Source organism: Streptomyces sp. NPDC018026, assembly GCF_044327745.1.
Taxonomy (GTDB): Bacteria; Actinomycetota; Actinomycetes; order Streptomycetales; family Streptomycetaceae; genus Streptomyces; species Streptomyces rubrogriseus.
Genome location: NZ_JBIRFY010000015.1, coordinates 171,213 through 226,558, shown reverse-complemented (window position 1 = coordinate 226,558; position 55,346 = coordinate 171,213). Strand labels below are relative to the sequence as shown.

The window sequence follows — 55,346 nt, the reverse complement described above, 5'->3', positions numbered from 1 at the left end:
CGGCCACGACCGGCGTACCGGCCGAGACCCGGATCTCGAGACGAGCCCGGGGAAGCGGGTGGTTCTGTCCCCGCGTCAGCTCGGCCGTCATCGCCTTTCCCCCTGTGTCATTCGTCTGTCACCCGCGAGGCGTCACGCGGGTGAGGCCGGTCCCGCGCGGGGACCGGCCGGTTCGTGTCGGACTGCTGCGGCACGCGCTGCTGCGGGCCGGGCTGCCGCAGGCCGGCTGCTACAGGACCGGCAGGATCGCCGGCATCAGGTCCTGGAAGGTGCGGCCGTTGGCCGGGGTGCCGATGGCGGTCATCGCCCAGCCCTGGCCCGCGCGGTGCACCTTGGCCATGATCTGGGCCGTGAAGGCCCCGCCGCCGGCCAGCGTGTAGCGGGCGAGCTCCTGGCCGTTGGTCTCGTCGACCAGGCGGCAGAAGGCGTTCTGCACCTCCTGGAAGGTCTGGCCGGTGAAGGAGTTCACCGTGAAGACGATCTGGTCGATGTGGACCGGAACGCGTTGCAGGTCGACGAGGATCGCCTCGTCGTCGCCGCCCTGGCCGACACCGCCGACGAGGTTGTCCCCGGTGTGGCGCACCGAGCCGTCGTCGCTCACCAGGTGGCGGAAGAAGACGACGTCGACCGGCTGCTTGTCCGCGAAGAGGACCGCGGAGGCGTCCAGGTCGATCTCCCGGGTGCGCGAACCGAACAGGCCGCGCCGGGGAGCCGCCTGCCAGCCGAGACCCATCCGCACCGACGTCAGGCTGCCGCCGTCGCTCTTCTGCAGACTGATGGCCTGACCCTTGGTCATGTTGACGGTCACGCGCTGATCCCCTCTCGAACTGTCCCCTGTTGCCGCGGACCCCGCGGTTGACCAGAACCCTACGCAGGGGCACTGACAGTGCCCCACCCCGGTCCGCGCTTTGTGTCGGTCTTGCAACACAGCGCGTGCCCGGAGGGGGCCGTCAGGCCAGGCCCGCCTCCCGCATCTGGCGCAGTTCCTTCTTCATCTCGGAGACCTCGTCGCGCAGCCGGGCCGCGATCTCGAACTGGAGGTCGGCCGCGGCCGCCCGCATCCGGGTGGTGAGGTCCTCGATCTGCTCGGCCAGCTCCGCCGCGGGACGGTCGGTCACCGCCGTCTCCTTGGCCCTGCCCCTGGCCGCCTTGGCTCCGCCCGTCGCCTGGCCGCCCAGCGCGGGCACGGGAGCCTTGGCGCCCTTGCCCTCCTTCGCCTGACGGTAGCCCGAGCCGAGGAGCTGTTCGGTGTCGACGTCCTCGCGGGCGATCTGCGCCACGATGTCGTTGATCTTCTTGCGGAGCGGCTGCGGATCGACGCCGTTCGCCTTGTTGAACGCGACCTGCTTCTCGCGGCGGCGGTTGGTCTCGTCGATGGCCTTCTCCATCGCCGGCGTGATCTTGTCCGCGTACATGTGGACCTGGCCGGAGACGTTGCGCGCCGCGCGGCCGATGGTCTGGATGAGGGAGGTGCCGGAGCGCAGGAAGCCCTCCTTGTCGGCGTCGAGGATCGCCACCAGGGACACCTCGGGCAGGTCGAGGCCCTCGCGCAGCAGGTTGATGCCGACCAGGACGTCGTACTCGCCGGCGCGCAGCTCGCGCAGCAGCTCGACCCGGCGCAGCGTGTCGACGTCGCTGTGGAGGTAGCGGACCTGGATGCCGAGCTCCACGAAGTAGTCGGTGAGGTCCTCGGCCATCTTCTTGGTGAGGGTGGTGACCAGGACGCGTTCGTCCTTCTCGGTGCGCGTGCGGATCTCGTGCACCAGGTCGTCGATCTGCCCCTCGGTGGGCTTGACGACGACCTCGGGGTCGACCAGGCCGGTCGGGCGGATGATCTGCTCGACGGCGCCGTCCGAACGGGAGAGCTCGTAGGCGCCCGGGGTCGCCGACAGGTAGACGGCCTGGCCGATGCGCTCCTGGAACTCCTCCCACTTCAGCGGGCGGTTGTCGAGGGCGGAGGGCAGTCGGAAGCCGTGGTCGACCAGGGTCCGCTTGCGGGAGGCGTCGCCCTCGTACATGGCGCCGATCTGCGGCACGGTGACGTGCGACTCGTCGATGACGAGCAGGAAGTCGTCCGGGAAGTAGTCGAGCAGTGTGTTCGGCGGGGAGCCGGGCGAGCGGCCGTCGAAGTGCATCGAGTAGTTCTCCACGCCGGAGCAGGAGCCGATCTGGCGGAGCATCTCGATGTCGTACGTGGTGCGCATCCGCAGCCGCTGGGCCTCCAGGAGCTTGCCCTGCTTCTCCAGGTCGGTCAGGCGCTCGGCCAGCTCCTTCTCGATGTCGTTGACCGCCCGCTCCAGGCGCTCGGGGCCGGCGACGTAGTGGGAGGCCGGGAAGACGTACAGCTGCTGGTCGTCGCTGATGATCTCGCCGGTGACCGGGTGGAGGGTGGACAGGGCCTCGATCTCGTCGCCGAACATCTCGATGCGGACGGCCAGCTCCTCGTAGACCGGGAAGATCTCGATGGTGTCGCCGCGCACCCGGAAGGTGCCGCGCGCGAAGGCCATGTCGTTGCGGGTGTACTGGATGTCTACGAAGCGGCGCAGCAGCTCGTCCCGGTCGTGCTCCTCGCCGACCCGCAACGGGACCATGCGGTCCACGTACTCCTGCGGGGTGCCGAGGCCGTAGATGCAGGACACGGAGGCGACCACGACGACGTCACGGCGGGTGAGCAGCGAGTTGGTGGCGGAGTGGCGCAGGCGCTCCACCTCCTCGTTGATCGAGGAGTCCTTCTCGATGTAGGTGTCCGACTGGGGGACGTAGGCCTCGGGCTGGTAGTAGTCGTAGTACGAGACGAAGTACTCGACGGCGTTGTTCGGCAGCAGCTCACGGAACTCGTTGGCCAGCTGGGCGGCCAGGGTCTTGTTCGGCGCCATCACCAGGGTGGGGCGCTGGAGCTTTTCGATCATCCACGCGGTGGTGGCGGACTTGCCGGTGCCGGTCGCGCCGAGCAGGACGACGTCCTTCTCGCCCGCCTGGACGCGCCGGGCCAGCTCGGCGATGGCCGCCGGCTGGTCGCCGCTCGGCTGGTAGGGGCTGACGACCTCGAAGGGCGCCACCGTGCGTTCGATCTGGGAAACGGGCCGCATGGGTTCCACCGTACGACCCCGCACTGACAACGGGCCCCGTCAGCGGTTCTGCGGGGTGCGGGAGCGCCGGTGGCCGAGGGGGCGGCGGGTGCGGCGCGCGGGGTGGTGTGCCGGGTGGCGGATCGTGCGCGGGACCTCGGTGTGGGCGGGGATGCCCGGCTTCCGCTCGGCAGGGAGCACGGCGGGCCTTCCCATCACCATCAGCGGGTCGAACATGACGACGGCGCCGGCGAGGAGGAGGAAGGCGAGGGGACCGATCAGCATGGGGGCGAGCAGTTCGGCGGGCGATCCGCCGACGGAGGGCTCGGCCGTGCCGCTGAGGTGGACCTCGACCGCGGCCATTCCCGTGTAGTGCATGCCGGTGACGGCCAGCCCCATGATCAGGGCCGCACCCACACTCCACAGGAAGCCCCGGACCTGTCCGGCCGCCCACAGGGCGGCGGTGGCGGCGACCATGGCTATGACGACGGACACGGCGACGGTGAACGTGTTGTACGTCAGCTGTCCGTCCAGGTGCATCCCGGCCATTCCCAGGTAGTGCATCGAGGCGATGCCCAGGCCGGTGATGGTGCCGCCGGTGAACAGGGCGGCCCCGCGCGCGCCCCGGTAGCCGACGATGAAGATCCCGACACCCACCATGACGATGGCGACGGCCAGGCTGGCGAAGGTCATCACCCAGTCGTAGCGGATCGGGGTGTGCTCGATCGTGAAGCCCATCATCGCGACGAAGTGCATGGTCCAGATGCCGGAACCGATCGCCGCCGAGCCGAGGGCCAGCCAGCCGGGGCGCCAGGAGCGGCTGACCAGCACGGCCCTGGCGGTGCAGCGCAGACCGAGGGCGCCGCCGAGACAGGCCATGAGGTAGGCCACCAGCGGTGTGACGAGTCCGTAGCTGAATCCGTGGACCGTGCTGTGCATGTGCGGCTGCCCTTCCGCCTTCTTACGCCCCGGTGGTGTCCCGGATTCTCCTGATGTGCGCCCCCTCCCGGGACCGCGCGAACGATTCAGGGTCGAGGCAGAGAGTATGGCGTCCACCGGAATGGTCGAACGATTCTCCGGCAAAGAATCACGGTCTCGCCCCAGTTGTGCCGCCCCCGTGAGCGTAGTTGAGCAACTCCATTCAGCCTGCGGCCACTCCGTACCCCTCTTTCATTGACTCTCTGATGTCACAGTGGTGCTGTCCGTGATCGTTCGACGCGAGGAGTACGCATGCACGTGCGCGCAGTAGCCGTCACGACCACCGCCCTTCTTGGAGTCGCCCTCACGGCCCCGCTCTCGCACGCGCGAGCGGACGGGGTGGGGGACGACGGGCCCACGGTCGTGGCCCACCGGGGTGCTTCCGGGTACGCGCCGGAGAACACGCTGGCCGCCGTCGACCGGGCGGCCGAGCTGGGCATCCGCTGGGTGGAGAACGACGTCCAGCGCACCCGGGACGGCGAACTGGTCGTCCTCCACGACGAGAGCCTGGCCCGGACGACCGACGTGGAGGAGGTCTTCCCCGACCGCTCGCCCTGGAAGGTGAAGGACTTCACCGCCGCCGAGATCGCGCGGCTGGACGCGGGGAGCTGGTTCGGGTCCGAGTACGCGGGCGCGCGCGTACCGACGCTGGAGCAGTACGTGCACCGCGTGGAGCACAATCACCAGAAGCTGCTGCTGGAGCTGAAGAGCCCGGGGCTGTACCCGGGCATCGAACGGCAGACCCTGAAGGTCCTCGCCAACGAGGGCTGGCTCGACCGGCGGCACGTGGCGGGACGGCTGGTCGTGCAGAGCTTCGACGCCGACAGCATCCGGACCGTCCACGACCTCAAGCCCGCCGTCAAGACCGGGTTCCTCGGCACCCCGGCCGTGTCGGACCTGCCGGCGTACGCGGAGTTCGCCGACCAGATCAATCCGTCGTACGGTTCGCTCTCCATGAGCTACGTGTCCGCGGTCCACGCGTTCACCGGGCCGCACGGCAGGCCGCTCGAGGTCCTCACCTGGACGGTGAACGACGCGGACACCGCGCGCCGGGTCGCCGGGTACGAAGTCGACGGCATCATCACGAACAAGCCCGACGTGGTGCGGGACGCCGTGGACTGACCCGGGCGTTGTCGGTGGCGGGCCGTACCGTGGGCACATGGACAGCCACGGGCAGTACGAGCAGCAGGTCGTGTGGACCGTCGTCGGCACCGACATAGGTCCGCTGCTGCTGGCCGCCACCCACGACGGTCTCGTCAACGTCGTGTTCCACGCCACCGACGCCACGCGCGGCCGGGCGCTCGAAAGACTCACGGCCCGGCTGGGCACGGAGCCCGTCGAGGCGCCCGGCTCCCCGCTGCTGGCCGAGGCGATACGCCAGGTGGAGGCCTACTTCGCGGGCCGCAGGCGCGACTTCGAGCTGCCGTTGGACTGGTCGCTCATCTCGGGCTTCAACCGGCAGGTGCTGCGCGAGCTGGCGTCCGGCGTCCCCTACGGCTCGGTCGTCGGCTACGGCGACCTGGCCGGCCGGGTGGGCCGGCCGGGTGCCGCCCAGGCGGTGGGCATGGCCATGGGGGCCAATCCGCTGCCGGTCGTCGTGCCGTGCCACCGGGTCGTGGAGAGCGACGGCGGCATCGGCGGGTTCGGCGGCGGCGTGGACACCAAGCGGCGGCTGCTCGCGCTGGAGGGTGTGCTGCCCGAGCCGCTGTTCTGAGGGGCGGACAGCGGCCGGGCGGGGCTACTCGTAGTGCCGGGCCTCGATGATGTTGCCGTCCGGGTCGCCGAAGTAGAAGCTTCGCCTGGCCATGCCACGGGCGCCGTAGGAGTCGTACGAGAGGTCCGAGACGGGCACGGACTGCTCCTCCAGGCGGGTGCGCAGGGCGTCGAAGTCGTGCGGGGACAGCGACACGCAGATGTGGTTGACGGGATGCCCGGAACTGGCGTCGGCGCCGGGCAGCATGCGCATGCGGTCCGCCATGGCGTGCGGTGCGAGGTCGAGGATGGTCTCGTCGTTGAGACGCACGGAAGGGAAGCTCACGGTCCCTGCGGCGTACTCGGTGATGCGCAGCGGCTCGAGGCCCAGGTTCTTCTCGTAGAAGCCGGCCGCGGCGACCGGGTCGCGCACCCAGAGGACGATGTGGTCGAGACGTGTCGTGTTGTCCGTCATGGCTCCCAGGCTCACGGTTGGCTCCGGGGGCCGCAAGGGGCCCGTTCCGGCGCCGTCGGGTTTGGCCCGGTCCCGCACCCGCCAGGGATGAGGGGAGACCGGAGCCGAGGGAGAACCGTCGGACAGGAGGCACGCTCGTGATGCTGGTGGTGTCGGAAGAGGTGCGGGAGGCGGTGGACGCGCGTCGCCCCGTGGTGGCCCTGGAGTCCACGATCATCGCGCACGGCCTGCCCCGCCCGCGCAATCTGCTGGTGGCGCGGGAGCTGGAGGAGGCGGTGCGGCGGGAGGGCGCGGTACCGGCGACGATCGCCGTGCTGGACGGCCGGCCGCATGTCGGCCTGGACAAGGAGCAGCTGGAACGGGTCGCCAACGAGGACGGCATCCGCAAGCTGGGACACCGGGACCTGCCGCTCGCGGTGGCCTCCGGCGCGAGCGGGGCGACCACCGTGTCGGCGACCGCCCTGCTGGCGGACCTCGCGGGTGTACGGGTGTTCGCGACCGGAGGGCTGGGCGGCGTCCACCGGGAGTGGACGGTGACGCAGGACGAGTCGGCCGACCTGGGTCTGCTGGCCCGCACCCGGATCACGGTGGTCTGCGCGGGCGTGAAGTCGATCCTGGACGTACCGGCGACCCTGCAGCGGCTGGAGACGCTGGGGGTCGCCGTGGCCGGTTACGGCACGGACCGCTTCCCCGGCTTCTACCTGTCCGACTCGGGGCATCCGGTGGACTGGACGCTGGACGACCCGCAGCAGGTGGCGGCGGTCATGCGGGCGCAGGACGCGCTGGACGGACCGCGGTCCGCGCTCGTGGTCGCCAACCCCGTTCCCGAGGAGGAGCAGCTCGATCCCGCGCTCCACGCGCGCGTGCTCGCCGACGCGCTGCACGCCTGCGAGGCGGAGGGTGTCACGGGCCAGGCGGTCACGCCGTTCCTCCTCGAACGCCTGGTGCGGCTCACCGACGGCGCCTCGCTGAGCGCCAACCTGGCTGCGGTGCGGGGGAACGTGCGGCTGGCGGCCCGGATCGCGGCGGCCTGGACCGGGGCATGAGCCCGGCCCCGGGCCGTGCGCTGCTGGTCGTCGGGGACGTGGTCACCGACATCGTCGCCCGGCACCGGGGACCGCTGGCCCCCGGCACGGACACCGCCGCCGCGGTGCGGCGGCTGCCCGGCGGGGCGGGCGCCAACGTGGCCTGCTGGGCCGCGCACGAGGGGTGCGGAGACGTGCGGCTGCTGGGCCGGGTGGGCACCGACGCGTCCGCGTGGCACGAACGGGAACTGACGGCGTGCGGGGTGCGTCCGCTCCTCGTCGTCGACGCGGCGGCGCCCACCGGGACGGTGATCTGCCTGGTCGACACCGCCGACTCGGCCGAGCGGACGTTTCTCACCGACAGCGGGGCGGCGTTGCGGATCGGGCCGGGCGACTGGTCGGACATGCTGCTCGACGGCGTGGGCCGGCTGCACCTCTCGGGCTACCTCCTCTTCTCGGAGCCGGGCCGCGCCCTGGTGGCGGTCGCCCTGGCGGCGGCCCGCGCGCGGGGGGTGCCGGTCAGTCTGGACCCGGCGTCGGCCGGGTTCCTCGCCGCGCTGGGCGTCGACCGCTTCCTCGGCCTGGTCGGGGGCGTGGACGTACTGCTGCCCAGCCGTGACGAGGCGTGTCTGCTCACGGGCCTGCCCGACGTGGCGGACGCGGCGGCGAAGCTCAGCCGGCACGTACCGCTGGTGATCGTCAAGCAGGGGGCGAAGGGAGCCCTGGTGGCACGGTCCGGCACCGTGGGCGCGCGGGTCGCCGCGGTCGCGGCGGCACCGCGGGACAGTACGGGCGCCGGTGACGCCTTCACCGGAGCGTTCCTCGCCGCACTGCTCGCGGGCGCGGAGGCCGAGGAGGCCACGGCCGCCGGGTGCCGGGCGGGCGCACGGGCGGTCGAACGGGTGGGCGGGAGACCGCCACGGGCGGCCGGCCGGGGACCGGGCGGCGGTTAGCGGGACTCAGGGGTCACCCCTTGCGTCCCCACGCCGAGATCATCGGCGCCGTCGCGAGGTCCATGCCGCCGGACGCCACGTTCGCGAGGTGGCGGTCGATGTCGTCGTGGGTGGCCACTCGGGCGGCGACCAGCTGATCGCGGACCTGCCGTACCGTCGCGGACTCCAGCGCGGCGCACGCGGGCGAGGTGACCGGGAAGTAGGCGTCGGCCTCCACTCTGCGCAGTCCCGCCTCCCGGAGCAGCCGGGGCAGCCGGCGGCCGTAGGAGAGGTCGGCCCCGCGACCGGACAGCAGTTGGCGGAAGCCGTGCCGGAGCCGGTTCGCCAGCTCCTGCTCGGGTCCGTGCTCGTCGGGGCAGAGCAGGGGCTGGAGTGCCGGGTCGGCGTCCTCGACCAGGAGGCGGCCGCCGGGACGCAGGGCCCTGATCATCGACCGCAACGCCCTGTCCCGGTCGGGGACATGGACGAGGACGAGTCGGGCGTGGACCAGGTCGAAGCCCTCCCCGGGCGGTTCCTCCGCCCCCACGTCGTGCACGCGCACCTCCACCGGCGGCCGGCCGGCCGGGGCGACCCGCGAGGTGTCGATGTCCGTCGCGAGGACCCTGCCGGTCGGCCCCACCCGCTTGGCCAGCCACGACGCCACGGAGGTGCCTCCGGCTCCGACCTCCCAGCAGCGCCAGCCGGGGCCGACGCCGAGTGCCTCCAGGTGCCGGAACGTCGTGGGATCGAAGAGCGTGGCGAAGGCGTCGAAGCGCTCCGCCGCCTCGGACTGCCCGTTGTCGAGGAGGTATCCGTCGGTTCGCGTCATGCTGCGATCATCCCAGTTGTCCCGCTTGCCCGATGGGGGCGACGCTCCGGCACCCGGGCCTCCTCCGCGACGGCCGGGCCGGTCCGGGACTAGGCGTGCGGCTGACCCGAGTGGCCCGTCCACAGGCGGGAACAAAGCGGAATCCCCCGTTTCCACAGGCCCGTTCGCCGTTCCCGCCGGCCTGGCAAACTGGCCTGCCAAGGCGCGGGAAGCACAGCGCGAGGGGACCCACGCGAGGAGATTCGGATGACCATGGCGGGCAATCTGCGGAAGGTCACGGGGCTGGGCAGGGTCGGCGGCCTGCGGAAGGTGGCACGCCTGGCCCGCCGGCGCCCCCGGGTGGACCTGAGTCACCCCGCCCGTTCCCCGCTGGGCTCCTCGGTGGTGAACTGCGTGACCTACCGGGACGGTGTCCGCATGCCCGAGGCCGGCGATCCGGTCGACGTCGTGGCGCGGATGCGCAGGCGCGGGGCGGGCTTCGTCTGGCTCGGTCTGCACGAGCCGACGGACCAGGAGTTCGCGGGTGTCGCGGAGCTCTTCGAGCTGCATCCGCTGGCGGTGGAGGACGCGATCGAGGCCCACCAGCGACCCAAGGTGGAGCGGTACGGAGAGACGCTCTTCGCCGTGTTCAAGACGGTCTGCTACGTGGAGCACGAGGAACTGACGGCCACGAGCGAGGTGGTGAGCACGGGCGAGATCATGGTGTTCGCCGGGCCGGACTTCGTGATCACCGTGCGGCACGGGAGGCACGGCTCGCTGGGACCGCTGCGGGAAGGACTGGAGTCCGATCCGGCCCAGCTCGCCAAGGGCCCCTCCGCGGTGCTGCACGCGATCGCGGACCATGTGGTGGACGACTTCCTGAGCGTCATCGAGTCGGTCCAGGAGGACATCGACCATGTCGAGACGGAGGTGTTCGCGGACAACGGCGCGCGGGTCGACCCGGGGCGCATCTACCAGCTCAAGCGTGAACTCCTGGAGCTGCGCCGGGCCGTGGTGCCGCTCGGCCGCCCGCTGGAGGAGCTGGCCACCCGGCCGTTCCGGGTGGTCGAGCCGGAGATACAGGCCTACTTCCGCGACGTCGCCGATCATCTGCTGCGGGCCACCGATCAGATCGCGGCGTTCGACGAACTCCTCAACTCCATCCTCCAGGCCCACCTGGCCCGCGTGACGGTGGCGCAGAACGAGGACATGCGGAAGATCACGGCCTGGGCCGCCATCGTCGCGGTGCCCACGATGGTCTGCGGCGTGTACGGCATGAACTTCGACCACATGCCGGAGCTGGGCTGGCGGTACGGCTACGGCCTGGTCATCGGCGTGATAGCCGTCGGCTGCCTGGCCCTGCACCGGGGCTTCCGGCGCAACGGCTGGCTCTGAGGGGCCGCCGCACCGGGTCGGCCGGCCGGTTCAGCCGCTCCAGGCGGGATGCCGTGGATCGTCGGCGCGCACCAGGACGTCGGCGGTGCCCGACGGGTCGGTCTCCTGGTCGTAGCGCTCGAAGGCGGGCAGGGTCCACTGCTCGGTCTCGGGGGTGCGGCGACGCAGGGCGCCCGGGGTGAGGACGAGATGGACGCTCAGATCGAGGGGGAACCAGTGACGGAGCAGAAAGGGCCCGTGGAGCAGCAGCGTGCCGCCGGGCGGGAGTTGGGCGTAGGGGCTGCGGGTGGCTCGGTCGGTGACCGGGTCCCACAGGTCGGGCAGGACCCGCCCGTCGCCGCCGGGACCGACGGGATCGAAGACCTCGCGCCACAGGGCACCGGTGTCGTACCAGCCGTTGTAGTAGGACTCGGCGTCCTGGTGCCCGTACTCCAGACGCAGCGAGGCGGGTCGCAGGAAGCCCTCCGTGCCGACGACGAGGGAGGGGCGTCCGCGCACCCGCAACGCCTCACCGACCCGTTCGGCGAGGTCGCCGGGCCGGGCGGCGGGGGCGCCGTCGAGGGCGACGCGCGTCCAGGCACTGCCGTCGGTGGGTTCCAGGTCGAGCAGTCGCTCGGCGAGCCGGTCGCCGAGCCGGTCCCAGGTGATCGCTTCCAGTCGCACCCGCCCATGATGCGTCAGTTCCGGTGTCGGCCGGCGCGCCGGTCGTCGCGCCGGGCAGCGCTCCGCCCTCCTGGACGCTCGCGCATGGGTTCGCGGCGCTCGGCCATGGTCACCGTGCCGGTGGGGCGGTTGACTTGGGGTGATCGACGGGCGGTGGCGCCGGGAGGGCGTGCACCGGGCCGACAGTTACTCGACGGGTGGGAGTTGACGCGACATGGACGAGGGACCGTACTTCGTGCTGGCGGTGCTGGGTGTGATCGGGACCGGTGTGAGCGCCGGTGTCTTCTGTGCCTTCTCCACCTTCGTCATGCGGGGGCTCGCCGCGCTGCCGCCCGCCCAGGGGGTCGCCGCGATGAACTCGATCAACACGGCCGCGGTGCGGCCGGCCTTCATGTCCGTGTTCCTCGGGACGGCGGCACTGGCCGCGGTGATCGCCGTGGTCACGCTGGGGCTGTGGCCCGAGGAGGCGGCGGTGGAGCTGCTGCTGGGCAGCGGGCTGTACCTGGTCGGGTCGTTCGGGGTGACCGTGGCTGCCAACGTGCCGCGCAACGCCGCGCTGCTCCGGCTGGAGCCGGGCTCCGCGGAGGCGGCCGAGCGCTGGCCGGCCTATGTGCGCGAGTGGACGGCCTGGAACCACGTGCGTGCGGTTGCCTCGGCCGCCGCGGCGGTGGCGTACGTGCTGGCCCTCACCTGAGCCGGCCGCGGCACGGGCTGCGGCGCACCGACCCGGCGCGCACCGACCCGGCGCGGTCCGGCCCGGCGCGGTCCGGCCCGGGCGAGAAGCCGCCCGGCGCTCTGCGCGCGGAGCGGACCGGTCGTATCGTGGAGCGCGTGAGCGCCGTCGCCCGGCGCACGGCCGGCCACTGCGCAGGCAAGGAAGACGGTCATGGCCGATCCCAAGGGTTTCCTGACGACGCCCCGCGAGGAGTGGCCCCGCAGACCGGTCGACGAGCGGGTCCGGGACTGGGACGAGGTGTACGTCCCGGGAGCGCTGCTGCCGATCGTCGGCCGGCAGGCCGACCGGTGCATGGACTGCGGCGTCCCCTTCTGCCACGAGGCCTGTCCTCTGGGCAACCTGATCCCGGAGTGGAACGACCTGGTCTCCCGGTCGGACTGGCGGGCGGCGAGCGAGCGGCTGCACGCCACGAACAACTTCCCGGAGTTCACCGGCCGGTTGTGTCCGGCGCCGTGCGAGGCGGGCTGTGTGCTCGCGATCAACCAGCCCGCCGTCACCATCAAGAACGTCGAGTGCGCGATCGCGGACATGGCCTGGGAGGAGGGCTTCGTCCCGCCCCGGCCGCCGGAGCGGCTGTCCGGGAGGACGGTGGCGGTGATCGGTTCGGGACCGACGGGGCTCGCGGCGGCGCAGCAGCTGACCCGGGCCGGGCACACGGTCGCGGTGTACGAGCGGGACGACCGGATCGGTGGGCTGCTGCGGTACGGGATCCCCGAGTTCAAGATGGAGAAGCGGCACCTGGAGCGGCGCGTCGGCCAGATGCGGGCGGAGGGGACGAGGTTCCGTACGTCGACGGCGGTCGGACGGGACGTGGACGCCGCCGCGCTGCGAGCTCGCTACGACGCGGTGGTGATCGCCACCGGGGCGACGGCGTGGCGCGAGCTGACCGTGCCCGGCCGGGAGCTGGCGGGGGTGCATCAGGCGATGGAGTACCTGCCGCTGGCCAACCGGGTGTGCGAGGGCGACCTCGACTGCTCCCCGCTGTCCGCCGCCGGGAGGCACGTGGTCGTCGTCGGTGGTGGCGACACGGGCGCGGACTGTCTCGGTACGGCGCTGCGGGAGCGGGCCGCGTCCGTGACGCAGCTGGACATCTACGCACGGCCGGGTGCGGAGCGCGACGAGCGGACCGAGCCCTGGCCGACCTGTCCGCGCCTGTACCGGCTGTCGGCGGCGCACGAGGAGGCACGCGATGTGCGCTCCGCGCCGGCGGCGGACGCGGACGCGCGGCTGTTCGCGGCGTCCACGCTCCGCTTCACCGGCGACGAGCGGGGGCACGTGCGTGCGCTGCACCTGGTCGGGGTGGACGCCGGGCGCCGTCCGCTGCCCGGCAGCGAGCGGTCGCTCCCGGCGGACCTGGTCCTCCTCGCCCTCGGCTTCTCGGGGCCCGACCGGCAGGACGGGCTCGTCGACGGGCTGGGACTGGACATGGAGCCCCGTGGCACGATCGCCCGGGACCGGGACTTCGCGACCAACGTCCCGGGCGTGTTCGCCGCCGGGGACGCGGCGCGCGGGCAGTCACTCGTCGTCTGGGCGATCGCGGAGGGGCGGGCGGTGGCGGCGGCCGTGGACCGCCACCTGTCCGGCGGCAGCACCCGGCTGCCGGCCCCCGTCGGCCCGTACGACCGGCCGATGACGGCCTGACCGGGGTGCGGCCGGACACCGGCCCGGACGTACTCGGTCCTTTCCGCCGAGCTGCCGGTCGTACGTCCGCGCGGGGCGATGGGTGATCAACTCAGTGCCAAACAGCTTAAAAACAACAATCAAAAAAAGGGTGCATCTCAGGACAGAAGGAAGTCCGCCTCTCCCGCCTTCGCTCCCTCGATGAAGGCCGTCATCTCGGCGGAGGTGTAGATCAGCGCCGGCCCGTCCGGGTCGGTCGACTGCCGTACCGCGATCCGGCCGTCGGCGAGCTTCATGGCCTCCAGGCAGTTGCCTCCATTGCCTCCGCTCCACGGCTTGTGCCAGCCCTCGCTGCCCAGGTCACGGGCGGGCATGCCGTTGTAGATCCGCTCGGCGCGGTTGAGTGGCGAGCGCTGGGGCTTGATGCGATTCATTCACAGCTCCTTGCGGAGATCCCGGAGGATCTCCTTCGTGCGATGTGCCGTGGCGGCCTGCGCCGCCATGCGGTCCATGACCTCGAGGTGGGTCGCCACCTCTGCGCGCGCGTCGAGATAGACGGCGCCGGTCAGGTACTCGCTGTAGACCATGTCCGGCAGTTCCGGCATGGCGAATCGGAACAGCACGAAGGGCCCGTACGTGCCGGGGTGCGGCCCGCTGGAGAACGGAGCGATCTGCAGCGTCACGTTGGGCAGCTTCGTGGCCTCGAGCAGCCGGTCGATCTGGGCACGCATCACCTCCGGCCCCCCGACGGGGCGGCGCAGCGCGGTTTCGTCCATCACGACCCACAGCCGGGGTGCGTCCTTACGGGTGAGCAGTTCCTGGCGTTGCATGCGCAGGTCGACGTGGCGCTCGATGTCGTCGGGCCGGGTCTGCCCGATGGCTCCCGAGCGCAGCACACCGCGTGCGTAGTCCTCGGTCTGCAGCACCCCGGGGACGAAGTGGGGCTCGTAGGCACGGATCAGGGAGGCCGCGCCCTCCAGGCTGACGTACAGCGAGAACCAGCCCGGGAGGATGTCGTGGAAGCGCTGCCACCACCCCGGTTTGTTGGCGTCCTCGGCCAGCTGGACGAACGCGTCGGCCTCCTCGTCGCCGACGCCGTAGGCCTTCAGCAGGAGCTGGAGGTACGGGATCTTGAGGGCGACCTCGGCCATCTCCATGCGGCGGACCGTGGCGGGGGCGACGCGCAGGATGCGGGCGGCTTCCTCGCGCTTGAGTCCCGCCCGTTCCCGCAGGTCCAGCAGGCGCCGGCCGAGTACGACCTGGCCGACCGTCGGCGCGGACCGCGGCTCGCTCACCGCCCACCTCCTGAAGAGTCCCGAAAGATTCCCTGCGTCCCAGAGTCCTTGCGTCCCTGTTTTCCTGTACGGACAGCCTCGGCGAGGCCCGGCGTGCCCTGGTGCGGACAGCCCGGCGGCGCCATTCGAAGATCTGTTCGAAAACCCGGTGAGGTCTTCGACGACCTGAAGTGGCGCCGCTCGACGTGCTGTTGCGAGCAGTGTGCCACGGCCGTCCAGAACGTCACACAGCACTCTGCATTTTTCAGAGTGACACTTGCCAAGTGTTCACGGCGGGGCGATAGTGGCAAGCGTGATTCCGTCCGCGCCCTTAGGAACAGACGCCGCCGCGGGCTCCCTGGGCCTCGGTGCCGCCATGGGAGCCGGCGCTTCGGGAGCCGCCGCCGCCGAGCGCCGGTTCCGTTTCGAGCTGGCCGCTCATCCGGGTTCTCCCTCACAGGCCAGACGCCTGACACGGGCCCGGCTGAGCGGCTGGGCAGTGTGCGAGGACACCTGCGACACCGCGGCCCTGGTGGTCTCCGAGCTGGTGACCAACGCGATCGTGCACACGGCGAGCAGACACATAGTGTGCGAGCTGCACGACGCCGACGACCTGGTCCGCATAGCCGTGCGCGACGAGGGCTGCGCCCCGGGCCAGCCCCACCCCTCGGCCGATCAGCAGCCCGAGGACGAGCACGGCAGGGGCCTGATCCTCGTCGACGCCCTGTGCGAGGCCTGGGGCGCCCACGAGCACGGTCCCGGACTGCTGGTCTGGGCGGAGCTGCTGCGCAAGGCAGACGAGCCGCGCGACCCCGCGGAGCCCCACAACGACCTGGGCTGGGGCGCCCGGCCGAAGCCCGCCCCCACGGATGACACGGGAGACGAGGGCGAGGCCGAGTCCCGACGCCGGGAAGACCACCGGCCGCGCGGAGCCTGGGGAACCACAGCGGCCCGGGGGACCACAGAGAGCCGCAAGGGCCGGGAAACATTCCGTGGAACGGGGACCGAATGGCTATGAGGGCCGCGTCCGGCGTCCGACCGCTCGGTCTGGACACGATGGTCCGCCTCCAGCGCGGACGGCACACCGCCGGAACACCTCGGAGACTGCTCGTGCCGGACGGTATGACGGCACCGCTGGGCTGCGACGCGGTGGCCGTGCCCGCCCGCCTCGGCCAGCAGGTGCTGCCCCGGCTGCCACGCGTGGGGTGCGTCTACGCCGATGAGACGCACTGGTGGTGGATCGTTCCGTCCGACTCCGACTACGCGCTGGAGTGGCCCGCCCCCGCGCGTTACGCGACCGGTGCGGTCCTACCGGGCTCCACCAGCCCGCCCGCCCTCATCCACCGCTCGGACGGCACGGTTCCCTACACGCCGCCGATCCCGCTGTACCTGGCCCTGTGCCGGCTGACGAACACGACGCCCACCTGGTCGCGGGCGGTGAGCGCGTAGCAGCCGGGCGGCGGCGCGTCAGGCCGCCGCGTCACCCGCGGTGTCGCGGCGCACGACGACCAGGAACATGTCCGTCGCGAGGTCCATCACGACCTCGGCGGGCATACCTTCCAGACGCCGCGCCTGTGCGAACTCCTCCGCCGGCCAGGATCCCCGCGGTCCGCCGGCGGGAAAGCGTTCGAGCACCGTTCGCCCGTTCACTCCGCACCTCCATGTAGCGCTGTACTCGTAGAGTTAAACGCCAACCATGGAGCGGACGCCTCGCGTGGTGATGGTACTGAGACATAGTTGACACCCGTTCACCGCAAAGGGTGAGCGGTGCCTCAGCCGTCCGGCCGTTTTCGCCACCGAGCGTCTCAGTCCTCGTACTCGTCGTGATAACGCACTCTCCCGCTGCCCGCGGGCGCACCGAGAGCCGACGCGCGCCCCTCCGGCTTCTCCCACGGCTCCCGCCGGCCGAGCGCGGTCAGGTCGAGCAGGCTGGTGGTGGAACCGAGCCCGTCGAGGCCGCGCTCGTACGTCGAGTAGGTGTGGAAGACCCGCTCGCGGTCCCGCAGGAAGCAGCTGAGCCCCGGCCGCTCGACCAGCTCGCCCTCGTGCTCCAGGGTCGCCTCGAAGTCGGTGTTGAAGTCGCTGACGTACGACGAGTACCAGGGCAGGGTCCAGCCCATCCGCGCCTTGAACGGCAGGATCCTGGGATACGGCGCCCGGGAGACGGCCGCGAAGGACGTACCGCGCGCCCTGAGGTGCGCGAGGTGCCCGATCTGGTCCAGGAACGCCGAGCAGCTGCGGCAGCCGGCGTCCCACTCGGGCGCGAACATGAAGTGATAGACGACGAGCTGCTCCCGGCCCTCGAAGAGGTCGAGCAGGTCGGCCTTTCCGTCGCCGCCCTCGAACACGTACTCCTTGTCGACCTCCACCATGGGCAGCCCGCGCCGTTCGGCGTTGAGGGCGTCACGCGCGCGGGTGGCCGCCTTCTCCTTGGCCAGTAAGGCCTCGCGCGCCGCGCGCCAGTCCGCGCGGGTGACGATCTCGGGCAGCGACATGCTCCAGCCTCCTGTACGACGGCACGGTCGGGCCGTCCGGGTGGTGACCGAAGGACGGAGCGGAACTCATCGCTGCTCGGCAAGATTCTTTTCGACGGGGCGCTGAACAGGCCTCTGACCAGGCCTTTCAGGTGTCGTACTCCTGGATGCGCCGGCCGTGCCCGCGGTCGGTCAGGGCGGGCAGCCGCTCCCCCAGTTCCCGGACCACCTCGGACACGTCCACGGTGAGCAGCTCGCGGTCCCGCATGAGGACGCGCCCGTCGACGATCGTCGTGCGCACGTCGGCGGAGCGCGCGCTGTGCACCAGGGTGGCGGCGAGGTCGTGCACGGGCTGGGTGTGCGGTCCGGTGAGGTCGACGAGGATCAGGTCCGCCCGCCGCCCCGGTGCGATGCGTCCCACGGCGTCCCCGAGCCCGACGGCCCGGGCGCTCTGCACGGTGGCGTGGTGGAGGGCCTGGCGGGAGGTCAGCCAGCGCGGGTCGCCCTCGGCGGACTTCTGGATCAGGGACGTGAGCGCCATCGACTCCCACACGTCCAGGGAGTTGTTGGACGCGGCACCGTCCGTGGCCAGCCCCACGGGGACGCCGATGTCACGCAGCGCGCGCACCGGTGTGGTGCCGGGCCAGCCGAACTTGAGGTAGCCGCGGGGCGCCGTCGCCACCGCCGTACGACCGCCCGCGCGCGCGAGGAGCGGCAGGTCGTCCTCGGTGATGCCGGTGCCGTGGGCGATGAGCACGTCGGTGTCGAGGACTCCGGTGCGTTCCAGGACCCCGATGGGGGTGACCCCGTGCCGGGCGAGGCTCGTGTCGGTCTGGTCGCGGTTCTCGGCGGCGTGCAGGTGCACGGGCAGTCCGTGGTCGCGGGCGAGTTCCGCGGTCGCGGCGAGGTCGGCGTCGACCACCGTGTAGGGGGCGTGCGGGGCGAGGGCCGTGGTGATCCGGCCGTCGGCGGAGTCGCGGCGGCGCAGTGCGAACTCCAGCGACGCCGCCAGACCCTCGGGCCCCTGCGAGGAGAAGTACGCCTGCCCGAGCTGTGCCCGCATCCCGCACCGGTCGACGACCGCGGCCACGGCGTCCATGTGGAAGTAGCTGTCCGCGAAGGCCGTGACGCCCGCGCGGATCATCTCGGCGCAGGCCAGCCGGGCGCCGAGGATCACGTCCCGGACCGTGAGGTTGGACTCGACGGGCCAGACGACGTCGTTGAACCATTCCTCCGTGGGCAGGTCCTCGGCGAGTCCGCGCAGGGCGACCATGGGCGTGTGCGTGTGGCAGTTGATCAGCCCGGGGAGGGCGACCTGACCCCGTGCGTCGATGCGGTCGGCGGCGGGCACCGCGGCCCCTGCCGCGGCGGTGGTCACGGAGTCGATGACTCCGCCGCGTACGACGACGGCGGCGTCCTGCTCGAATCCGATCCGTTCGTGCCCGTCGTGCACGAGGACGGTGCAGCCGGTGATGACGAGATCGGCGGGCCCGGCGGGTTCGGCGGGCCCGGCAGGCTCGGCGGATTCGGAGGGCTCGGGTGAGGGAGGCGTCATCACGCCAACGTACGGGGCCGTCCCACGCGTCCGCGCCGCTCGGCGAGTTCGTCCCGCAGCGCTGCAAGCCGTTCGGTGTGGCGGGGTGTGAGCCGCCCGGTGTCGTCGAGGTGCACGGCGCAGGCGGTGGTGGTGTCGACGAGCCGTTCGAGGACCGCCGCGACCTCGTCGGTGCCCTCGGAGTGCCGGGCGAGGGCGGGCAGTTCGGCGGCGGCACGGGCGATGGCGGCGCGGGCCTCGGCGAGCGTGCGGTAGGCCTCCCGGCGCAGCGTCCACCGGGCGGCGCGGTCGTCGGACTCGCTCAGTACGTGCGTGAGGTACGCGTGCGCGGCCGCGTCGGCGGCGTCGATGCCCGCCCGGATGCCGGCGCCCCGCTGCCCCGGCATCGGCAGGTGCCCGGCCACCAGCACGATCGCGCAGGCCAGCAGCGTCTCCCCGATGCGGCCGGCGGAGGCCTGCGGTTCGCCGCCGACCATGATCAGGGCGAGGACGAGAACGGTGACGACGGTGGTCTGGGCGGCGAAGTGCCGTGCGGCGACCGGCACCAGGGCACCGCAGACCGCGACCAGGACGACCAGGCCCTCGGGCCGGGGCAGCACGGCCGCGAACCCGGCGAACAGCAGCGCCCCGAACACCGTCCCGGCCGCCCGGCTCAGCACCCGGGACACGAGCGGACCGAGGTCGGGCTTGACGAGGAAGACGGCGGTGGCGGGCAGCCAGTACCAGTGCTGGTGGGAGCCGTACCAGTGACCGTGGTGCAACGCCTGCGCGACGGCGGCACTGGCGCCGAAGCACAGCCCGACCCGCAGCCCGTACTCCCGCCCGCCCGGGCCGAGCACGGCGCGCACCACGGAGCGGGGCGACCGCCTGCGGACGTGCAGGTCGGGGCCCCTGCCTCGGTCGAAGGCCTGCGCCGCGTGCAGCAGCGCGTCGTCCAGGGCGCGCAGGGCGGGATCGGTCCGGCTGGGGGCGGGCAGCGGCCCGGCGTGGGTGTTGCCGTGGACGGCCGCCGCGAGCCGCCGGGGGCCTTCGGCGGCCCGCGCGGGCACCGTCCGCTCCGCCCAGGCGAGTGCGGTCGCGGCCTCGCCGAGGGGCAGCGCGGCGGCGTACTGGGCGTGCAGCCGGCGTTCGGCGGCGGTGGCGGCGCGGCGCCGCAGCCGGGGTCCGGCGAGCGCGTCCTGCGCGTGGTCGAGGGCGGCGGTGAGCGCGGCCCGGCGGGCCACGGCGTGCTCCGTGCCGACCGCGTCGAGGAGCGCGGCGACGGCCTCGTAGACGTCGGCGACGGCAGCCCGCTCCCCGTCGAGGCGGAAGCCGAGGCGGAGGTCGCCGGTGACGGAGGTGGGTGTGGGCAGGACCAGCCGCAGCAGGAGCAGCCATCCGGCACCGGCGAGGAAGGCGAGGACGCTCCGCCACCCGGGGTCGGGCAGCGGCATCCCGGCACCCACGGCCGCGGTGACCAGCAGCTGCGTCCCCGTCCCGGACGCCACGGGCCCGACGGCGCTGACGCACCCGGCGGCCAGTCCGAGCCCGGTCAGCACCAGGGTCAGCGCCACGGCCCCGAGGTGCTGCCCGGCGTACGTCCCGACCAGCAGCCCGAGCGCCCCCGCGAGCGCGGGTACGCCGATCCGCCGTACGGAGGTACGGCGACTGCCCGGCCGGTCGTTGATGCCGGCCAGCATGGCGGCGATCGCGGCGACGACGCCGAGGGAGGCCCGCCCGGCGACCAGGGCGGCGGTCAGCAGCGGCCCGCCGGCCAGCGCGCCGCGGACCACCGCGTTCCAGGGCACGGGACCGCGCTGGGCGTTCAGGGCGTGGCCGAGCCAGGGCGGGAGCGCGTGGGCGGCGGTGCGGAACACGGGGTGCGGGGCTCCTGTCGTCCGGGCGAGGCGGTGGTGAGCCTTCGGGCGACGGTGGCCGGGCTGGGCGGTGCGCTGTCAAGCGTACGACGGGTTTTCAAAGGCACGGAAACGGGCTTGTTTCGGGGCGATGACGGCTGCCCCGCGCCCCGGAGCACTGCGCACCGAGCACTGCGATGCGGAGCACTGTGGTGCGGGGCGGGGCACTCAGGAGCGGGCGGCCTCCAGAGCCTCCCGCAGCAGGGTTCCGGCCTGTGTCACCGCCTCGTCCAGAGCCCGCGGCTCCGGCGTCAGACCGGCGAGCAGCACGTCCATCCCGTCCAGCCCGGCCCGCTCGACCAGCCCCTTCTCGTTCGTCACCCACTCCCCCCGTGCCGCCAGCACCGCGTGGGCCGTCTGGGTCGTGGCGAGGGCGAGCGCGCCGGCGACCTGGGTGAGGGCTCCCTTGGGGGCGTGGCCGGCCTGGGCGTAGGCGAGGGTGGCGGAGGCCGTGCCGTACCAGCGTTCGGGCGCGGTGGTGCGCAGGGCCTCCGGGTAGGCGGCGGGGCGGGGCGGGTCTCCGCGCAGCACCTTGTTGATCGCCAGCTCGGCGACCACGAGGTAGGTCGGGATGCCCGCCAGATGGAACATCAGCGGCTCGACGCCGAAGCGGCCCGCCTCCGCCTCCGTCATCTCGTGCTCCACCACGTCGAGGTCGCGGTAGTGCACGTCGACCCGGCGCTCGTCGATCGTCAGCCAGGCGCCCCCGTTGAAGACTCCGCCGCCCCAGGCGCCGAGCTCGGAGACCTCTCCGGGCCAGCCGACGGCGCGCAGGTCCGCCGGGTCGAAGGCACCCCGGTAGTAGACGGCCAGGTCCCAGTCGCTGTCCGGTCCGTGCGTGCCCTGGGCCCGGGAGCCGCCGAGGGTGACCGCGCGGACCGCGGGCAGGGCGGCGAGCCGGTCGGCCGTGGTGTCGAGGAAGGCCTGGTCCGTGAGGGTGGGCGTGGGCACGGGTGGGGGCTCCTGACGTTGCGGGGCGGGACGGGCCGACGCCGGGGAGCCTAGGCGGCCGGCGTGCGGGCCGCGAGCGAAATTCGGGTGCGCCGCGCGGCCGGAGAACGGACGATCGGGAGGTTACCCGCCCGCCTTTCCCCGCCTTTCCCCCGTCTTCCCCCTTCTTCCCGCCCGTCGTCCCAGGAGTCCACATGATCCAGCGCGTCACCGTGCCCGGCCTCTTCCCGCCGCCCGTCTACTCCCACGCCTCCGTCGTCGAGGCCGGGACCAGGCTCGCGTTACTCGCCGGCTCCGTTCCGCTCGACGCGGAGGGGAAACTGGTCGGCGAGGGCGATCCGGTCCGTCAGGCCCAGCAGGTGCTCGCGAACCTCACCGAGCAACTGCGTGCCGTCGGGAGCGGGCTGGAGCACGTGCTGTCGACCGATGTGTACGTGGTGAGCGCCGAGACCGCCGCGCTGTCCGCCGTCTGGGACGTGGTCGAGGCGTCCGGGCTCAGCACCGGTCCGCACTCCTCGACGCTGCTCGGGGTGAGCTGCCTCGGCTATCCGGGTCAGCTGGTGGAGATCACCGCGACCGCGGTCGTGCCGGAGAGCGGCCGCCCGTAAGCCGGGAGTCGGACGGCGCTACGAGTGGCGGCCCCAAGGGGCGTCAATCCGCGGTGTCGCGGTGGGCGTACTTGTCCGTCGCCGCCAGCAGGGCCTCGTCGCCGGTCGCCCCGGCGTCGTGTCCGGCCTCGTCCACGATCACCAGCTCGCTGCCCGGCCAGGCGTGGTGGAGCCGCCAGACGATGCCGAGGAGGTTGCCGAAGTCGAGGCTGCCCTGGACCAGGGTGCCGGGGATGCCCTTCAGCAGGTGCGCGTCCCCGAGGACCACGCCCTCGTCGTTGCCGTCGCCGAGGAAGTGGTCGTTGCCCCAGTAGTGCGTGACGGTACGGGCGAAGCCCATGCGGAAGTCCGGGTCCTCGTAGCGGGCGACCGAGCGGGGCGGTGCGGGGACGGCCGCCGTCTCCCAGTCGGTCCAGGCACGCGCGGCCCGTTCGCGGACCGCCGGGTCCGGGGACTCCAGCAGCCGGTTGTAGGCGGCGGCCAGGTTCCCGTCGCGGGCGTCCGGAGGCAGTTCGGCGAGGAACCGCTCGTGGGCCTCGGGAAAGATCTTCCCCAAGCCTCGCGTCAGGAGGGCCACTTCGGCGTTGGAACCGGTGGCGACGCCGGTCAGCACCAGCTCGGTCACCACGCCGGGGTGCGTCTGCGCGTACCGCAGGCCCAGGACCGAGCCCCAGGAGACGCCCCACACCAGCCAGCGATCGATGCCCAGGTGGGCCCGCAGCCGCTCCAGGTCCGCCATGAGGTGGGCGGTCGTGTTGACGCTCATGTCCGTGTCGGGGGCGCTCGCGCGGGGCAGCGAACGCCCGGCGCCGCGCTGGTCGAGGAGGACGATCCGGTAGGCGGCGGGGTCGAAGTAGCGCCGGTGCCCCGGACTCGCGCGGCTGCCGGGCCCGCCGTGCAGCACCACCGCGGGCTTGCCGTGCGGGTTCCCGCAGGTCTCCCAGTACACCTGGTTGCCGTCCCCGACGTCGAGCATGCCGTGGTCGTACGGTTCGATCTCCTGATACAGGCCCATCGGAGCACCGTACCGGCGGCCGCCCTGGGCGATCATCCCCTTTTGCGGGGCGGGCCTCACCGGGTGGGCAGCCCCGCCGTGTCCGCCGCCGTGCGCAGCACGTCGCGCAGCATCTCGGGGGTGAGCCGGCCGGTGAAGGTGTTGCGCTGGCTGACGTGGAAGCAGCCGAAGAGGTGCAGGCCCGGCCCGTCGGCGGCGTCCAGGGTCACCTGCGCGCCGTGGGCGAAGGCGGGACGGGGGCGGGGTACGGTCCAGCCCGCCCCGGCGAACGCGGGCAGCGCCGCCTGCCAGCCGAAGGCCCCGAGGACGAGCACGGCCCGCAGTGTCGGCCGCAGCAGCCCCAGCTCCTGGACGAGCCAGGAACGGCAGGTGTCCCGTTCGGCGGGGGTGGGCCTGTTCGCGGGCGGGGCGCAGTGCACGGGCGAGGTGACGCGCACGCCGTACAGTTCCAGGCCGTCGTCCACGCGGACCACGGTGGGCTGCGAGGCGAGGCCCACGTCGTACAGCGCCCGGTACAGCACGTCGCCGGAGCGGTCGCCGGTGAACATCCGGCCGGTGCGATTGCCGCCGTGGGCCGCGGGCGCCAGGCCGACGATCAGCAGCCGCGCGTCCGGCGGGCCGAAGCCGGGCACGGGCCGGCCCCAGTAGGTCCAGTCGGCGAAGGCGGCCCGTTTGGTACGGGCCACCTCTTCCCGCCACTCGACCAGCCGCGGGCAGGCCCGGCATCCCACGATGCGCTGGTCGAGTACGGAAAGGCCGCCGGTGTCCATGCATCCACCGTAAGACCCACTCCGGCACGAGTGGGCCGCGTGAGCCCTGGGTGGCCCCCGTCCGTGGGGGCGTTCGCCGGCCGCCGAAATTGCGGCCCGCCGCGCCGCGCCGGGCGGTTAGGGTCGAACCATGGCTTCCGAGCATGACGAAGGCGGGAGCGGCCCGGTGGCCGCACCGCATGACGGCGCCGCTGCCGCGGCCGGGACCCCGGACCCGACGACGACGGCGGCGATCGCCGCCGCCCAGGCGGCCGGGCCGCAGAGCGGCGAGAGCGTCCGCGTGGACAGCTGGATCTGGGCCGTCCGCCTGATCAAGACCCGTTCCCTGGGCGCGACCGCCTGCCGCGGCGGGCATGTCCGGGTGAACGGCGAGCGGGTGAAGCCCGCGTACTCGCTCCGCGTCGGCGACGAGGTACGCCTGCGGCAGGAGGGCCGGGAACGGGTCGTCGTCGTGAAACGGCTGATCCGCAAGCGCGTCGGTGCCCCGGTCGCCGTCCAGTGCTACGTCGACAACTCGCCGCCGCCCCCGCCCCGCGAGGCCGTCGCCCCGGCCGGCATCCGCGACCGCGGCGCCGGCCGTCCCACCAAGCGCGACCGCCGAGAGATGGACCGGCTGCGCGGACTGGAGGGCCTGAGCAGGTCCCGGAGGGACGCGGAGACCGGGCCCTGAGCGTCCGTGCACGGGTCCGGCCCGGTGGTCAGCCGCGTCGGACCCGGGCGCGCAGCAGTCGGCGCAGCTCCTCGTTGTGCCCGCGGCGGACCCGGGCGACGATCAGGAGCGGCACCATCAGGATCAGCGGTGTCGCCGCGTTCGCACCGTCGAAGTAGGTGAGCTGGACGACGAACGCACCCACCATCAGCGCGCTCAGCGCCGTCGCCGCCACCGACTGCAGCACCGGGACGAGCAGGGCGACCGCTCCCGTCAGCTCAAGGACACCGATCGCGTACATGCCCGCGTCGCCCCAGCCCATCTCGGCGAAGGTGTCGGCCGCCGAGGAGTGCGCGATCAGCTTGGGCAGGGCGCTCGCGAAGGCGAAGAACAACGCGAGGAGCACCTGCACGACGCGCAGGGTGACCCGGAGGCCGCGCGGGCGGGCCGGGACGGCGGCGGTGGGGGCGAGGGTGGCTGTGGCGGGGGCGGGGGAAGCGGTGGTTTCGGACATGGCGATCTCCTGAGCGAGCGGTCCGTGCTGCTGTCGGGTTACAGACCGCCGGCCGTCCCGGAACTCATCGCCGGATCGGGCCCCGGCTCGCCTTCGCCCTTGCCGGGCCCCCGAGTCTGCCCTTGCCCCTACCCCTCCCCCTGCCGCACGGGCACGGCCCTGACCCATGTCCCGTCGTCGGTGAGATACCGGTCCACCGCGAGTCCCGCCTCCCCCAGTGCCTCCTCGAACTGCTCCGTGGTCAGCGGCCGGGCCCGGAAGGTCTGGGTCCAGACCGCGTCCGGGAACTCGTACTCCGCCCGGACCGAGTTGACGCCGTCACCCACCGGGTCCGCCGACAGGATCCGGATGGTGAAGCCGCTGGGGTCCACCCGCTCACGCGGCAGATTCGTGTGGTAGTCCGGCCCCTCCCGCTGGATCAGTACACAGCCGTCCTCCGCCACGTGCCGGGCGCAGGTGCGCAGCAGGCTCCGCCGCACCTCGACGTCCCCGGCGTGCACGAGGAACGACGCCAGCATCACGGCGTCGAAGCGCTCGCCGAGGGCGAGGTCCTCGATCGGGCTGCATATCGTGCGTGCTCCGCGCACGCGCTCCAGCATCTCGGCGGACTCGTCCACCGCGGTGACCCCGAACCCCCGCTCCAGCAGGGGGTGCGTCATCCGCCCCACCCCGCTGCCCAGCTCCAGTATCCGCGCACCCCCGGGCACGGCGGCGGCGACGATGTCCGGCTCGGCTCCGACCGGCAGCCGCGAATAGAGCTCGACCGCGCAGCCGTCCGGGGTGATGGCCCCGGGTCCCGTCCCCTGGTGTCCCTCTCGCATGCTCAGTTCCATATCCGTCCAACGGCCCGCCCCCGCACACCCGTTCCCCCTCACCCTCGGTTCACCCGACCGAGTGAACACGCGCCGTCCCGCGGTGCGGTCGGTCCGTGGATGCGCCTCGTTTCCCCCTCGGCGCGCGCCGCAGTACGTTCGATACAGGAGTGGTGAACCGATGCGTACGGGCAGTGAACCGGCCACCGCGCGCAGTGCCCTGCGGGCGCGGTTCTGGCTGAGCCTGTGGGGGCTGGTCTGGGCGATCTTCGGCACCGCCGTCTTCGCGCTCACCGGGCACTTCGGCTGGGCGGTCGCCTGCGGGGTGCTGTGGCTCGTCGTCACGGCCGATCTGACGATGATCCTCCGGCACCTCCGCCAGGGCCCGCACTACCAGCCGGGCCGGAACATCCCGCCGTACCTGCCACCGAGGCACTGACCTCAGGAGCCGACCGTCAGAAGCCGACCGTCAGAAGTCGGCCGGCCGCCGTCAGGCGTCGAAGCGCGCCTGCTGCAGGTACTCCGGGTTGGGGTCCAGGGCCGCCGCCAGCCGGAAATGGCGCCGGGCCTGGCCGGGGCAGCCCCGGCGCTCGAAGGTGCGGGCGAGGGCGAAGTGCGCGAACGCGTTGTCCGGCTCGCGCTCCAGGACGATGGTGAACTCCAGCTCGGCCGGACGCAGTTGCGCCGCCGCGAAGAAGGCACGCGCGCGCAGCAGCCGGGCGGCCGTGTTCTCGGGGTGGGCGCCGATGACACCGTCGAGCAGTTTCACCGCGCCGCGCGGATCACGCGCCGCGAGCAGTTGCTCGGCGGCACGGAAGTCGATGACATCCGTCTCCGGAGTACGTCCGGTCGGACCGCTTGTCTCGGGCACGGCTGAGTCCTTCCCTCGCTGGAAGGGATCAACGCACGCGCCGGACCCGCTATTCCGTGTGCGCCCCGCTCACGAGTTCGTCCCAGACCTCCCCGACGCGCCGCCGCAGCTCCTCCAGCGGTACGTCGTTGTCGACGATCACGTCCGCGATCTCCCGGCGCTGCTCGCGTGTCGCCTGGGCGGCCATGCGGGCCCGTGCGTCCTGCTCGGCCATGCCGCGCAGCCGCACCAGCCGGTCGAGCTGGGTGGCGGGGGCGGCGTCCACGACGACCACGAGGTCGTACAGCGGCGCCAGGCCGTTCTCGGTGAGCAGGGGGACGTCGTGAACGACGACGGCGTCCTCGGCGGCGGCCTCCTCCAGAGCACTGGAGCGCTCGCGGACCAGGGGGTGCACGATGCCGTTCAGGACGGCCAGCTTCTCGGGGTCGGCGAACACGATCGAGCCGAGTCTCGGCCGGTCCAGGCTGCCGTCCTCGGCCAGGACGTCCTCGCCGAACGCCGCCACGACCGCGGCGAGCCCCGGTGTTCCGGGGGCGACGACCTCGCGCGCGATCCTGTCGGCGTCGATCAGTACGGCACCGTGCTCGACGAGGAGCCGTGACACCTCGCTCTTGCCGGCGCCGATCCCGCCGGTCAGGCCAACCCTCAGCATGAGCGGAAGCTTAGAGGGTGCCGGTCACGGCGTCAGCCGTCGCCCTCCCGCTCGGCGAGGAACCGTTCGAACTCGCGGCCGATCTCGTCGGCGGAGGGGATCTCGACGGGTTCGGCGAGCATGTTGCCCCGGGTCTCGGCACCGGCGGCCGCGTCGTACTGGTGCTCGAGGCCCTGGACGAGGGCGATGAGCTCCTCGTCGCCCTCCTGGATCTGCCGGTCGATCTCCGTCTGGGTGCGGTGGGCGTCCGTGCGCAGGGAGTGCGCGATGCCCGGCAGGACCAGGCCGGTCGCCGCGGTGATCGCCTCCAGGACGGTCAGCGCCGCGTCCGGGTACGCGGAGCGGGCGACGTAGTGCGGGACGTGCGCGGCGACGCCGAGCACGTCGTGCCCGGCCTGCGCGAGCCGGTACTCGACGAGTGCCTCCGCGCTGCCGGGGACCTGCGCCTCCTCGAAGGGGCTGCGATGGCCCGGCACGAGGTCGGTCCGGTTGCCGTGCGGGGTGATGCCGACCGGCCGGGTGTGCGGGACGCCCATGGGAATGCCGTGGAAGCTCACCGCCAGGCGGACGCCCAGACGCTCCACGATCTGTCCCACGGCCGCGGCGAAGCGCTCCCACTCCACGTCCGGCTCGGGGCCGGACAGGAACAGGAAGGGCGCCCCGGTGGCGTCCTGGACGAGGCGCACCTCGATGGTGGGTTCCTCGTAGTCCGTCCAGGTGTCCCGCTTGAAGGTCAGCAGCGGCCGGCGGGCCCGGTAGTCCACGAGCCGATCGTGGTCGAAACGGGCGACGACCTGGTGGGGCAGCGAATCGAGCACCTGGTCGACGATCTGGTCGCCGGTCTCCCCGGCGTCGATGTATCCGTCGAAGTGGTACAGCATGACCAGTCCGGCCGACTCCTGGGCGAGTGCCATGTCGACGACGGCAAGGCCCTTGGGCTCCCAGGTGTACAAATCCTGCGGATCAAGCACGGTGACCGCTCCCCTCCTCGTGTTCGTACGTCACAACGCCCTTGCGGGGTGGGGCATTCCCGGAGGGAAGCACGGAAGGGGCCGCACCTCGAAAGGTGCGGCCCCTCGGTCAACCGCCATGCTTCAACCGCTGTGTGTCAGCGGCCGGTGTGCAGAGCTTCAGCTCTGGCCGCCGGCCAGCTTCTCGCGCAGCGCGGCCAGCGCCTCGTCCGACGCCAGGGCGCCGGAGTTGTCGCCGCCCTCGGAGGAGTACGAGCCGCCGCCGCCACCGCCGCCGGACGTGGCCTGAGCCGCACCCGCGGTGTCGACACCCTCGGCAGCGGCCTTCTCGTCCGCCTCGCGGGACTTGATGACCTGCGCCTGGTGCTGCTCGAAGCGCTGCTGGGCCTCGGCGTACTGCGTCTCCCAGGCCTCGCGCTGGGTCTCGTAGCCCTCGAGCCAGTCGTTGGTCTCGGGGTCGAAGCCCTCGGGGTAGATGTAGTTGCCCTGGTCGTCGTAGGACGCGGCCATGCCGTACAGGGTCGGGTCGAACTCGACCGTGGACGGGTCGGCACCGAAGGCCTCGTTGGCCTGCTTCAGCGAGAGGCTGATGCGACGGCGCTCGAGGTCGATGTCGATGACCTTGACGAAGATCTCGTCGTTGACCTGGACGACCTGCTCCGGGATCTCCACGTGGCGCTCGGCCAGCTCGGAGATGTGGACCAGACCCTCGATGCCCTCGTCGACGCGGACGAACGCACCGAACGGAACCAGCTTCGTGACCTTGCCGGGCACGACCTGGCCGATCTGGTGGGTGCGGGCGAACTGCTGCCACGGGTCTTCCTGGGTCGCCTTCAGCGACAGGGAGACACGCTCGCGGTCCATGTCGACGTCGAGGACCTCGACGGTGACCTCCTGGCCGACCTCGACGACCTCGGAGGGGTGGTCGATGTGCTTCCAGGACAGCTCGGAGACGTGGACCAGACCGTCGACGCCACCCAGGTCCACGAAGGCACCGAAGTTGACGATCGAGGAGACGACGCCGGAACGGACCTGACCCTTCTGGAGGGTCGTGAGGAACGTCTGGCGGACCTCGGACTGGGTCTGCTCCAGCCAGGCACGGCGGGACAGGACCACGTTGTTGCGGTTCTTGTCCAGCTCGATGATCTTCGCCTCGAGCTCCTTGCCCACGTAGGGCTGGAGGTCGCGGACGCGGCGCATCTCGACCAGGGAGGCCGGGAGGAAGCCGCGGAGGCCGATGTCGAGGATGAGACCACCCTTGACGACCTCGATGACGGTACCGGTGACGATGCCGTCCTCTTCCTTGATCTTCTCGATGGTGCCCCAGGCCCGCTCGTACTGGGCACGCTTCTTCGAGAGGATCAGGCGGCCTTCCTTGTCCTCCTTCTGGAGAACAAGGGCCTCGATCTCGTCACCGACGGCGACGACCTCGTTGGGGTCGACGTCGTGCTTGATCGAGAGCTCGCGGCTCGGGATGACACCTTCGGTCTTGTAACCGATGTCGAGCAGGACCTCGTCCCGGTCGACCTTCACGATGACGCCGTCGACGATGTCGCCGTCGTTGAAGTACTTGATCGTCTCGTCGATCGCGGCGAGGAAGGCTTCCTCGTTACCGATGTCGTTGACCGCAACCTGCGGGGTGGTGGCGGTGGTCTCGGTGCTGCTCGTCATGTGGGAAAGGGCTCCGGTACGGACATTGAAGTCGTAGGTACTGCTTACGCCGGGAGCCCGTTTCGCTCTGCAGAAGCCGGACAGCCAAGGAAGCCTCACCGAAATCCACTGGTGACGCCTCGAGAACCGAGGGGACATACAACAGATGCGAGCGCGACCTGCTACGTCTGAGGTGCGCAGGCCCGCAGCGCAACTTGTAGCATACGGGGGCAGCCGGGCAGGGTCAATGCGCGAAGCCGCACACCCGGGGCGGATCGTCGCATACCCGGCACAAAAGCCGTCTCCCGAGGCCACACGGACCCCTGGATGCCCCTTGCGTGACACGAGGGGCGGGCGGCACGGAAGAGCCCGCAGACTAGTACGAGGGAGCCGGTCATCCAAGAGGGAGTCGAAGCATCCGAACCCGAGGCCACCCGGCGTGCCGCCGGGGTCACGGAGAGTTCCCGCGCCAACCGCGGCTGGTGGGACCGGAACGCGGACGAGTACCAGACCGAGCACGGCACCTTCCTCGGCGACGACCGCTTCGTGTGGTGTCCCGAGGGCCTGGACGAGGTGGAGGCCGAGCTGCTCGGCCCGCCGGAGGACCTGAAGGGCAAGGACGTCCTGGAGATCGGCGCCGGCGCGGCCCAGTGCGCGCGCTGGCTGACCGCCCAGGGCGCCCGTCCGGTGGCCCTGGACCTCTCCCACCGCCAGCTCCAGCACGCCCTGCGCATCGGCGTCTCGTTCCCCCTGGTGTGTGCCGACGCGTCGGTGCTGCCCTTCGCGGACGGCTCGTTCGACCTGGCGTGCTCGGCGTACGGGGCGCTGCCCTTCGTCGCCGACCCGCGGCTGGTGCTGCGGGAGGTGCGCCGGGTGCTGCGGCCCGGCGGCCGCTTCGTCTTCTCGGTCACGCACCCGCTGCGCTGGGCGTTCCCGGACGAGCCGGGGCCCGAGGGGTTGTCGGTCTCCGCCTCGTACTTCGACCGGACGCCGTACGTCGAGCAGGACGACGAGGGCCTCGCGGTGTACGTCGAGCACCACCGGACGCTCGGTGACCGGGTGCGGGACGTGGTGACGTCGGGGTTCCGGCTGGTGGACCTGGTGGAGCCGGAGTGGCCGGACTGGAACACCTCGGAGTGGGGCGGCTGGTCGCCGCTGCGCGGGCATCTGATCCCGGGGACGGCGATCTTCGTCTGCGAGCGCGACTGAGCCGTACCCGCATCGCACCGGTGCGGGCCCACGCGCGCGTGGAGGGCGCTTTCGCGGACGTACGACACTGGGGGCGTGATCCGTTACGACGCCCTGGACGCGCTGCCCGTGCGCGGCGCCCTGCCCGCGCTGCACGACGCCCTGGAGGGACACGGCACGGCGGTGCTGGTCGCGCCGCCCGGCACCGGCAAGACGACGCTGGTGCCGCTGGCGCTGGCCGGGCTGCTGGACGGGGAGGGGGCTCCCGTGCGGCGCGTGGTCGTGGCCGAGCCGCGGCGGATCGCCGCGCGGGCGGCGGCCCGGCGTATGGCGTGGCTGCTGGGTGAGAAGCCGGGCGCGAGTGTGGGGTACACCGTGCGCGGGGAGCGGGTCGTGGGGCGCCACGCGCGCGTGGAGGTCGTCACGACGGGCGTGCTGTTGCAGCGGCTCCAGCGGGACCAGGAGCTGACGGGCGTCGACGCGGTGGTGCTCGACGAGTGCCACGAGCGGCATCTGGACGCGGACACGTCGGCGGCGTTCCTGTGGGACGTACGGCAGGCCCTGCGGCCCGAGCTGCGGCTGGTGGCCGCGTCGGCCACGACCGACGCGGAGGGCTGGTCCCGGCTGCTGGGCGGCGCGCCGGTCGTCGAGGCGCACGGCGTGTCGTATCCCGTCGAGACCGTGTGGGCGCCGCCTGCGCGTCCGGTGCGGCCGCCGCACGGGATGCGGGTGGACCCGGCGCTGCTCGCCCATGTGGCCTCCGTGGTGCGGCGGGCGCTGGCCGAGCGGGACGGGGACGTCCTGTGTTTCCTGCCGGGGGTGGGCGAGATCTCCCGCGTCGCCGGGCAGCTCGGGTCGATGTCGGACGTCGATGTGCTTCAGGTGCACGGGCGGGCGCCCGCCGCCGTGCAGGACGCTGTGCTGGCGCCCGGTGCGCGGCGCAGGGTGGTGCTGGCGACCTCGGTGGCCGAGTCGTCGCTGACGGTTCCGGGCGTGCGGGTGGTCGTGGACGCCGGGCTGGCGCGGGAACCGAGGGTGGACCACGCGCGCGGGCTGAGCGCGCTGACGACGGTACGGGCCTCGCGGGCGGCGGCCCGGCAGCGGGCGGGCCGCGCCGGACGCGAGGCGTCCGGGGTGGTGTACCGCTGCTGGGCGGAGGCGGAGGACGCCCGTCTGCCGCGGTTCCCGGCACCGGAGATCAGGGTGGCCGACCTGACGGCGTTCGCGCTGCAGGCGGCCTGCTGGGGCGATCCGGACGCCTCCGGTCTGGCGCTGCTCGATCCACCGCCCGGCGGGGCGATGACGGCCGCCCGGTCGGTGCTGGAGGCGGTCGGCGCCGTGGACTGGGCGGGGCGGGCGACCGAGCGAGGCGTACGCCTGTCCCGCCTCGGCCTGCACCCCCGGCTGGGCCGGGCCCTCCTGGACGCGGCGGAGCTGAGCGCGGGGGCTTCGCCCCGGGCCGCCTCGGGGGCGGGCGGCTCCGGGAGCGGTGGGGCCGAGGTGGTCGCCGAGGTGGTGGGCCTGCTGAGCGAGGAGGCGCCGCGGGAGTACGGGGACGACCTCGTGTCCGTACTGCGGGCCGCCCGGCGCGGAGGGGACGCGTACGGAGCCCGGTGGCGGGCCGAGGTGCGGCGCCTGAGGGCAGCCGTGGAGGGCGGCGACGGCGGGCGGGGACAGCGAGCCGGTGAGGACGTTCTCGCCGGGGTGGTTGCCGCGCTGGCGTTTCCGGAGCGGGTGGCCAGGAAGGACGGCGGCTCGTATCTGATGGTCTCCGGCACCCGGGCGGAACTTCCGCGGGCGTCGGCGCTGCGCGGGGCGCCGTGGATCGCCGTCGCCGTGGCCGACCGGCCCGTGGGAAGGGGGCACGCGCGCGTGCAGCTCGGCGCGGCCGTCGACGAGGAGACGGCCCGGCTCGCGGCGGGGGCGCTGCTGACGGAACGCGACGAGGTGCACTGGGCCGACGGCGACGTGGTGGCCCGGCGGGTCGAACGGCTCGGGGCGGTGGAACTCGCGGTGCGGCCCCTCGCCGACGCCGACCCCGTACTCGTACGGGGCGCCCTGCTGGAGGGGCTGCGACGGGAGGGGTTCGGGCTGCTGCGGCGCTCGGCCGACGCCGACCTGCTGCGCAAGCGGCTCGCGTTCCTGCGGCGCCGGCTGGGCGAGCCCTGGCCGGACGTCACCGACGACACGCTGCTCGCGCGCGCGGACGAATGGCTGGAGCCCGAGTTGAGCCGCGCCCGGCGGCGGGCCGACCTGGGGCGGATCGATGCCGGGCAGGCGCTGACGCGGTTGCTGCCCTGGGCATCGGGGGAGGCGGCGCGGCTCGACGAGCTGGCCCCCGAGCGGATCCTCGTCCCCAGTGGGTCCAGGATCCGGATCGACTACGACGACCCCGAACAGCCCGTGCTCGCGGTGAAGTTGCAGGAGATGTTCGGGCTCCAGCGGTCGCCCGAGATCGCCGGGGTGCCGCTCCTCGTGCATCTCCTGTCCCCCGCGGGCCGTCCGGCCGCGGTCACCGCCGATCTGGCCTCGTTCTGGAAGGACGGCTACACCGGCGTACGGGCGGAGCTGCGCGGCCGGTATCCGAAGCATCCGTGGCCCGAGGACCCGGCCACGGCGGAGCCGACCCGGTACACGAAGGCCCGGCTCGGCAAGTGACCGCGGCCCGGCGGGGCGGGGAGCGCCTCGCCGGGCGGACGGTGCCGGTGCGGCGCCTACGCCTCAGGTTCGGTCGACGGCTCCGTGGAGGGGCCGGTCGACGGATCGGTCGACGGATCGGTCGACGGGTCCGGCGTCGGGTCGGCCGCCTTGGCCACCTTCAGGGTGATGTCGAGCACGGCGCCGCCCGGCGTGGTGAGCCGCAGGATGTACGTGCCCTCCGCGTCGTCGGCGTACAGCTCCGGCAGCTCCAGCAGGCCGTTGGCGTCGGTCTTCCGGCCGGTCAGCGTACGGACGGTCTTTCCGTCGGCGTCCTTGAAGTAGGGACCCTTGTCGTTCTCGGCCGGGTCGTCCTTGGACTTGACGAGGGTCGCGGTGACGGCGACCTTGTCCGCGACGGCACCCTTGAGCGTGGCCTTCACCTCGATCGGGTCGGCGAACTCGCCGCCCGGCGTGCACGTCAGCTCGGTCTCGCCGGTGCGGGTGAGGGCGTCGGCGACGCGCTCGGTGACGGTGGCCGTGTAGTCGAGGCCCGGGACGGTACGGCCGATGACGGTGGCGCGGACGGTGAACTCGCCGGTCTGCTCGCCCGCCACCAGCGCGGGCGCCACGGCCACGCCGGAGGCGTCGGTGGTGACCGCGGCGACCTTCTCACCGCCGGTGAAGGTGGCGTCCGTGTCGCCCAGGACGGTGAAGCGGACGCGCACCTTGCCGACGGCCTCTCCGGCCTTGGTCTCGGCGCGGGTGCTGATCTTCTTGGTGAAGGTGTCGCCCGCGATCGCGCTGAATCCGGTGGCGCCGGCGTTCTCCAGGTGGTGCACCGTGTCGGTGGGCGTGGGGGTCTCGGTCGGCGGCGCCGGGTCCGTGGGCGGCGTGGACGGGGTGGTGCTCGGGCCTCCCGGCTCGGTGGGCCCGCCCGACGCCGGCGGCTTGCTCGGGCTCCGGCCCGGACTGGGCGTCGCCGTGCCGGGGGTCTGGGGCCGGCTGCTCGCACCCGTGCCGCGCCCCCGGGAACCGGTGCCGGTGGCGGGGTCGTCGCTGCGGCCGACCGGGAGGCTGCCGGTGCCGTCCGGGATCTCGTGGGTGCCCTTGCGGTAGTACTCCAGCCACGACAGGACCGTGTGCAGGTAGTCCTGCGAGTTGTTGTAGCTGAGGATCGCGCGCTTCAGGTCGGCCTGGTCGGCCAGGTCCCAGCCGTTGCGGCACAGGTAGTGGCCCGCGGCCAGGGCGGCGTCGTAGACGTTGTTGGGGTCTTCCTTGCCGTCGCTGTTGCCGTCGCGGCCCGCCCACGCCCAGGTGGACGGGATGAACTGCATCGGGCCCACGGCGTTGTCGTACCTGCTGTTGCCGTCGTAGACGCCGTTGTCGGTGTCCTTGATGAGCGCGAAGCCGTTGCCGTCGAGCTGCGGGCCGATGATGCGGCCGATGGTGGTGCCGTTGGCGTCCACGCGGCCGCCGCGGGCCTGGCCGGACTCCACCTTGCCGATGGCGGCGAGCAGTTGCCACGGCAGGTTGCAGCCGGGCTTGGACCGGCCCAGCTCGGACTCGGCCTTCTTGTAGGCGTCGAGGACGGTCGCGGGAATGCCTGCCTCGGACGAGCCGCGGGACGCGGGGGTGCCCGTGGTCGGAGCGGGACTGGGGCTGTTGAGGGGCGGCAGGTCGGTGTAGTAGCGCGAGTTGCCGGTGGCGCTCTCCTCGGGCGGAGTGTCGGACGTCGGCGCGTTGTCGGCGGTGGTCCGTCTGCCGTTGCCGTCGGCCGTGACGTCGGGGGCCTGGGACGCGGACAGGGCCGCGACCGCGACCGCCGCCACGGTGGTGGTGACCGCCGCCTTGCGAAGCCTCCTGTCGAAATGCGCCGCCATAGAGTGAACCCCTCCCCTGGACGCCCGAGCGTCCCTCTCCGTCCGTCTTCTGCTGTCGTGCTCGCCCGTCGTACCCGCTGTATCCGCCCTGTTGTGACGAGCGACCGGCGCGAACGGTTGCACCGCCGTCCTCCGAGCACCGTGGTCGTCAGTTCGACCAGCACGGTGCCGCAGGCGACCCTACGGCAACTTTCTTTGCACGGGCACCCGTTCCTGCCCGACCTTCACCACTTGGCCATATGCGGGGTTCTGTTGCCGTTCGCCCGCGCTCACGCGGCAGGCTGTGCCGTCCGGGGCCGCCGTCAGTACGGAGCCGGGCGGCCGGGCCGGGTGCCGAGGGTGTCGGCGGGCGCGACGAACACGGTGAAGGTGTGGGCGGGCCGGGGCCGCGGCAGCAGGGCGAGGGCCAGCGCGAGGTAGCCGCGGGCCAGGTCGGCCCAGAGCTGCCAGGCGGGTGTTCGGTACGGGGCGGCGCTCGCGGGAGCCCGGTGGGCGAACCTGCGGCGGAGGTCCGTCGCGGTGCGGTGAAGGACCGTCGTGACGGTGGCGGGGATGCGGCCGGTACTTGCGCCCGGTGCGAAGACCGGGACCGGGAGGAGTGGCACGCGGGCGGGTCCGTCGGTGCGTGCCCGTGCCGGTGTCGTCCGGTGGTGGAGCATGCGTATACCCATGCCCGCATCCTCACGGGAGACCGGGGCGGGGGCGTTTCCTCGGGGGCCACCGGAGTGACGGGGCGGGCGGAGCGGCGTCCCCCGGCGCCGCCCCGCCCTGCGCCGACAGGTGTACGGCGGGGCGGGGCGGATGCGCAACGGCGCGGAGGCTAGTGCGCTGCCGACTCCCAGTCCGGGCCCGCGCCCACCGAGACGCCCAGGGGGACCCTGAGCCGCACGGCGTCGGCCATTTCGCGGCGGACCAGTTCCTCCGCCGCGGCGCGCTCGCCCGGAGCGATCTCCAGGACGATTTCGTCGTGGACCTGGAGGAGCATGCGGGACTTGAGGCCGGCCTCGCGCAGCGCCTTGTCCACGTTGAGCATGGCGATCTTGACGATGTCGGCCGCCGTGCCCTGGATCGGCGCGTTCAGGGCCATGCGCTCGGCCGCCTCGCGGCGCTGGCGGTTGTCGCTGTTGAGGTCCGGGAGGTAGCGGCGGCGGCCGAAGAGGGTCGCCGTGTATCCCGTGGCCCGCGCCTCGTCGACGACCCGGCGCAGATAGTCGCGAACGCCGCCGAAGCGCTCGAAGTAGGCGTCCATCAGGCCGCGGGCCTCGGCCGCCTCGATGTTCAGCTGCTGGGAGAGGCCGAAGGCGGACAGCCCGTACGCCAGGCCGTAGGACATGGCCTTGATCTTGCGGCGCATCTCCGCGTCCACGGCCGACTGCTCGACGGAGAAGACCTGGGCCGCCGCGGTGGTGTGCAGGTCCTCGCCGGACGTGAACGCCTCGGTCAGGCCCGCGTCCTCGGACAGGTGGGCCATCACCCGCAGCTCGATCTGGCTGTAGTCGGCCGTCATCAGGGACTCGAAGCCCTCGCCGACCACGAAGCCGCGGCGGATGGCGCGGCCCTCGTCGGTGCGGACCGGGATGTTCTGCAGGTTCGGGTCCGTGGACGACAGGCGGCCGGTCGCGGCGACCGTCTGGTTGAACGTGGTGTGGATGCGGCCGTCCGCGGCGATCGTCTTGATCAGGCCCTCCACCGTGACCCGCAGCTTGGCCTGCTCGCGGTGGCGGAGCATGATCACCGGCAGTTCGTTGTCCGTCTGGGCGGCGAGCCAGGCCAGGGCGTCGGCGTCGGTGGTGTAGCCGGTCTTGGTCTTCTTGGTCTTCGGCAGGTTCAGCTCGCCGAAGAGGACTTCCTGGAGCTGCTTGGGCGAGCCCAGGTTGAACTCGCGTCCAGCCGCCGCGTGGGCCTCCTTGACCGCCTGCTGGACGGCGCCCGCGAACATCTGCTCCATGGCCTGGAGGTGCTCCCGGTCGGCCGCGATGCCGTGCCGCTCCATGCGGGCCAGCAGCGCGGACGTGGGCAGCTCCATGTCGCGCAGCAGGTCGGCGGCGCCGACGTCGGCCAGACGGCTCTCGAAGGTCTCGCCCAGGTCGAGGATGGCGCGGGCCTGCACCATCAGCACCTCGACCTCGGCGCCCTCGTCCGCGCCGAACGCGAGCTGTCCGTCGGCCGCGGCGGCGGGGGCCAGCTCGCGGTGCAGGTACTCCAGGGACAGCGCGTCCAGGTCGAAGGAGCGGCGGCCCGGCTTGACCAGGTAGGCGGCCAGCGCGGTGTCCATGCCCACCCCGGCGACGCTCCAGCCGTGCTCGGCGAAGACGCGCATCGCGCCCTTGGCGTTGTGGAAGACCTTCGGCCGGTCCGGGTCGGAGAGCCAGGAGCGGAACGCCGTCTCGTCGGCCTCGTCGATCTCCGTCGGGTCGAACCAGGCGGCCTTCCCGTCGGACGCGGCGAGCGCGACCTCGGCCACCGAGCCGGTGCCCAGCGCCCAGGTGTCGACGGTGGCCACGCCGAGCGGCCGCGCGCCGTGCTCGGCGAGCCAGCCGGCCAGCTCGCCCGTGCCCAGCACGGTGCCGTCCAGCTCCACGCCGTCCGCGACCACCGGGGTGGCCTCGGCCTCCTCGGCGCCCGGGTCGACGGCGTAGAGCCGCTCGCGCAGCGAGGGATTGCGGATCTCCAGGGTGTCCAGGATCACCGCGACGCCCTTGCGGTCGTACGCCGTCCGCTCCAGGTCGGTGACGGTCCTCGGCAGCTCGACCCGACGCTCCAGCTCGGTGAGCCGGCGGTTGAGCTTCACCGACTCCAGGTGGTCGCGCAGGTTCTGCCCGGCCTTGCCCTTGACCTCGTCGACGCGCTCGACCAGCTCCGCGAACGACCCGAACTGGTTGATCCACTTCGCGGCGGTCTTCTCGCCGACGCCCGGGATGCCCGGCAGGTTGTCGGACGGGTCGCCGCGCAGCGCCGCGAAGTCGGGGTACTGGGCCGGGGTGAGCCCGTACTTCTCGAAGACCTTCTCCGGGGTGAAGCGGGTCAGCTCGGAGACGCCCTTGGTCGGATAGAGGACCGTGGTGTGCTCGCTGACCAGCTGGAAGGAGTCCCGGTCGCCGGTGACGATCAGGACGTCGAAGCCGGCGGCCTCGGCCTCGGTGGCGAGGGTGGCGATGACGTCGTCCGCCTCGAAGCCCTCGACGGCGAACCGGGGCACGTGCATGGAGTCGAGCAGCTCGCCGATCAGCTCCACCTGCCCCTTGAACTCGTCCGGGGTCTTGGAGCGGTTCGCCTTGTACTCGGTGAACTCCTCGGACCGCCAGGTCTTGCGGGAGACGTCGAACGCCACCGCGAAGTGCGTGGGCGCCTCGTCACGCAGGGTGTTGGCCAGCATCGACGCGAACCCGTAGATCGCGTTGGTCGGCTGGCCGGTCGCGGTCGTGAAGTTCTCCGCGGGCAGCGCGAAGAACGCGCGGTACGCCAGCGAGTGCCCGTCCATGAGCATCAGCCGCGGTCGGCCGCCGGAGGTGCTGTCGGTCTTCTTCGATGCTGTCTTCGCCACAACCCCGATCCTGCCACGTGCCACTGACACTCGGCTCCGCCCGCACCGTCCCGCCGCGTCCCACGCCGTCCGGCGCCGGGCGCGCGGCGACGGCACCGCAGATTCCGCAACCTTCGCTCACCACCTCCGCCCCTCCCGGACGGCCTCGGTGCCGCCGGACCGTGCGAGGATCGGAGACGTACTTCACAACGCGTAAGCGAAGGAGCGCGCGATGGCGAGCAAGCCGCCCAAGGGTGATCCGGTTCAGGACGCGCCGCAGGTCTCGGAGCCCCAGCACGCGGCGGCGGGCATCCCGGCCATCGGCCACACCCTGCGGGCCGCGCAGCGGCAGATGGGTGTGAAGCGGACGGCGCTGACGCTCCTGCGCGTCAACCAGAAGGACGGCTTCGACTGCCCGGGCTGCGCCTGGCCGGAGGGCGACCACCGGCACAAGGCGGAGTTCTGCGAGAACGGCGCGAAGGCCGTGGCCGAGGAGGCCACCCTGCGCCGCGTCACCCCGGAGTTCTTCGCCGCGCACCCCGTGGCCGACCTCGCCACCCGCAGCGGCTACTGGCTGGGCCAGCAGGGCCGGCTGACGCACCCGGTGTACCTGCCGGAGGGCGGCGAGCACTACGAGCCGGTCACCTGGGAACGCGCCTTCGGCATCGTCGCGGAGGAGATCGCCGCGCTGGACTCGGCCGACGAGGCGGTCTTCTACACCTCGGGGCGCACCAGCAACGAGGCGGCGTTCCTCTACCAGCTCTTCGCGCGCGAGCTGGGCACCAACAACCTGCCGGACTGCTCCAACATGTGCCACGAGTCGTCCGGCTCGGCGCTGTCCGAGACCATCGGAGTCGGCAAGGGCAGCGTCCTGCTGGAGGACCTCTACAAGTCCGACCTGATCATCGTGGCGGGCCAGAACCCGGGCACCAACCACCCGCGGATGCTCTCGGCGCTGGAGAAGGCGAAGGCGAACGGCGCGCGGATCATCAGCGTCAATCCGCTGCCCGAGGCCGGTCTGGAGCGCTTCAAGAACCCGCAGACCCCCAAGGGGCTCACCGCGGGCGCCTCCCTGACCGACCTGTTCCTGCAGATCCGCCTCGGCGGCGACCAGGCGCTGTTCCGGCTCCTGAACAAGCTGATCCTCGAGACGGAGGGCGCGGTCGACGAGGCCTTCGTCGAGGAACACACGCACGGCTACGAGGAGTTCGCGGCGGCCGCCCACGCCGCCGACTGGGACGACACGCTCGCGGCGACGGGCCTCACGCGCGCGGAGATCGAAGAAGCGCTGCGCATGGTGCTCGCCTCAAAGCGCACCATCGTGTGCTGGGCGATGGGCCTGACCCAGCACAAGCACTCGGTGCCCACGATCCGCGAGGTCGTGAACTTCCTGCTGCTGCGCGGCAACATCGGCCGCCCGGGGGCGGGCGTCTGCCCCGTGCGCGGCCACTCCAACGTGCAGGGCGACCGCACGATGGGCATCTTCGAGCGGCCCGCGCCCGCCTTCCTGGACGCCCTGGAGAAGGAGTTCGGCTTCGCCCCGCCGCGCGAGCACGGCTACGACGTCGTACGGGCCATCCGCGCGCTGCGCGACGGCGAGGCGAAGGTCTTCTTCGCCATGGGCGGCAACTTCGTGTCCGCGTCCCCCGACACGGAGGTCACCGAGGCGGCCATGCGCCGCGCCCGGCTCACGGTGCACGTGTCGACGAAGCTGAACCGCTCGCACGCGGTCACGGGCGCGCGGGCGCTCATCCTGCCGACGCTGGGCCGCACGGAGCGTGACCTGCAGGGCGGCGGCGAGCAGTTCGTGACCGTGGAGGACTCCATGGGCATGGTGCACGCCTCGCGCGGCCGCCTGGAGCCCGCGAGCGGGCAGCTGCTGTCCGAGCCCGCGATCGTGTGCCGGCTGGCGCGCCGGGTGCTGGGCGAGGAGAGCCGCACGCCGTGGGAGGAGTTCGAGAAGGACTACGCCACGATCCGCGACCGCATCGGGCGTGTCGTGCCGGGCTTCGAGGACTTCAACGCGCGCGTGGCGCACCCCGGGGGCTTCGCGCTGCCGCACGCCCCGCGCGACGAGCGCCGCTTCCCGACGGCCACCGGGAAGGCCAACTTCACCGCCGCGCCGGTGGAGTTCCCCGAGCTGCCCGAGGGACGGCTGCTGCTGCAGACGCTGCGCTCGCACGACCAGTACAACACCACGATCTACGGCCTGGACGACCGTTACCGGGGGATCAGGAACGGCCGTCGTGTCGTCCTGGTCAACCCGGAGGACGCCCGGAAGCTGGGCGTCGAGGACGGCTCGTACGTCGACCTGGTGAGCGAGTGGCGGGACGGGGTGGAGCGGCGGGCGCCCGGTTTCCGCGTCGTGCGGTATCCGACGGCCCGGGGCTGCGCGGCGGCGTACTACCCGGAGACCAACGTACTGGTGCCGCTGGACGCGACCGCGGACACCAGCAACACCCCGGCCAGCAAGTCCGTGGTCGTCCGTCTGGAACAATCGGCGACCGACTGAGCGTTTGCTCAGCGAAGCGGCCGGCCGGTGCCTCCGAGCGAGCGGCCGGCCGCGGACACGCAGACGGATCGACGAAACGGAGCCGGCCCATGGGCGAGCAGCAGCAGGTGAAGTTCCCGCAGGAGGTCATCGACGAGTACGCCGCGCTCGGCGTCGACCTGCCCGCGCTGTTCTCCGCCGGGCATCTGGGCACGCGCATGGGCGTCCAGATCGTCGAGGCGTCCGCCGACCGGGTCGTCGGCACGATGCCGGTGGAGGGCAACACCCAGCCGTACGGACTGCTGCACGGGGGCGCCTCGGCCGTGCTGGCCGAGACGCTCGGGTCGGTCGGCTCGATGCTGCACGGCGGCGCCTCCAAGATCGCCGTCGGGGTCGACCTGAACTGCACCCATCACCGCGGGGCCCGCTCCGGTCTGGTCACCGGGGTGGCCACGCCGGTGCACCGCGGCCGGTCCACGGCGACCTACGAGGTCGTCATCAGCGACGAGCAGGACCGCCGGGTGTGCACCGCCCGCCTGACCTGCCTGCTGCGGGACGTGAACCCGGGCGACGGGGCCCCGACGGCCACGGCGGACTAGGACCTGCCCGGCCGGTCATGGCGCGGACGCGGGGCCGGGCATGCCGGCGCTAGGCGCCCGCGCCGCCCTCCGCCCCCGGCCCGACCCGGCCCGGCCCGGCCCGGCCGCGGGGATTGCCCCCTGCCGCCGGGCGCTCTAGCGTCGGGGCATGGGACGGGGAGGGGGCCCTCGGCCGGGGGCGGCGGCGATTGGCCGCCTTGTCGTGCGGGGGCGGGCCGTGCCCGGAGGGCGCGTACGGGCTCGCGCGGCCCCAACTCCCGATCCGGCCCGGGTCTCGGCCAGGGCCCGGGTCCTGGCCCGACCTCTGGCGCTGGCGCTGCTGATCGGTGTCTGTGCCGCAGGGTGCGGCGGCGGCCCCGGCGACCGGGCGGGCGGTTCCGCCGGTAGCGCGCCCAGCGCGTCCCCGTCGGGCACGTCGTCCGCGCCCCCGCCCCCCTTGTCCGGCGCCGAGTTGTGCGTGAGCGCCGTCGGGTACTGGGCGCGCGAGATACTGGACGGCGGCGTGCCCTACGGCGACTATCAGTCAATGGGGCTGTCCAACCGGCAGTACGACATCCTGCGGGAGGTCGTGGCCGCGGCGCAGGCCGCGAAACGGGAGCAAGGCGCCCGCGCCGCAGGAGAGTTGATCGACCGCCAGGTGCCCCGGACGTGTGCCGAGCGGTACCGCGACGGCGGCCCGAGCGTCGGCCCGTGGCAGCGATGAGCGGGGTCGGACCGGTCGAGCCGGGCGAGGACACCCACGTCCGGGACGTCCCGCGGCCCCGTCCACGCGGCCCCCTGGCGCTGCGCTACGACCGCCACCGCCGGACCGTCCTCGTCTCCGCCGCCGCCCTCGTCGTCCTGTCGGGCGGCGGCTACCTGTACGCGAGCCGCCCGCAACCGCGCCCCGCTCCCCCGCCGCCCTACCCGTCCCAGGCGGTCGACCTGGTCTACGTGGCCCCCCTGACCGGCTCGCCCGGGACCCGGGCCGCCGGCTACAGCTTCACGGTGCTGCTGAGCGTGCGCAGCGGGCCGCCCGTCACCGTGACGCGGCTGACCCAGCCCTACGACGGCCTGTCGGTGACCACCTCCCCCGCGGCACCTTTCCAGACAAATTCGCATTCCGCCCGCAAGATCATTGTCACGCTACGGGTGACGGAATGTGAAAAAGCGCCCCGGAATCCCGGACTCCCTTTCCTGGATGTAACACTGCGTAATGTGCGCGCAATAGAAGCGCACAGTTTCATCCTGGGGTCGCGCTATGCACAGGACCTCTCCCGAGCACTTGAGGTCGCCTGCAGCAACGATTCGAGGTAATCACCAAAACGTCCCAGACGCCTGAACCGGACCGGTCCGTCCTGCGGGTTCTCAGCATGCGGACAGGGCGAATCGGCCTGAATTCAGCCCTTCTTCCCAGCCAGTACCGCTCTGCAATACCCGGTGTCATAACAAGAGAGTCACAGCCTCAGTCAGACCCTCCTCCACCTTCCCCACACACGCTTAGAGTCACGGCCAGTCACCGCGCCGTCGGATTGTCATTTCGGCCCCGCGCTCGACTCGACCGCCTCCACGGGGAAGCGGCCGTGCCAGGGAAAGGACTGATCGTGCGTCAACGTTCGCTCATCGCCATCACCGCCGCTCTGGCGGCGGGAGCGCTCACCCTCACCGCCTGCGGCTCGCGCGACGACGACGGCGGCTCCGACTCCGGCAACGGCGGCGGTGGCACCACCGTCGTCATCGGCGTCGACGCCCCGCTGACCGGCGACCTGTCCGCGCTCGGCCTCGGCATCAAGAACTCGGCGGACCTCGCGGCCAAGACGGCCAACAAGGAGAAGACCGTCGAGGGCATCACCTTCAAGGTCGAGGCACTCGACGACCAGGGCCAGCCGTCCGTCGGCCAGCAGAACGCCAGCAGCTTCGTCGCCAACAAGGACGTCCTCGGCGTCGTCGGCCCGCTGAACTCGTCGGTCGGCGAGTCCATGCAGAAGGTCTTCGACACCGCCAAGCTGGTCGAGGTCTCCCCGGCCAACACCGGCCCCTCCCTCACCCAGGGCCCGGACTGGCGCACCAAGAAGGTCCGCCAGTACAAGTCGTACTTCCGCACCGCGACCACGGACGCCATTCAGGGCCCGTTCGCCGCGCAGTACGTCTACAACGACGCCAAGAAGAAGAAGGTCTTCGTCATCGACGACAAGAAGACCTACGGCGCGGGCCTCGCCGGCACCTTCACCGACGAGTTCAAGAAGCTCGGCGGCCAGGTGGTCGGCACCGAGCACATCAACCCGGACACCAAGGACTTCTCCTCGGTCGCCACCAAGGTGAAGAACTCCGGCGCCGACGTCGTCTACTACGGCGGTGAATACCCGCAGGCCGGCCCGCTCAGCAAGCAGATCAAGGAGGCCGGCGCCAAGATTCCGCTGGTCGGCGGCGACGGCATCAAGGACGACACCTTCATCAAGCTGGCCGGCGCCGCCGCCAACGGCGACCTCGCCACCTCCGTCGGCGCGCCCGTCGAGGAGCTCCCGTCGGCCAAGAAGTTCGTGGCCGACTACAAGGCGGAGGGCTACAAGGAGGACTACGCGGCCTACGGCGGCTACTCCTACGACTCCGCCTGGGCGATCATCGAGGCCGTCAAGAAGGTCGTCGAGGACAACGGCGGGAAGCTTCCCGACGACGCCCGCGCCAAGGTCACCGAGGCCATGCAGAACGTCTCCTTCGACGGTGTGACCGGCAAGGTCTCCTTCGACGAGTTCGGTGACGCGACCAACAAGCAGCTCACCGTCTACTCCGTCGAGAACGGGGCCTTCAACGACGTCAAGTCCGGTACCTACACCGGCTGACCGACCCCGCACCACAGCCCACGAGCCGCGCGGGGCGCTGTTCCACAGGCGCCCCGCGCGGACTCGCATCCGGCCATATCCGTCGAACGTCCGAAAGTCTCGGAGGACATGCGGTGAACGAACTGCCGCAGCAGCTGGTCAACGGCCTGCTACTGGGATCCATGTACGGGCTCGTCGCCATCGGCTACACAATGGTCTACGGCATCGTCCAGCTCATCAACTTCGCCCACGGCGAGATCTTCATGACCGGCGCCTTCGGCGCACTCACGGTCTACATGTACATCCTGCCCGACGGCACCTCCATGCTGATCGCCCTGCCCCTGATGCTCATCGGCGCGGTGATCGTCTCCACCACCGTCGCCGTCGGGGCGGAACGGTTCGCCTACCGCCCCCTGCGCGGCGCACCCCGGCTCGCGCCCCTCATCACCGCGATCGGCCTCTCCCTCGCCCTGCAGCAGGCCGTGTGGGCCTGGTACCCGGACGCGAAGTCCGCGCGCCCCTTCCCGCAGATCGACGGCGGCCCCTTCCACATCGGCAACGTCACCCTCCAGACCGGCGACATCTTCCTCTTCGTCGTCGCCCCGGTGAGCATGGCCATCCTCGGCTTCTTCGTCATGCGCACCCGCACCGGACGAGGCATGCAGGCCACCGCCCAGGACCCGGACACCGCCAAGCTGATGGGCGTCAACACGGACCGCATCATCGTGATCGCCTTCGCCCTCGGCGCCGTCTTCGCCGCCGTCGGAGGCGTCGCCTACGGCCTCAGATACGGCCAGATCGAGTTCAAGATGGGCTTCATCCTCGGACTCAAGGCCTTCACCGCGGCCGTCCTCGGCGGCATCGGCAACATCTACGGCGCCATGATCGGCGGAGTCGTCCTCGGCGTCGCCGAAACCCTGGCCACCGCCTACATCGCCGACATCCCCGGCCTGGACAAGTTCGGCAGCCAGTCCTGGGCAGACGTCTGGGCCTTCATCCTCCTCATCCTCGTGCTGTTGTTCAGGCCACAGGGCCTGCTCGGCGAACGCGTTGCGGACAGGGCGTGACACCGATGACCACACAGACCACCACGCCGAAGAGCACCGGCACCCCCGCACCGGGCAACACCCCCGGCCTCATCGGCATACCCGCGAGCCTCGGCCGCGCCCTCGCCACCGGCGGCGGCGTCCTCACCGTCGTCTCCACCTTCCTCGCCTGGACCTGGACCGCCGAATTCCCCGGCGACCTCACCGTCTACGGCTACCCCGGCGGCCTCCAGGTCCTGGTGCTGATCGCCGGCGCCCTCACCGCCCTCTTCGGCCTCGCGTCCTACGGCGTCAAGGGACTCGGCTGGCTCGCACCCGCCGGCGCCGACGCCCCGCTCAAGTTCGCCGCCCTCGCCGCCTTCGCCACCACCTGGTACACGATCATCGCGATCAGCACCAAGCTCGGCGGCCTCGTCAACCTCGAACCCGGCGGCTACATCGCCGCGGCCGTCACCCTGGTCGCGTTCCTCGGCGCCCTCGCGCTGCCCTTCGAGCGCCCCGAACCCGACCCCTTCGACCCCGACGACACCGGCTGGGACCAGTTCAAGCACACCAGCTCGCAGAACTGGCAGACCGTCCGGGCGGCCTTCGCCTCCAAAGACCCCCGGCCCGTGCCCGCACTCCCCTCCTACGTCGAGATCCTCGTCATCGTCGCGACCCTCGCCGTCGCCCTGCTCGTCTTCACCTACGGCATCGGCACCGAATACGACGAACTGTTCATCGGCTTCCTGATCGTCGCCGGTTTCGGCTTCACCGCCCTCCACCGGTCCGGACTGATCAGCCACATCACCGAGATCACCGCACGACACCAGAACATCACCGTCTGCGGCGGCTTCATCGCGGCGGCCTGCTTCCCCTTCACACAGTCCGACGACCAGTACGCCACCCTCGGCGTCTACATCCTGATCTTCGCCACCGTGGCGCTCGGCCTGAACATCGTCGTCGGCCTCGCCGGCCTCCTCGACCTCGGCTACGTGGCCTTCCTCGGAGTCGGCGCCTACGCCGCCGCCATGGTCTCCGGCTCCCAGAGCTCACCCTTCGACCTGCACCTGCCCTTCTGGGCCGCCGTCCTCGTCGGCGCCGCCGCCTCCCTCGTCTTCGGCGTCCTCATCGGCGCCCCCACCCTGCGACTGCGCGGCGACTACCTGGCCATCGTCACACTCGGCTTCGGAGAGATCTTCCGGATCACCGCCAACAACCTGGACGGCACCTCCGGCCCGGACATCACCAACGGCTCCAACGGCATCTCGTCCATCCCAGACCTCAAGGTCCTCGGCTTCGACCTCGGGGTCGCGCACGACATCGGCGGCTTCACCCTCGGCCGGTTCGCCAACTACTTCCTGCTGATGCTCATCATCACCGCCGTCGTCGTCCTCGTCTTCCGACGCAGCGGCGACTCCCGCATCGGCCGCGCCTGGGTCGCCATCCGCGAAGACGAAACCGCCGCACTCGCCATGGGCATCAACGGCTTCCGCGTCAAGCTCATCGCATTCGCCGTCGGCGCCTCGCTCGCCGGACTCGCCGGCACCGTCCAGGCCCACGTCACCTACACCGTCACCCCCGAGCAGTACCTCTTCGCCGGTACCACCCCGCCCAACTCGGCCTTCCTGCTCGCCGCCGTCGTACTCGGCGGCATGGGCACCATCGCCGGCCCCCTCATCGGCGCCTCACTGCTCTTCCTCATCCCCAACAAGCTCCAGTTCCTCGACGACTACCAGCTCCTCGCCTTCGGACTCGCACTCGTCCTGCTGATGCGCTTCCGCCCCGAAGGCCTCATCGCCAACCGGCGCCGCAAGCTGGAATTCCACGAAGAAGCCGAAGCGCCCGCAGTCCTGAGCAAGACAGGGGCCTGACCACCATGACCACCGACACCACCACCAAGGACACCGCACCGGGCACCCCCGCCCCCGGCACCACCATCCTCGACGCACGCGGTGTCACCATGCGCTTCGGCGGACTCACCGCCGTGAACGGCGTCAACCTCACCGTGAACAGCGGCGAGATCGTCGGACTGATCGGCCCCAACGGCGCCGGCAAGACGACCTTCTTCAACTGCCTCACCGGCCTCTACATCCCCACCGAGGGCGAAGTCCGCTACAAGGACCGGGTACTGCCCGCCAAATCCTTCAAAGTGACCGCCGCCGGCATCGCCCGCACCTTCCAGAACATCCGGCTGTTCGCCAACATGACCGTCCTCGAGAACGTACTCGTCGGCCGGCACACCCGGACCAAGGAAGGCTTCTGGTCGGCCGTACTGCGCGGACCCGGCTTCCACCGGGCCGAAAAGGCCTCCCGGGAACGCGCCCTGGAACTCCTGGAGTTCGTAGGCCTGGCCGCCAAGGCCGACCACCTCGCACGCAACCTGCCCTACGGCGAACAGCGCAAGCTGGAAATCGCCCGCGCACTCGCCAGCGAACCCGGACTGCTCCTCCTCGACGAACCGACAGCCGGCATGAACCCCCAGGAAACGCGGGCCACCGAGGAACTCGTCTTCGCCATCCGCGACCAGGGCATCGCCGTCCTCGTCATCGAGCACGACATGCGGTTCATCTTCAACCTCTGCGACCGCGTCGCCGTACTCGTCCAGGGCGAAAAGCTCGTCGAGGGCGACAGCGCCACGGTGCAGGGCGACGAACGCGTCGTCGCCGCCTACCTCGGCGAACCGCTCGCCGACGACCCCGGCGCCGCGGAAGCCGCCGAAGTCGAGGCCGCGGAAGCCGCCCAGGCCGCCACCACCACGGACACCGCGGCCGGCAAGGAGAACGACCGATGACCGCACTCCTCGAGGTCGAGGACCTCCGCGTCGCCTACGGCAAGATCGAAGCCGTCAAAGGCATCTCCTTCAAGGTCGACGCCGGCGAAGTGGTCACCCTCATCGGCACCAACGGCGCCGGCAAGACCACCACCCTGCGCACCCTGTCAGGCCTCCTCAAGCCCGTCGGCGGCCAGATCAAATTCGGCGGCAAATCACTCAAGAAGACCCCCGCCCACCAGATCGTCTCCCTCGGACTCGCCCACTCCCCCGAGGGCCGGCACATCTTCCCCCGCATGACCATCGAGGACAACCTCCGCCTCGGCGCCTTCCTGCGCAGCGACAGGGACGGCATCGAGAAGGACATCCAGCGCGCCTACGACCTCTTCCCCATCCTCGGAGAACGCCGCAAGCAGGCAGCGGGCACCCTCTCCGGCGGCGAACAGCAGATGCTCGCCATGGGCCGCGCCCTGATGTCCCAGCCCAAACTGCTCATGCTCGACGAACCCTCCATGGGCCTCTCGCCGATCATGATGCAGAAGATCATGTCGACGATCGCCGAACTGAAGTCCCAGGGCACCACCATCCTGCTCGTCGAACAGAACGCCCAGGCCGCCCTCTCCCTCGCCGACCACGGCCACGTCATGGAGGTCGGCAACATCGTCCTGTCCGGCAGCGGCCGGGACCTCCTCCACGACGAGTCGGTCCGCAAGGCCTACCTCGGCGAGGACTGACACCCCCGCGACACCGTACGGCCGAGGCCCGCGCCCCCACACCGGGGACGCGGGCCTCACCCGCACGTCAAAGGCCCGGCTCAGCCCTTGGACGCCTTCTTCTCCTCGGCGTCCTGAATGACCGCCTCCGCCACCTGCTGCATCGACATCCGCCGGTCCATCGACGTCTTCTGAATCCACCGGAAAGCCGCCGGCTCGGTCAGGCCGTACTCCGTCTGCAGCACCGACTTCGCCCGGTCCACCAGCTTGCGGGTCTCCAGCCGCAGACTGAGGTCGGCGACCTCCTTCTCCAGCGCCTTCAACTCCGTGAACCGGGACACGGCCATCTCGATCGCCGGCACGACGTCGCTCTTGCTGAACGGCTTCACCAGGTACGCCATGGCCCCGGCGTCCCGCGCCCGCTCCACCAGGTCGCGCTGCGAGAACGCGGTCAGCATCAGCACCGGCGCGATGCTCTCCTCGGCGATCTTCTCGGCCGCGGAGATGCCGTCCATCTTGGGCATCTTCACGTCGAGGATCACCAGGTCGGGGCGGTGCTCGCGGGCCAGCTCCACGGCCTGCTCACCGTCACCGGCCTCACCGACGACGGAGTACCCCTCCTCCTCCAGCATCTCTTTGAGATCCAGCCGGATCAGGGCCTCGTCCTCGGCGATGACAACACGGGTCGTCAGCGGAGGAACGTGCGACTGGTCGTCGTCGGTCACGTCGGCGGGCTGGGGCGACTCGGGGGCGGTCACGTGAGCTCCTCATTCGGGGCAGGGATACTGCTGACAAGAGCCTACCCAGCTGCGGTATGGTGGACGGGCAGCGGGTCGGGCTAAATCTTCGATTCGCAGGAGCTCCGGTAGTCCAATCGGCAGAGACGATACCCTCAAAAGGTATTCAGTGTGGGTTCGAATCCCACCCGGGGCACTTTTCCTCAGAATCGAAGGTTCCAACTGAAGTGGATGTACACGTTCTCGTGAACATCCACTTTTTTCCGCGTGTCGCAACCCCCGCGCTCGCAAAGTGGTCGCATGTACCGCTCACCCTTGGGAGTTCGTGCGGGGGCTCATCCACTCGGACGGCTGCCGTGTCACCAACTGGACGACCCGGCCCGTCGGCGGCGAACGCAAGCGCTACGAGTGGACGCGCTGCACCCGCCTCGGCAACGCGTACGACATCTCCGTGGCCCGCAAAGTCTCCGTAGCCCTCATGGACGTTCACGTCGGTCCCAAGTGCTGATCACTTGGGACTGTCGTCCTCCCCGATGTGGTGCACCCGCACCAGATTGGTCGTGCCCGACACCCCGGGCGGGGAGCCGGCCGTGATGACCACGACGTCGCCCTTCTCGCAGCGTCCGTAGCGGGTCAGAAGCTCGTCCACCTGGTCGACCATCGCGTCCGTGGAGTCCACGTGCGGGCCGATGAAGGTCTCCACGCCCCAGGTCAGGCTCAGCTGTGAGCGGGTCGCCGGTTCCGGGGTGAAGGCGAGCAGCGGGATGGGTGAGCGGTAGCGGGAGAGGCGGCGGACGGTGTCGCCGGACTGGGTGAAGGCGACCAGGAACTTGGCGCCGAGGAAGTCGCCCATCTCGGCGGCGGCGCGGGCGACCGCTCCGCCCTGGGTGCGGGGCTTGTTGCGTTCGGTCAGCGGGGGGAGTCCCTTGGCGAGGATGTCCTCCTCGGCGGCTTCGACGATGCGGGCCATGGTGCGCACCGTGTCGGTCGGGTGTTTGCCGACGCTGGTCTCGCCGGAGAGCATCACGGCGTCGGTGCCGTCGATGACGGCGTTGGCGACGTCGGAGGCCTCGGCGCGGGTGGGGCGGGCGTTGTCGATCATGGAGTCGAGCATCTGGGTGGCGACGATGACCGGCTTGGCGTTGCGCTTGGCGAGCTTGACGGCGCGCTTTTGGACGATGGGTACCTGTTCGAGGGGCATTTCGACGCCGAGGTCGCCCCGGGCGACCATGATGCCGTCGAAGGCGGCGACGATGTCCTCGATGTTCTCGACGGCCTGTGGTTTTTCGACCTTGGCGATGACGGGGAGGCGGCGGCCTTCTTCGTCCATGATGCGGTGGACGTCGAGGATGTCGCGTCCGCTGCGGACGAAGGAGAGGGCGACGGCGTCGAAGCCGGCCCGCAGCGCCCAGCGCAGGTCGTCCTCGTCCTTTTTCGAGAGGGCGGGTACGGAGACCGCGACACCGGGCAGGTTGAGGCCCTTGTGGTCGGAGATCATGCCGCCCTCGATCACCCGGGTCCGCACCCGGGTCCCGTCGACGCCGGTCACCTCCAGGCAGACCTTGCCGTCGTCGACGAGGACGCGTTCGCCGGGGGTGACGTCCTCGGCCAGGCCCGCGTAGGTGGTGCCGCAGAGGTGGCGGTCGCCCTCGACGCCCTCCTCGACGGTGATGGTGAAGGTGTCGCCGCGTTCAAGGAGTACGGGTCCTTCGCCGAAGTGGCCGAGGCGGATCTTCGGGCCCTGAAGGTCGGCGAGGGTGCCGACGCTGCGGCCGGTCTCGTCGGAGGCCTTGCGGACCCGGCGATAGCGCTCGTCGTGCTCGGCGTGGGTGCCGTGGCTGAAATTGAAGCGGGCGATGTCCATTCCGGCGTCGACCAGGTCTTTGATCTGGTCGTACGAGTCGGTGGCGGGACCAAGAGTGCAGACGATCTTTGCTCGGCGCATGGTTCGAGCCTATGACTTACTGCCGGGTAGCGAATTGGCCACGCATGACCACTCAACAACCTTTGAGTAACGGGTTATTGACAAGTGTTGAATTGTGCAGGCCGCCGCTCCGATGAGCGTTCGGCTGGTCCGCCACCCCTTGACAGGAGGCATGTTCAGGACAGAATCTACGCGCGTCGCCAATGTGTGTACGGGTCACCGAGGAGAAGCAGCCATGCCGTTGAACCGCCGGAAGTTCCTGAGCAGGTCCGCCGTGACGGGGGCGGGGGTCGCCCTGGCCGGTGCGGCGGCGGTTCCGGCGGCCGAGGCCGCGGCCCCCGCGCACCGGGGCCACCGGAAGCCCAAGCGGTACGCGCTCACCGTGCTCGGTACCACCGACCTGCACGGGCACGTCTTCAACTGGGACTACTTCAAGGACGCCGAGTACACGGACGCGGCGGGCAACGCCCAGGGTCTCGGCCGGATCTCCACCCTGGTGAACCAGGTCCGGGAGGAGAAGGGCCGCCGCAACACCCTGCTGGTGGACGCGGGCGACACCATCCAGGGCACCCCGCTGACGTACTACTACGCGAAGGTGGACCCGATCACCGCCGAGGGCGGTCCGGTGCACCCGATGGCGCAGGCGATGAACGCCATCGGCTATGACGCGGTGGCGCTCGGCAACCACGAGTTCAACTACGGCATCGAGACGCTGCGCAGGTTCGAGGAGCAGTGCGACTTCCCGCTGCTCGGCGCGAACGCGGTGGACGCGAAGACCCTGAAGCCCGCCTTCCCGCCGTACTTCATGAAGACGTTCCGGGTGAAGGGCGCGCCGCCGGTGAAGGTGGCGGTACTGGGGCTGACCAACCCGGGCATCGCGATCTGGGACAAGGCGTACGTGCAGGGGAAGCTGGCCTTCCCGGGCCTTGAGGAGCAGGCGGCCAAGTGGGTGCCGAAGCTGCGTTCGATGGGTGCGGACGTGGTGGTCGTCTCGGCGCACTCGGGCTCGTCGGGCACGTCCTCCTACGGTGACCAGGTTCCGTACGTCGAGAACGCGGCGGCGAACGTGGCCCGGCAGGTGCCGGGTATCGACGCGATTCTGGTCGGGCACGCGCACGAGGAGATCGCCGAGCTGAAGGTCGTCAACGAGGAGACCGGGCGGACGGTGGTGCTGTCGGAGCCGCTGTGCTTCGCCGAGCGGCTGACCCTGTTCGACTTCGAGCTGGTCTTCGAGCGGGGCCGCTGGCAGGTCGAGTCGGTGAAGGCGTCGCTGCGCAACTCGAACGCGGTCGAGGACGACCCGGGGATCACGAAGCTGCTGGCGGACGAGCACGAGAAGGTGGTGGCCTACGTCAACCAGGTGGTGGGCACCGCCACCGAGACGCTGACCACGGTCGAGGCGCGGTACAAGGACGCCCCGATCATCGACCTGATCACCAAGGTGCAGGAGGACGTGGTCAAGGAGGCGCTGGCGGGTACGGAGTACGCCGCACTGCCGGTGCTGGCGCAGGCGTCGCCGTTCTCGCGGACCTCCGAGATCCCGGCCGGCGACGTGACGATCCGGGACCTGTCGAGCCTGTACGTGTACGACAACACGCTGGTCGCGAAGCTGCTGACGGGTGCGCAGCTGCGGGCGTACCTGGAGTATTCGGCGGAGTACTACGTCCGAACGGCGGCCGGTGCGCCGGTGGACGTGGACAAGCTGACCAACGCGAACGGCCGCCCGGACTACAACTACGACTACGTGTCGGGGCTGGCGTACGAGATCGACGTGGCGCAGGCGGCCGGTTCGCGGATCCGGAACCTGACGTACGGCGGTGCTCCGCTGGACGACGCGCAGCAGTTCGTGCTGGCGGTGAACAACTACCGGGCCAATGGCGGCGGTGCCTTCCCGCACGTGGCGTCGGCCAAGGAGTTGTGGTCGGAGTCGACGGAGATCCGCACCCGGATCGCGGAGTGGGCGACGGCGAAGGGTGTGCTGGATCCGAAGGACTTCGCGTCCGCGGACTGGTCGCTGACGCGCGAGGGCACGCCGGTGTTCTGAGGGGGGCCGCCCGGGGCGGCCGGTTCAGATCCCGTCCACCAGGGGGGTGAGCGCCCGGTGGTGGCGCGCGGACGGGATCTGGGGCAGGCCGCCGTCCAGGCCGAAGGTGGTGAAGGCGGTGCGGGCGGGCAGCGGGTAGGGCTCCCGCCCGGTGAGGTCGTTGAGGATGGTCGCGCTGCGCCAGGCGGCGAGGCCCAGGTCGGGGGTGCCGACCCCGTGGGTGTGCGTCTCGGCGTTCTGGACGTAGACGTTGCCGGTGACGGAGGGGTCGAGGACGAGGCGGTGGCGGTCGTCGACGCGGGGGCGTTCGGAGCTGTCGCGCCGCATGTAGGGGTCGAGCCCGGCGAGGAGGCGGCCCAGCGGGCGTTCGCGGTGGCCGGTGGCGAGGACGACGGCGTCGGTGGTGAGGCGCGAGCGGGTCTTCTGCTGTTCGTGTTCCAGGTGGAGTTCGACCTGGGTGGCGGCGAGGCGTCCGGCGGTGCGGACGTGGACGCCGGGGGTGAGGGTGGTGTCGGGCCAGCCGCCGTCGAGGGTGCGGCGGTACAGCTCGTCGTGGATGGCGGCGGTGGTGTCGGCGTCGATGCCCTTGTGCAGCTGCCACTGGGCGGCGACGAGGCGGTCGCGGACCGGTTCGGCCAGGCCGTGGAAGTAGCGGGTGTAGTCGGGCGTGAAGTGCTCCAGGCCGAGCTTGGAGTACTCCATGGGTGCGAGGGCCTCGGTGCGGCCGAGCCAGTGCAGCCGCTCGCGCCCGGCGGGGCGGTGGCGGAGCAGGTCGAGGAAGACCTCCGCGCCGGACTGGCCGGTGCCGATGACGGTGACGTGTCCGGCGGCCAGGAGGGTGTCGCGGTGGCGGAGGTAGTCGGCGGCGTGGACGACGGGGACGGCGGGGTCGTCGGCGAGGGGTCTGAGCGGGTCGGGGACGTGCGGTTCGGTGCCGATGCCGAGGACGACGTTCCTG

52 protein-coding genes, 1 tRNA gene and 1 pseudogene (2 of these 54 cut by a window edge) are annotated in these 55,346 nt (G+C 71.7%); 26 read left to right on the top strand and 28 right to left on the bottom strand.

Annotated features, from left to right (window positions below; genetic code table 11):
• The 4 genes from ACH4D3_RS34480 to ACH4D3_RS34465 all read right to left on the bottom strand — a co-directional run.
• Nucleotides 1-91 carry the start of a TerD family protein gene (locus ACH4D3_RS34480; RefSeq protein ID WP_398330587.1) on the bottom strand. It extends 1,925 nt beyond the left edge of the window, so the window shows 91 of its 2,016 coding nt (coding positions 1-91); it begins with the start codon at nucleotides 89-91; the stop codon falls past the left edge of the window.
• 138 nt (nucleotides 92-229) lie between these two features.
• Complete coding sequence (locus ACH4D3_RS34475) at nucleotides 230-808, bottom strand: TerD family protein (RefSeq protein WP_052841581.1); 579 nt, start codon at nucleotides 806-808, stop codon at nucleotides 230-232.
• Between the two features lie 142 nt (nucleotides 809-950).
• Nucleotides 951-3,089: an excinuclease ABC subunit UvrB gene (gene uvrB / locus ACH4D3_RS34470; protein WP_398330585.1), complete on the bottom strand. Its 2,139-nt coding sequence runs from the start codon at nucleotides 3,087-3,089 to the stop codon at nucleotides 951-953.
• A gap of 39 nt (nucleotides 3,090-3,128) precedes the next feature.
• Nucleotides 3,129-4,007, bottom strand: a complete 879-nt coding sequence (locus ACH4D3_RS34465) for an MHYT domain-containing protein (RefSeq protein ID WP_398330582.1) — start codon at nucleotides 4,005-4,007, stop codon at nucleotides 3,129-3,131.
• 291 nt (nucleotides 4,008-4,298) lie between these two features.
• Between ACH4D3_RS34465 and ACH4D3_RS34460 the strand changes: the two genes are divergently transcribed.
• Both ACH4D3_RS34460 and ACH4D3_RS34455 read left to right on the top strand, forming a co-directional pair.
• Entirely contained in the window at nucleotides 4,299-5,168 is an 870-nt protein-coding gene (locus ACH4D3_RS34460) for a glycerophosphodiester phosphodiesterase (RefSeq protein ID WP_398330579.1), read from the top strand.
• A gap of 37 nt (nucleotides 5,169-5,205) precedes the next feature.
• Nucleotides 5,206-5,760 carry a methylated-DNA--[protein]-cysteine S-methyltransferase gene (locus tag ACH4D3_RS34455; protein ID WP_398330576.1) on the top strand — a complete coding sequence of 185 codons (555 nt, stop codon included), beginning with the start codon at nucleotides 5,206-5,208 and terminating at the stop codon, nucleotides 5,758-5,760.
• A gap of 24 nt (nucleotides 5,761-5,784) precedes the next feature.
• Here ACH4D3_RS34455 and ACH4D3_RS34450 read toward each other — a convergent pair whose 3' ends face one another.
• Nucleotides 5,785-6,213: a VOC family protein gene (locus ACH4D3_RS34450; RefSeq protein ID WP_398330573.1), complete on the bottom strand. Its 429-nt coding sequence runs from the start codon at nucleotides 6,211-6,213 to the stop codon at nucleotides 5,785-5,787.
• Between the two features lie 140 nt (nucleotides 6,214-6,353).
• Here ACH4D3_RS34450 and ACH4D3_RS34445 point away from each other — a divergent pair, with 140 nt between their 5' ends.
• Both ACH4D3_RS34445 and ACH4D3_RS34440 read left to right on the top strand, forming a co-directional pair.
• Nucleotides 6,354-7,259, top strand: coding sequence for a pseudouridine-5'-phosphate glycosidase (locus ACH4D3_RS34445; protein ID WP_398330570.1), 906 nt, complete (start codon nucleotides 6,354-6,356; stop codon nucleotides 7,257-7,259).
• Nucleotides 7,256-8,191 (top strand): carbohydrate kinase family protein, encoded by a 936-nt coding sequence (locus ACH4D3_RS34440; protein WP_398330567.1) that lies wholly within the window; start codon nucleotides 7,256-7,258, stop codon nucleotides 8,189-8,191. Before ACH4D3_RS34445 ends, ACH4D3_RS34440 begins: the two co-directional genes overlap by 4 nt.
• A 13-nt stretch (nucleotides 8,192-8,204) precedes the next feature.
• Here the strand turns inward: ACH4D3_RS34440 and ACH4D3_RS34435 are convergent, their stop codons facing one another.
• Complete coding sequence (locus ACH4D3_RS34435; RefSeq protein WP_398330564.1) at nucleotides 8,205-8,999, bottom strand: methyltransferase domain-containing protein; 795 nt, start codon at nucleotides 8,997-8,999, stop codon at nucleotides 8,205-8,207.
• Nucleotides 9,000-9,245: 246 nt separating this feature from the next.
• Here ACH4D3_RS34435 and ACH4D3_RS34430 point away from each other — a divergent pair, with 246 nt between their 5' ends.
• The gene (locus tag ACH4D3_RS34430) at nucleotides 9,246-10,373 is read left to right on the top strand and encodes a magnesium and cobalt transport protein CorA (protein WP_398330562.1); all 1,128 of its coding nucleotides are present in this window, start codon (nucleotides 9,246-9,248) and stop codon (nucleotides 10,371-10,373) included.
• Between the two features lie 30 nt (nucleotides 10,374-10,403).
• Here ACH4D3_RS34430 and ACH4D3_RS34425 read toward each other — a convergent pair whose 3' ends face one another.
• Nucleotides 10,404-11,036, bottom strand: coding sequence for a uridine kinase (locus ACH4D3_RS34425; RefSeq protein ID WP_398330559.1), 633 nt, complete (start codon nucleotides 11,034-11,036; stop codon nucleotides 10,404-10,406).
• A gap of 214 nt (nucleotides 11,037-11,250) precedes the next feature.
• On the opposite strand from ACH4D3_RS34425, the gene ACH4D3_RS34420 reads away from it, so the two are divergent.
• Together ACH4D3_RS34420 and ACH4D3_RS34415 are read left to right on the top strand one after the other, a co-directional pair.
• Nucleotides 11,251-11,730, top strand: coding sequence for a DUF1772 domain-containing protein (locus ACH4D3_RS34420; protein ID WP_398330556.1), 480 nt, complete (start codon nucleotides 11,251-11,253; stop codon nucleotides 11,728-11,730).
• A 192-nt stretch (nucleotides 11,731-11,922) separates the two neighbouring features.
• Entirely contained in the window at nucleotides 11,923-13,413 is a 1,491-nt protein-coding gene (locus tag ACH4D3_RS34415; RefSeq protein WP_398330553.1) for a glutamate synthase subunit beta, read from the top strand.
• Nucleotides 13,414-13,550: 137 nt separating this feature from the next.
• Here ACH4D3_RS34415 and ACH4D3_RS34410 read toward each other — a convergent pair whose 3' ends face one another.
• Both ACH4D3_RS34410 and ACH4D3_RS34405 read right to left on the bottom strand, forming a co-directional pair.
• On the bottom strand, nucleotides 13,551-13,826 hold the full coding sequence (locus ACH4D3_RS34410) for a DUF397 domain-containing protein (protein ID WP_003976841.1): 276 nt from the start codon (nucleotides 13,824-13,826) through the stop codon (nucleotides 13,551-13,553).
• Nucleotides 13,827-14,687, bottom strand: coding sequence for a helix-turn-helix transcriptional regulator (locus ACH4D3_RS34405; protein WP_003976840.1), 861 nt, complete (start codon nucleotides 14,685-14,687; stop codon nucleotides 13,827-13,829).
• Between the two features lie 283 nt (nucleotides 14,688-14,970).
• On the opposite strand from ACH4D3_RS34405, the gene ACH4D3_RS34400 reads away from it, so the two are divergent.
• On the top strand, nucleotides 14,971-15,684 hold the full coding sequence (locus ACH4D3_RS34400) for an ATP-binding protein (RefSeq protein WP_398330549.1): 714 nt from the start codon (nucleotides 14,971-14,973) through the stop codon (nucleotides 15,682-15,684).
• Nucleotides 15,681-16,115: a hypothetical protein gene (locus ACH4D3_RS34395; RefSeq protein WP_398330546.1), complete on the top strand. Its 435-nt coding sequence runs from the start codon at nucleotides 15,681-15,683 to the stop codon at nucleotides 16,113-16,115. Before ACH4D3_RS34400 ends, ACH4D3_RS34395 begins: the two co-directional genes overlap by 4 nt.
• 18 nt (nucleotides 16,116-16,133) lie before the next feature.
• Here the strand turns inward: ACH4D3_RS34395 and ACH4D3_RS34390 are convergent, their stop codons facing one another.
• From ACH4D3_RS34390 to ACH4D3_RS34370, 5 genes are all read right to left on the bottom strand, one after another.
• On the bottom strand, nucleotides 16,134-16,316 hold the full coding sequence (locus tag ACH4D3_RS34390; RefSeq protein WP_003976837.1) for a hypothetical protein: 183 nt from the start codon (nucleotides 16,314-16,316) through the stop codon (nucleotides 16,134-16,136).
• A gap of 155 nt (nucleotides 16,317-16,471) precedes the next feature.
• Nucleotides 16,472-17,161: a DUF899 domain-containing protein gene (locus ACH4D3_RS34385; RefSeq protein ID WP_398330543.1), complete on the bottom strand. Its 690-nt coding sequence runs from the start codon at nucleotides 17,159-17,161 to the stop codon at nucleotides 16,472-16,474.
• Between the two features lie 127 nt (nucleotides 17,162-17,288).
• Complete coding sequence (locus ACH4D3_RS34380) at nucleotides 17,289-18,695, bottom strand: amidohydrolase (protein ID WP_398330540.1); 1,407 nt, start codon at nucleotides 18,693-18,695, stop codon at nucleotides 17,289-17,291.
• Nucleotides 18,695-20,551 carry an FUSC family protein gene (locus tag ACH4D3_RS34375; protein WP_398330538.1) on the bottom strand — a complete coding sequence of 619 codons (1,857 nt, stop codon included), beginning with the start codon at nucleotides 20,549-20,551 and terminating at the stop codon, nucleotides 18,695-18,697. The genes ACH4D3_RS34380 and ACH4D3_RS34375 overlap by 1 nt, the downstream gene beginning before the upstream one ends.
• 207 nt (nucleotides 20,552-20,758) lie before the next feature.
• Nucleotides 20,759-21,541 carry a nucleotidyltransferase domain-containing protein gene (locus ACH4D3_RS34370; RefSeq protein ID WP_398330535.1) on the bottom strand — a complete coding sequence of 261 codons (783 nt, stop codon included), beginning with the start codon at nucleotides 21,539-21,541 and terminating at the stop codon, nucleotides 20,759-20,761.
• Between the two features lie 194 nt (nucleotides 21,542-21,735).
• On the opposite strand from ACH4D3_RS34370, the gene ACH4D3_RS34365 reads away from it, so the two are divergent.
• Nucleotides 21,736-22,149, top strand: a complete 414-nt coding sequence (locus ACH4D3_RS34365) for a RidA family protein (protein WP_398330532.1) — start codon at nucleotides 21,736-21,738, stop codon at nucleotides 22,147-22,149.
• A 43-nt stretch (nucleotides 22,150-22,192) separates the two neighbouring features.
• On the opposite strand, the gene pip is transcribed toward ACH4D3_RS34365, so the two are convergent.
• Entirely contained in the window at nucleotides 22,193-23,164 is a 972-nt protein-coding gene (gene pip / locus ACH4D3_RS34360; RefSeq protein ID WP_398330530.1) for a prolyl aminopeptidase, read from the bottom strand.
• A 56-nt stretch (nucleotides 23,165-23,220) separates the two neighbouring features.
• Nucleotides 23,221-23,934: a uracil-DNA glycosylase gene (locus ACH4D3_RS34355; protein ID WP_398330527.1), complete on the bottom strand. Its 714-nt coding sequence runs from the start codon at nucleotides 23,932-23,934 to the stop codon at nucleotides 23,221-23,223.
• A 130-nt stretch (nucleotides 23,935-24,064) separates the two neighbouring features.
• Between ACH4D3_RS34355 and ACH4D3_RS34350 the strand changes: the two genes are divergently transcribed.
• Nucleotides 24,065-24,604 (top strand): RNA-binding S4 domain-containing protein, encoded by a 540-nt coding sequence (locus ACH4D3_RS34350; protein ID WP_398330526.1) that lies wholly within the window; start codon nucleotides 24,065-24,067, stop codon nucleotides 24,602-24,604.
• Between the two features lie 28 nt (nucleotides 24,605-24,632).
• On the opposite strand, the gene ACH4D3_RS34345 is transcribed toward ACH4D3_RS34350, so the two are convergent.
• Both ACH4D3_RS34345 and ACH4D3_RS34340 read right to left on the bottom strand, forming a co-directional pair.
• Nucleotides 24,633-25,097 (bottom strand): DoxX family protein, encoded by a 465-nt coding sequence (locus tag ACH4D3_RS34345; protein ID WP_398330523.1) that lies wholly within the window; start codon nucleotides 25,095-25,097, stop codon nucleotides 24,633-24,635.
• A gap of 128 nt (nucleotides 25,098-25,225) precedes the next feature.
• Entirely contained in the window at nucleotides 25,226-25,918 is a 693-nt protein-coding gene (locus tag ACH4D3_RS34340; RefSeq protein WP_398330520.1) for a class I SAM-dependent methyltransferase, read from the bottom strand.
• A 172-nt stretch (nucleotides 25,919-26,090) separates the two neighbouring features.
• Between ACH4D3_RS34340 and ACH4D3_RS34335 the strand changes: the two genes are divergently transcribed.
• On the top strand, nucleotides 26,091-26,348 hold the full coding sequence (locus ACH4D3_RS34335; protein WP_398330517.1) for a DUF6343 family protein: 258 nt from the start codon (nucleotides 26,091-26,093) through the stop codon (nucleotides 26,346-26,348).
• Nucleotides 26,349-26,399: 51 nt separating this feature from the next.
• Here the strand turns inward: ACH4D3_RS34335 and ACH4D3_RS34330 are convergent, their stop codons facing one another.
• From ACH4D3_RS34330 to rpsA, 4 genes are all read right to left on the bottom strand, one after another.
• Complete coding sequence (locus ACH4D3_RS34330) at nucleotides 26,400-26,780, bottom strand: tetratricopeptide repeat protein (protein WP_398330515.1); 381 nt, start codon at nucleotides 26,778-26,780, stop codon at nucleotides 26,400-26,402.
• A 49-nt stretch (nucleotides 26,781-26,829) separates the two neighbouring features.
• Entirely contained in the window at nucleotides 26,830-27,432 is a 603-nt protein-coding gene (gene coaE / locus ACH4D3_RS34325; protein ID WP_398330512.1) for a dephospho-CoA kinase, read from the bottom strand.
• 32 nt (nucleotides 27,433-27,464) lie between these two features.
• Nucleotides 27,465-28,403, bottom strand: coding sequence for a PAC2 family protein (locus tag ACH4D3_RS34320; RefSeq protein ID WP_398330509.1), 939 nt, complete (start codon nucleotides 28,401-28,403; stop codon nucleotides 27,465-27,467).
• 159 nt (nucleotides 28,404-28,562) lie between these two features.
• Nucleotides 28,563-30,074: a 30S ribosomal protein S1 gene (rpsA, locus tag ACH4D3_RS34315; RefSeq protein ID WP_398330506.1), complete on the bottom strand. Its 1,512-nt coding sequence runs from the start codon at nucleotides 30,072-30,074 to the stop codon at nucleotides 28,563-28,565.
• Between the two features lie 375 nt (nucleotides 30,075-30,449).
• Here rpsA and ACH4D3_RS34310 point away from each other — a divergent pair, with 375 nt between their 5' ends.
• Nucleotides 30,450-31,262, top strand: coding sequence for a class I SAM-dependent methyltransferase (locus ACH4D3_RS34310; RefSeq protein ID WP_398330611.1), 813 nt, complete (start codon nucleotides 30,450-30,452; stop codon nucleotides 31,260-31,262).
• A 75-nt stretch (nucleotides 31,263-31,337) separates the two neighbouring features.
• Entirely contained in the window at nucleotides 31,338-33,899 is a 2,562-nt protein-coding gene (hrpB, locus tag ACH4D3_RS34305) for an ATP-dependent helicase HrpB (protein ID WP_398330503.1), read from the top strand.
• Between the two features lie 56 nt (nucleotides 33,900-33,955).
• Here the strand turns inward: hrpB and ACH4D3_RS34300 are convergent, their stop codons facing one another.
• The 3 genes from ACH4D3_RS34300 to polA form a co-directional block, all read right to left on the bottom strand.
• Complete coding sequence (locus tag ACH4D3_RS34300; protein ID WP_398330500.1) at nucleotides 33,956-35,761, bottom strand: lytic murein transglycosylase; 1,806 nt, start codon at nucleotides 35,759-35,761, stop codon at nucleotides 33,956-33,958.
• Nucleotides 35,762-36,063: 302 nt separating this feature from the next.
• Nucleotides 36,064-36,432 carry a hypothetical protein gene (locus ACH4D3_RS34295; RefSeq protein WP_398330497.1) on the bottom strand — a complete coding sequence of 123 codons (369 nt, stop codon included), beginning with the start codon at nucleotides 36,430-36,432 and terminating at the stop codon, nucleotides 36,064-36,066.
• Between the two features lie 149 nt (nucleotides 36,433-36,581).
• A complete protein-coding gene (polA, locus tag ACH4D3_RS34290; protein WP_398330494.1) occupies nucleotides 36,582-39,305 on the bottom strand; it encodes a DNA polymerase I in 2,724 nt (907 codons plus the stop codon).
• Nucleotides 39,306-39,516: 211 nt separating this feature from the next.
• Here polA and ACH4D3_RS34285 point away from each other — a divergent pair, with 211 nt between their 5' ends.
• The 9 genes from ACH4D3_RS34285 to ACH4D3_RS34245 all read left to right on the top strand — a co-directional run bounded on the left by ACH4D3_RS34285 (nucleotide 39,517) and on the right by ACH4D3_RS34245 (nucleotide 49,704).
• Nucleotides 39,517-41,796 (top strand): FdhF/YdeP family oxidoreductase, encoded by a 2,280-nt coding sequence (locus tag ACH4D3_RS34285; protein WP_398330491.1) that lies wholly within the window; start codon nucleotides 39,517-39,519, stop codon nucleotides 41,794-41,796.
• 89 nt (nucleotides 41,797-41,885) lie between these two features.
• Nucleotides 41,886-42,374 (top strand): PaaI family thioesterase, encoded by a 489-nt coding sequence (locus ACH4D3_RS34280; RefSeq protein WP_398330488.1) that lies wholly within the window; start codon nucleotides 41,886-41,888, stop codon nucleotides 42,372-42,374.
• A 457-nt stretch (nucleotides 42,375-42,831) separates the two neighbouring features.
• A complete protein-coding gene (locus tag ACH4D3_RS34275) occupies nucleotides 42,832-43,077 on the top strand; it encodes a hypothetical protein (protein ID WP_398330485.1) in 246 nt (81 codons plus the stop codon).
• Nucleotides 43,074-43,670 carry a Tat pathway signal sequence domain protein gene (locus ACH4D3_RS34270; protein ID WP_398330608.1) on the top strand — a complete coding sequence of 199 codons (597 nt, stop codon included), beginning with the start codon at nucleotides 43,074-43,076 and terminating at the stop codon, nucleotides 43,668-43,670. The genes ACH4D3_RS34275 and ACH4D3_RS34270 overlap by 4 nt, the downstream gene beginning before the upstream one ends.
• Before the next feature lie 287 nt (nucleotides 43,671-43,957).
• Entirely contained in the window at nucleotides 43,958-45,193 is a 1,236-nt protein-coding gene (locus tag ACH4D3_RS34265; RefSeq protein WP_398330482.1) for a branched-chain amino acid ABC transporter substrate-binding protein, read from the top strand.
• A 113-nt stretch (nucleotides 45,194-45,306) separates the two neighbouring features.
• Complete coding sequence (locus tag ACH4D3_RS34260) at nucleotides 45,307-46,239, top strand: branched-chain amino acid ABC transporter permease (RefSeq protein ID WP_003976808.1); 933 nt, start codon at nucleotides 45,307-45,309, stop codon at nucleotides 46,237-46,239.
• A gap of 5 nt (nucleotides 46,240-46,244) precedes the next feature.
• Complete coding sequence (locus ACH4D3_RS34255; protein ID WP_398330479.1) at nucleotides 46,245-48,071, top strand: branched-chain amino acid ABC transporter permease; 1,827 nt, start codon at nucleotides 46,245-46,247, stop codon at nucleotides 48,069-48,071.
• A gap of 5 nt (nucleotides 48,072-48,076) precedes the next feature.
• Complete coding sequence (locus ACH4D3_RS34250; protein WP_398330476.1) at nucleotides 48,077-48,991, top strand: ABC transporter ATP-binding protein; 915 nt, start codon at nucleotides 48,077-48,079, stop codon at nucleotides 48,989-48,991.
• The gene (locus ACH4D3_RS34245) at nucleotides 48,988-49,704 is read left to right on the top strand and encodes an ABC transporter ATP-binding protein (protein ID WP_398330473.1); all 717 of its coding nucleotides are present in this window, start codon (nucleotides 48,988-48,990) and stop codon (nucleotides 49,702-49,704) included. The genes ACH4D3_RS34250 and ACH4D3_RS34245 overlap by 4 nt, the downstream gene beginning before the upstream one ends.
• Nucleotides 49,705-49,784: 80 nt before the next feature.
• On the opposite strand, the gene ACH4D3_RS34240 is transcribed toward ACH4D3_RS34245, so the two are convergent.
• Nucleotides 49,785-50,441: an ANTAR domain-containing response regulator gene (locus tag ACH4D3_RS34240; protein ID WP_398330470.1), complete on the bottom strand. Its 657-nt coding sequence runs from the start codon at nucleotides 50,439-50,441 to the stop codon at nucleotides 49,785-49,787.
• A 101-nt stretch (nucleotides 50,442-50,542) separates the two neighbouring features.
• Between ACH4D3_RS34240 and ACH4D3_RS34235 the strand changes: the two genes are divergently transcribed.
• Nucleotides 50,543-50,616 (top strand) — tRNA-Leu (locus tag ACH4D3_RS34235).
• Between the two features lie 111 nt (nucleotides 50,617-50,727).
• Nucleotides 50,728-50,928: pseudogene (locus tag ACH4D3_RS34230) on the top strand (helix-turn-helix domain-containing protein); the annotation flags it as partial.
• Here ACH4D3_RS34230 and pyk read toward each other — a convergent pair.
• Nucleotides 50,929-52,365, bottom strand: coding sequence for a pyruvate kinase (gene pyk, locus ACH4D3_RS34225; protein ID WP_398330467.1), 1,437 nt, complete (start codon nucleotides 52,363-52,365; stop codon nucleotides 50,929-50,931). It abuts the pseudogene before it with no gap.
• Between the two features lie 214 nt (nucleotides 52,366-52,579).
• Between pyk and ACH4D3_RS34220 the strand changes: the two genes are divergently transcribed.
• Nucleotides 52,580-54,388 (top strand): bifunctional metallophosphatase/5'-nucleotidase, encoded by a 1,809-nt coding sequence (locus ACH4D3_RS34220; RefSeq protein ID WP_398330465.1) that lies wholly within the window; start codon nucleotides 52,580-52,582, stop codon nucleotides 54,386-54,388.
• 24 nt (nucleotides 54,389-54,412) lie between these two features.
• Here the strand turns inward: ACH4D3_RS34220 and ACH4D3_RS34215 are convergent, their stop codons facing one another.
• Nucleotides 54,413-55,346, bottom strand: the 3' portion of a protein-coding gene (locus ACH4D3_RS34215) for a lysine N(6)-hydroxylase/L-ornithine N(5)-oxygenase family protein (RefSeq protein WP_398330462.1). Its footprint extends 479 nt past the window's final position; the window shows 934 of its 1,413 coding nt (coding positions 480-1,413); its start codon lies beyond the right edge, outside the window — the gene reads right to left on this strand; the stop codon is at nucleotides 54,413-54,415.

Excerpts from the sequence above, each read along its gene's own strand:
- uvrB (WP_398330585.1), bottom strand. The coding sequence starts at position 3,089 with ATGCGGCCCGTTTCCCAGATCGAACGCACGGTGGCGCCCTTCGAGGTC.
- ACH4D3_RS34465 (WP_398330582.1), bottom strand. The coding sequence starts at position 4,007 with ATGCACAGCACGGTCCACGGATTCAGCTACGGACTCGTCACACCGCTG.
- ACH4D3_RS34460 (WP_398330579.1), top strand. The coding sequence starts at position 4,299 with ATGCACGTGCGCGCAGTAGCCGTCACGACCACCGCCCTTCTTGGAGTC.
- ACH4D3_RS34455 (WP_398330576.1), top strand. The coding sequence starts at position 5,206 with ATGGACAGCCACGGGCAGTACGAGCAGCAGGTCGTGTGGACCGTCGTC.
- ACH4D3_RS34450 (WP_398330573.1), bottom strand. The coding sequence starts at position 6,213 with ATGACGGACAACACGACACGTCTCGACCACATCGTCCTCTGGGTGCGC.
- ACH4D3_RS34445 (WP_398330570.1), top strand. The coding sequence starts at position 6,354 with ATGCTGGTGGTGTCGGAAGAGGTGCGGGAGGCGGTGGACGCGCGTCGC.
- ACH4D3_RS34440 (WP_398330567.1), top strand. The coding sequence starts at position 7,256 with ATGAGCCCGGCCCCGGGCCGTGCGCTGCTGGTCGTCGGGGACGTGGTC.
- ACH4D3_RS34435 (WP_398330564.1), bottom strand. The coding sequence starts at position 8,999 with ATGACGCGAACCGACGGATACCTCCTCGACAACGGGCAGTCCGAGGCG.
- ACH4D3_RS34430 (WP_398330562.1), top strand. The coding sequence starts at position 9,246 with ATGACCATGGCGGGCAATCTGCGGAAGGTCACGGGGCTGGGCAGGGTC.
- ACH4D3_RS34420 (WP_398330556.1), top strand. The coding sequence starts at position 11,251 with ATGGACGAGGGACCGTACTTCGTGCTGGCGGTGCTGGGTGTGATCGGG.
- ACH4D3_RS34415 (WP_398330553.1), top strand. The coding sequence starts at position 11,923 with ATGGCCGATCCCAAGGGTTTCCTGACGACGCCCCGCGAGGAGTGGCCC.
- ACH4D3_RS34410 (WP_003976841.1), bottom strand. The coding sequence starts at position 13,826 with ATGAATCGCATCAAGCCCCAGCGCTCGCCACTCAACCGCGCCGAGCGG.
- ACH4D3_RS34395 (WP_398330546.1), top strand. The coding sequence starts at position 15,681 with ATGAGGGCCGCGTCCGGCGTCCGACCGCTCGGTCTGGACACGATGGTC.
- ACH4D3_RS34385 (WP_398330543.1), bottom strand. The coding sequence starts at position 17,161 with ATGTCGCTGCCCGAGATCGTCACCCGCGCGGACTGGCGCGCGGCGCGC.
- ACH4D3_RS34380 (WP_398330540.1), bottom strand. The coding sequence starts at position 18,695 with ATGACGCCTCCCTCACCCGAGCCCTCCGAATCCGCCGAGCCTGCCGGG.
- ACH4D3_RS34365 (WP_398330532.1), top strand. The coding sequence starts at position 21,736 with ATGATCCAGCGCGTCACCGTGCCCGGCCTCTTCCCGCCGCCCGTCTAC.
- pip (WP_398330530.1), bottom strand. The coding sequence starts at position 23,164 with ATGGGCCTGTATCAGGAGATCGAACCGTACGACCACGGCATGCTCGAC.
- ACH4D3_RS34355 (WP_398330527.1), bottom strand. The coding sequence starts at position 23,934 with ATGGACACCGGCGGCCTTTCCGTACTCGACCAGCGCATCGTGGGATGC.
- ACH4D3_RS34350 (WP_398330526.1), top strand. The coding sequence starts at position 24,065 with ATGGCTTCCGAGCATGACGAAGGCGGGAGCGGCCCGGTGGCCGCACCG.
- ACH4D3_RS34345 (WP_398330523.1), bottom strand. The coding sequence starts at position 25,097 with ATGTCCGAAACCACCGCTTCCCCCGCCCCCGCCACAGCCACCCTCGCC.
- ACH4D3_RS34340 (WP_398330520.1), bottom strand. The coding sequence starts at position 25,918 with ATGCGAGAGGGACACCAGGGGACGGGACCCGGGGCCATCACCCCGGAC.
- ACH4D3_RS34335 (WP_398330517.1), top strand. The coding sequence starts at position 26,091 with ATGCGTACGGGCAGTGAACCGGCCACCGCGCGCAGTGCCCTGCGGGCG.
- coaE (WP_398330512.1), bottom strand. The coding sequence starts at position 27,432 with ATGCTGAGGGTTGGCCTGACCGGCGGGATCGGCGCCGGCAAGAGCGAG.
- rpsA (WP_398330506.1), bottom strand. The coding sequence starts at position 30,074 with ATGACGAGCAGCACCGAGACCACCGCCACCACCCCGCAGGTTGCGGTC.
- ACH4D3_RS34300 (WP_398330500.1), bottom strand. The coding sequence starts at position 35,761 with ATGGCGGCGCATTTCGACAGGAGGCTTCGCAAGGCGGCGGTCACCACC.
- ACH4D3_RS34295 (WP_398330497.1), bottom strand. The coding sequence starts at position 36,432 with ATGGGTATACGCATGCTCCACCACCGGACGACACCGGCACGGGCACGC.
- ACH4D3_RS34285 (WP_398330491.1), top strand. The coding sequence starts at position 39,517 with ATGGCGAGCAAGCCGCCCAAGGGTGATCCGGTTCAGGACGCGCCGCAG.
- ACH4D3_RS34280 (WP_398330488.1), top strand. The coding sequence starts at position 41,886 with ATGGGCGAGCAGCAGCAGGTGAAGTTCCCGCAGGAGGTCATCGACGAG.
- ACH4D3_RS34270 (WP_398330608.1), top strand. The coding sequence starts at position 43,074 with ATGAGCGGGGTCGGACCGGTCGAGCCGGGCGAGGACACCCACGTCCGG.
- ACH4D3_RS34255 (WP_398330479.1), top strand. The coding sequence starts at position 46,245 with ATGACCACACAGACCACCACGCCGAAGAGCACCGGCACCCCCGCACCG.
- ACH4D3_RS34250 (WP_398330476.1), top strand. The coding sequence starts at position 48,077 with ATGACCACCGACACCACCACCAAGGACACCGCACCGGGCACCCCCGCC.
- ACH4D3_RS34245 (WP_398330473.1), top strand. The coding sequence starts at position 48,988 with ATGACCGCACTCCTCGAGGTCGAGGACCTCCGCGTCGCCTACGGCAAG.
- pyk (WP_398330467.1), bottom strand. The coding sequence starts at position 52,365 with ATGCGCCGAGCAAAGATCGTCTGCACTCTTGGTCCCGCCACCGACTCG.
- ACH4D3_RS34220 (WP_398330465.1), top strand. The coding sequence starts at position 52,580 with ATGCCGTTGAACCGCCGGAAGTTCCTGAGCAGGTCCGCCGTGACGGGG.